Source organism: Pseudoduganella flava (assembly GCF_007830495.1).
GTDB lineage: Bacteria > Pseudomonadota > Gammaproteobacteria > Burkholderiales > Burkholderiaceae_D > Rugamonas > Rugamonas flava.
In genome coordinates this window covers 488,143-545,813 of sequence record NZ_VLKW01000002.1, presented here as the reverse complement: position 1 = coordinate 545,813, position 57,671 = coordinate 488,143, and the positions used below count along the sequence as shown (strand labels likewise).

Here is a 57,671-nt window from a genome sequence, read left to right as displayed (position 1 = left end):
AGCGCCGCCATCATGCGTGCGTACTCATGCGGCGGACGCGGCGTCCACGTCTTGCCGCCGTCGCGGCTGGCCTGCAGCTCGACCTTGCCGAACGTGTCGACGGAAGCGTACATCAGCATCGTACCGTCCGGCAGCTGCAGCACGGGCGACCTGATCACCTTGAGATTGCTGCCCGCTTCCGTCCACGTGCGACCATCGTCGTTCGACACGTAGGCATTCCCGAACATGTTCATGCGGCCCTTGATCGTCTCGACGCTGAGCAGGCCGTTCGGGCTGACTTGCAAGTCCACCAGGCGGCGGCCGTCCGGCAACGGGTGCTTGCTCCACGTACCGCTGGCGAAGTCGTAGCGTTGCATCGGCCCCTTGTACAGGCTGTAGGCGAAGCCCGTCCGCGTCGTCCAGATGAACATTTGCCGCTCGCCGCCCCAGAATGCCGCCTTGACGCTTTCGCGGCCGATGGGTTTCCAGTCGCCGCCTTCCAGCCGCGTGGCGTGGAAGAAGGTGATTTGGTCGCGATCCTGGTGCGCCACGTACCAGCCAGCGCCGGCATTACCGGCGATGCGCAGCAGGTTGCCGGGCGGGAGGTTGCCGGTGTCGACCGGAGTCAGCGCCGTCGTCCCCGGCACGTGCTTCAGCAATGCGCCGAACTCGCCGACAGCGAGCAGGTCCGCGTCCGGCAAGGTGACCGGCAGCACGCACAACAGCGATTCGATGCCCGGGCCGCGCAACGTGCTCCACTGCGCATGCTTGTCGCGTACCAGCACGGCGCCGAGGCGGCTCGCGGCGACGACGCGGCCGTCATCCATCTCGGTCATGCAGTCGGCCCCCACCGGGCGCGCCAGCGCATACTCCTCGACATGATCGTCGGCCGGACGCGCACCGCTCCAGCCGCCGCGCACCGGCACCGCGAACAGCCGGGCGTAGTCGGGCGAAAAGCGTTTCAGCAGGTCGGCGTTCGACTGGACGAGCGCGCTGCGGCCGTACAGCACCTTGCTGTTCAACGGTGTGACGATCAGCCGGCCCAGGTCCACGGGCGCGTCGGCCGTCACCGTGATCTTGCCCAGCGAGCTGGCGCGGTGGCCCGTCACGTTCAGCTTCTGGTTGCTGCGCACGTCCACGAGTTCCGAGAACATGTAATTGCCGGCCGGCAGGCTGCCGACGAACAGCGCCGTATCGCGCGCCATGCCCGGTGCGACGCGGCGCAGCTCGAACTTGTCGATCGTCAGGGCCGCGATCGGATTCCCCGGCTCGGAGAACCGGGTCAGGCGGATCGTATCGAACCCGCGGATCTGGCCCGTATTGCTGGTGATGCTCACCACGACGGGACTTTGCCCCGGGGCGACCGGGCCCTTGGTCGGGTCGGTGGCGATCGTCTTGGTGACACAGCCGGCGAGCATGGCTGTCAATGCAAATGCCGCGATCAGGCGCACAGAACGCGCTAGGTTAAGTTGTTTCATGAAACTTCTTGGTTACAAAAAGAAACAAGTGTAGCGCGAGTGTTGCAATACGGAAATATATATTTCATAAATAAAGGGTCAAGTGTTGCGAATGAGGCAGTCCGTGACCGTCGGGCACCGATGCGCGAAGTCCGCAGGGTTTCCGTTGGTCCCCGCCAGTGGGCCCGCTACAATGAAGTTGCGCACAGTCAACTTCCGTCAGATTGAAGCGCGTAACCTGCTCCGTAGTTCAGCCCAAGGAGCGATCATGGTTACCGAAGCAGCCACACCTTCCGCAAACGCCGGCATGCGCATGAGCCCAGCGGCACGCACACGCATGCGCGATACCGAAAAAGTCATCCGGCACTACTACAACGACATGGGCAAAGACAAGGGAAACTGCACTTGGGGTGCCGGCATTCTTGCTCACCGCGGCGTTTGCAGCGAGGAGGAACTCGCCCGAAAGGTCAGCGACAACGAAGTCAACAAGGAATTCGACAAACGCGTCGGGCAAGCCGAAAGTAATGTCAGACGGGGAGTCGATAGAACCGCGCTCACCCAGGACCAATTCGATGCTCTTGTGAGCCTGACCTTCAATGCAGGGTGTGGCAATGCCAGGGACGTATATGTCCTGGCCAATAAGGGAGATTTCGCTGGTGCCGCGAAGCTGATTTCAGGCATGACCAGTGTGCAAATTAACAAAGGCGGAAAGAAGAAGTACGTGGTCGCACCGGGCCTGGTGAAGCGTCGTGCCGAAGAGAGCGCCCCGTTCCAATCGGACAGCGATAACGAGAGGGCTGAAAAATGAACTGCTCTGTTGACAATCACGCGAGCCGGGCCATGCGAATTATCATTGGGGCGCTTGCCTTCTGCGCACTCATGACGCAGCCTGCCCTCGCGGACGCGAGCGATGATCCGCGCGATCTCAGCGTCATCGGCAAATGGAAACTGACCTCGGTGCTCGACTATGCCGAGATCGCATCGCTCGACGAACGGGGAGCACGCAAGCTGGTCGGGAAAATCGCCTCAATCAGCGAAGCGAGTTTCAAGTTGGGCACGCGCGTTTGCGAGGATCCCGATCTCTCGGCCGAGTGGGTCGAACCCGAATTGCATCTGCGCGATCAGGTGCATGCAAGCGCGGAGAATCTCCGGCTTCCCAATCCCGTGACCGTGATCGACCTCACCTGCACGATCGCCTATGTGCGCGACAGCGATCATCTGGTCATCTTGTGGAAGGGCGTGCTGTTCGACACGGTAAGGGTCAAAGCTGACGCAACCGGCAAAAAAGCCCGCCAACCGCAACCGCGGCCGGCGGGCAAGGCTGAACCCGATAAGGTCCAGAGGGCCCTCATGCCGTTCGAAGCGCCTTAGTACGGCCGGCGCATCGGAACGTCCGGCGCGTCAGCGCCGGAACGCCTGGCGCATTAAAAGGCCTGGCGCATTAGAAAGCCTGGTTATAGCGCACGTAGAAGAACCGCTCCAACGGCAGGTTCGGATCGACCGACGTACCCGACGACTGGCCCGAGTACGTGATGCGCGGCGCCTTGTCGAACAGGTTGTTGATGCCGACGATGATCTTGCCCTTCCACGCCGTTGCGTAGCCCACCGACAGGTCGCTGTAGGTCAGCGAACCGAGGCGGTTGTAGCCGGTGCCGAAGCTCGCCTCGCCTTCCGGGTTCGAGCACTCGACGTCCGTATCCCAGCACTCGTCCTTCACCGCGCTCTGGTAGCGCATCGTGTACGTGGCGTTCCAGTTACCCCGCGTCCAGTCCAGCGACAGGTTCGACTTCAGGCGGTTGTAGCCGTACTCGCCCACGTAGCTGACCCAGTCGGAATCGGCCGTGCTCTTGATCTTGTACGACTTCACCCACGTGGTATCCGAACGCAGGTTGAACTGGCCGTATTGCGAACGTGGGAAGCGGTATTGCAGGCCCAGGTCCAGCCCTTCCGTCTCGAGCGCGCCCAGGTTCATGTTGCCGCGCGAGAGGCTCGTGATCTGGCCGGTCGAGTCGCGCTTGATGTTGTCGCAGAACGCCTGCACGCCGTACAGGTAGCACTGCTCCAGCGTGTACTTGACGGACACGGACGTGATGCGGTCGTCCACGTGGATCTTGAACCAGTCCAGCGACGTGGTCAGGCCCTTCACGAACGACGGGCTCCACACGAGGCCCAGCGTCTTCGTCGTTGCCGTTTCCGGGCGCAGGTTGCCGTTGCCGACGCCGGTGTCGAACGCGTACGGCGTTTGCGAGCCGCCCGTGCTCGTGATGTAGGCGCCGGTGGCGTTCACCTGGCGGAACGTGGCCGGCACGCCGGCCGCGGCGCAGCTGGAGGCGACGGCGGGGTTCGTCGCGGCCTGGCCATAGCGGCTGTCGCAGATGTCCAGGTACGTGTCGTACGATTGCGAGCCGCCGCCGAACGTGTCGCCCAGCGCCGGCGCGCGGAAGCCCTGCGCCCACGTGCCGCGGGCCAGCAGGTCGTCGACCGGCTTCCACATGAACGACACCTTGCTGTTCGTCGTGCTGCCGAAGTTGCTGTAGTCGGAGTAGCGCGATGCCAGGTCCAGCGACAGCGACTTGACGAGGAAGACGTCCTTCACCAGGGGCACGTTCGCCTCGATGTACGCTTCCTTCACCGTGTACTTGCCGATCGTCGAATACGCGGCCAGGTCGGTCGAGTAGCCAGATTGTTCGAACTGGCCCGGCTCGTCGTAGCCGCTGACGGAGCGGTGCTCCAGGCCCGCGGCGATGCCGACCGCGCCCGCCGGCAGCGTGAACAGCTCGCCCGTCACGTTGGCCGTGGCGCTGTTGACGGTGCTGCCGTACGTGCCCTGCCCCACCGACATGATGTAGTCGAGGCCCGCCTGCGTCGAGGCGCCCGGACCGCCCAGGATATCGAACGGCACGCATTGCGACAGCGGGATTGGGCTGGCCGCCGTACCGCACTGCACGACGCCGCTGGCGTTCATGAACGATGGCCCGAGTGCGTTCTTCAGGTTGATCAGGTTGATGTTGCCGGTGCTGTGCGTCGTGCCGCGCACCTGGCTGTGGTTGTAACCCACGTCCCAGTTCCATTCATGGCCCAGCGCGTTGAAGGCGCCCGAGAGCGTGGCGTCGACGTGCAAGGTCTGGTTGCGGTTCTCCGTCACGCGCGGTACCTCGACGAGGCGGCGGTAGAAGAACAGGTCCTGGCCGTTCCCGGCGCCCAGCGCCTGGTTGCCGTACGGGTTGTAGTAGCTGTCCGCATCCACGTAGACGGGGTAATTCGACTTCGTCAGGCTGTTCAGCGGGTAGCCGGCGTTCTGCGTGCTCGACGTGCGCTCGGCGAACATCGCCGTCGTCGAGAAGTGCATGTCGTTCGGCAGTTCCAACGTGCCCTTGGTGAAGATCGACGTCAGGCGCACCGGTGCCTGGAACATCATCTGCGAGGTCGAGTTGTACTTGTCGTCGCCGTTCGTCGACACGTAGTCGTGGTAGTTCGCGATATTGTTCGACGCGCTGCCGGTGCCGGGGTTCGCCCAGGTGCCCGTGTGGTTCAGGTACTTGTTGAAGCCACCCGCCGCGGCCGACGTGACGGACGCGCCGGTCGGCCCCACGGCCGTGATGCGGCCGAATTCGCCGACGCCGAGGCCGTCGGTCGCGTGATCCGGGCCGTACGTGGTGGACGTGATCGCGCGGTCCTTTGCCCACACGGTGCCCTGGCTGCTGTGGGTCAGGCCGAACATCAGCGAGCCCTTGTCGCCATTGACGCCATACGACAGCGAGAAGTCCTCGTTGTCGCCGTCGCCGGACTTGTTCTGGCCCTTGTAGATGGACAGCTGGCCGCCGTCCAGGCGCTTCTTCAGGATGATGTTGACGACGCCGGCGATCGCGTCGGAGCCGTAGATCGCCGACGCGCCGTCCTTCAGCACTTCGATCCGCTCGATCATCGAGCTCGGTACCGTGGAGAGGTCCGTGTAGCCGTCGACCGTCTGCGTCCAGCGCTTGCCGTCCACCAGCACCAGCAGCCGTTCCGAACCGAGATTGCGCATGTCGATGAACTGGCCGCCCATTTCGCGGTTCGACGTCAGGGTGGCGCCCTTGCTGAACGCGGGCGGCGCGGCGGCCGTCAGCTGGTTCAGGATGTCGCCGACGGTGACGAGGCCGGTGCTCTGGATCTGCTCGGCCGTCACCTTCAGCACAGGCTGTGCGGTTTCCAGGTCGACCTGGCGAATGCGCGAGCCGGTGATTTCGACACGGGCCGGGGTATCGGACGCGGCCTGCTGCGCCAGCGCGGCGTAGCTGTGCAGCGCCAGCGCGACCGCCGCGGCAGTCTTGGTACGTTGATGCATGGACTTCTCCAAAAAAGTGCTCGTTATGTCCCTTGTGGGTGCTCTTTCCAACCTCCGCCAACGCGGTGTTTGCGCGCCAGCAGACTTGTCATCAGAGCACTTGCACAATGCAAGTGTCAACGCGGCAACTTTGCGTATTTGCTGTCAAAACCACACTACTTAGCTTTACATCTGTAACAACTGCGGCGATCTCGCGGCAGTTGAAGTTGGCGGATTGATATTGGAAGGAGGATTCCGGCTGTGCAGCGACGACTTTCCCGGAAACACTTGTAAGACCACGTAAAGCAACACCTGTAACAAGTTACAAACTGCCCCGCGAGCGCGGGCCGATGAGGGAAACTACTTATTGCGCAGCGCCGTCCCAGCAACGACAGCCCAAAAACAATCGCTGGGCGGGGCCTTGTGGTATCCTGAAACCCCTCCATATACCATCCACTTGGATGGTGAAAGAACTTATGCCCGACATCAAACCCCGCCCGACCGACTCCGAAAAAATCACGATCAACCTGTTCCCCGTCGACCTGGGCCAGATCGACCTTCTCGTGCAGCAAGGCTTTTATGCGAACCGCTCGGACCTGATCCGCACGGCGATCCGCAACCAGCTGAACCAGCATGCGGACATCATTCGCCAGACCGTCGAACGGAACCGGCTGGTCCTGGGTCTGCAACATATTTCGCGGGCCGAGCTGGAAGCGCTGCAGGCGGAAGGCGCGATGCTGAACATCCGCGTGCTCGGCCTCGCATCGATCGCGCCGGACGTCACGCCGGAGCTGGCGGCCGCGACGATCGGCTCGATCGCCGTGCTGGGCGCGCTGCATGCGAGCCCAGCCGTGAAGGCGGCCCTGGCCGGGCGCATCACCTGACAACCCATCATCGGTGGCCACGGCTGCCGGACCCGCTGCTACGACGCGGCATATCTATGGAAGGCACGTCATGAAACCCGATCCCGAAATGATGGCCCGCTTGCGGGCCGCAACCGAGCAGCTGATGAAGGGCGGCCCGCTGGCCGCCACGGCTGCGATCCAGCAGGCCTTGGCAGGTGGCGCCGCGCCAGCCACTACGCCCGACGACGCACTCGACGGCACCGATGCTGGGACTGCGCACGCGACGCTGAAGGACTTGAATGCGCCGCCCACCTATGCGCAGGCGCGCAAACGCGCAGCATCCGCACGCCCACAAGCGCAAGCGGCGCCCGACACCGGCCCGAGCGCGCAACCCGACATCGGGGGATGGCTGAAGAAGGCCGGCATCAAGCTACCCGAAGGCCTCGCGACAGGCGACCTGGCGGGCGCGCAGCCCGACATGTCCGAGTGGCTGAAAAAGGCAGGCATCAACCTCCCCGAAAGCCTGGCGACGGGCGACTTGCCGGGCGTGCGCAAGCGCCCTCCTCCGCCGCCGTTGCCGGAGGGCGCGCAGTTCCTCAGCGCCAGCTACACGTGCACGGCCGGCACGCGCGGCTACAAGCTGTACATCCCAAGCACCTATCGGGGCCAGCCGATGCCGCTGATCGTGATGCTGCACGGCTGCACGCAGGACCCGGACGATTTCGCGGCCGGCACGCGGATGAACCAGGTTGCCGAGGAAACGGGATGCCTGGTCGCGTGGCCCGCGCAGTCGCAGCAGGCGAACAGCTCGCGCTGCTGGAACTGGTTCAGCGCCGCCGACCAGCAGCACGGCCGCGGCGAACCGGCGATCATCGCCGGTATCGCCCGGCAGGTGATGGCCGAGTATGCAGTCGATCCCGCCCAGGTCAGCATTGCCGGCCTGTCCGCCGGCGGTGCGATGGCGGTCGTCGTCGGCGCGTTGTATCCGGATGTGTTCAAGGCGGTGGGCGTGCATTCCGGCCTGCCGTTCGGCGCGGCCCGCGACCTGCCCTCGGCGTTGCAGGCGATGAAGCAAGGCGCGCCAGGCGGGGACAAGCGCGGTGGGCCGCCGCTGATCGTCTTCCATGGCGACAAGGACGGCACGGTGCACCCGAAGAACGGCGCGGCCATCCTGCAGGACGGCTTGCATCGGCACGGCACCGACTCCGAAGTGGTGCGGGGCAAGGCCACCGGCGGGCGGCGCTACACGCGCACCGTGTACCAGGGCGGCGACGGCACCCCGCGTGCGGAGCACTGGGAACTGCATGGCGGCGGCCACGCGTGGGCCGGCGGCAGCGCCAGCGGCAGCTACACGGATCCGACCGGGCCGGATGCGAGCCGTGAGATGGTGCGATTCTTTGCCGCCGTGACGGCAAAGCGCCAGCCCTAAGTTCCGCCACTGCACAGCTGGCTATTGCGCCATCTCAAAGGGTATAAGGATCGCCAGTAAACGCTGAACGAATCGGCATAGAGTTCACCGAGGAAATGTCTTTTCCACAACTCGGGAGCCCTATGCAGATCCTGCTCGCAGCCGCGGCGGCGGCCCTCCTCACGCAACCCGAATGCTCGTGGAACCGTCCGGGCGCGGATCCCTACCGGGGCACCGTGGCGGCAGCCCTCGAGCGCTACCGCGACATCCCCCGTGCCGACCGCGTGCGCATCGCCGAACGCATCGCCGCCGGCACGCCGGATGACGACGTTCGCATCGGCCGCGACACCATCGACGGACAGTTCCGCTACCGCGACGAAATCCGCGACATGCACTTCGGCGGCAGCGCCACGCCGCCCCGGCTGTGCCGCGCCGTGAACCGGCATGCCTGGCGGGCCGATCACACGGAGCCGGCGGCCGTGTACTGCAGCGGCGAGCATTGCGTCGTGATTCCCCGCGTCTGCGGCAACGTCAGCCGGATCGAGCGCATCCGGCCGAAGGTGCCAGTGACGGTGGACATCACGCTGCCCGCGCCACCGCCCACCGTCCCGAGCCCGCAGCCGTTCGACTGGGCGACGGGCACCGAACTGGGGCTTGCCGACCACCCGGTGCCCGCCGAACCGGAAGACGAAACGCCGCCGCCGGCGCGCGATCTGGTGCAGCCCACGCCGCCGCTGGTCTGGCATACGGACCCGGTGCCGCCGGCGCCGGTGCCGGAACCGTCCGGATGGGCGATGCTGGTGACGGGCCTGGCCGCCTGCGCATGGTGCGTGCGCCGGCGCCGCTGCCGGTGACACGATTGTCGCGCCCATAAAAAAACCGCCGGGCGAACCCGGCGGTTTTTGTTCCAGTCAGGCCGTTGCCGGCCTTGTTCTGTATTAGAACGACTGGTTGTAACGCACGTAGAAGAAGCGATCCAGCGGCAGGTCCGGATCCACTGCCGAGCCCGACGAGTTGGTACGGTACGCGATGCGCGGCTTCTTGCCCCACACGTTGTTGATACCGAACTGGATCTTGCCTTTCCACGGGGTCGCGTAGCCGACGTTGACGTCGGAGTACGTTACCGAACCCAGCTTGTTGTAGGCGCCGAAGCTTGCTTCGCCATCCGGGTTCGAGCACTCGACACCCTCGGCGGAATCCCAGCAATCATCCTTCACGCCCGACTGGTAACGCATCGTGTACGTTGCGTTCCAGTTGCCCAGGTTCCAGTCCAGCGACAGGTTCGACTTCAGGCGGTTGTACAGGTACTCGCCGTTGTACTCGACCCAGTCGGTGTCCGCGGTCGACTTGATCTTGTACGACTTGACCCAGGTCGATTCCGAACGCACGGTGAACTGACCGTAGGCGTTACGCGGCAGACGGTAGTTGATGCCGAAGTCGACACCTTCCGTCTCCAGGCTGCCCAGGTTCAGGTTGCCACGACGCAGGTTCGTGATCTGGCCGGTTGCGCCACGCGTGACGTTGTTGCAGAAGTCCGAAACGCCGTACAGGTAGCACTGCTCCAGGGTGTACTTGGTCGTCACGTCGACAATGCGGTTCTCCACCTGGATCTTGAACCAGTCGATCGTCGCGGTCAGGCCCTTGACGTAGGACGGGCTGTACACCAGACCCAGCGTCTTGCTCTTCGCCGTTTCCGGACGCAGGCTGTTGTTACCCACACCCGTATCGAACGGGAACGGGGTCTGGGAGCCGCCACCGGCAACCGGTGCGCCGGTCGCGTTCACCTGACGGAAGCCCGTCGGCACGCCCGCAGCCGCGCAGCGTGCTGCCACGGCGCTGTTCGTCGCTGCCTGGCCGTAGCGGCTGTCGCAGATGTCCAGGTACGTGTCGTAAGAAGCGCCGCCGCCGCCGAACGTGTCGCCCAGTGCCGGGGCGCGGAAGCCTTCAGCCCAGGTGCCGCGTGCCAGCAGGTCGTCGATCGGTTTCCACATGAACGATGCCTTGCTGTTCGTCGTGGAGCCGAAGTTGCTGTAGTCGGAGTAGCGCGATGCCAGGTCCAGCGACAGCGACTTGGCCAGGAACACATCCTTCAGGACCGGGATGTTCGCTTCCAGGTACGCTTCGCGCACCGTGTAGCGGCCGCGGGTCGTCTTCGCGCCCAGGTCGGTCGAGTAGCCGGATTGCTCCAGCTGGCCCGGCTCGTCGTAGCCGCGCACTTCACGGTGCTCCAGGCCGCCGGCGAAGCCGACGCCGCCTGCCGGCAGCTGGAACAGTTCGCCGGCGATGTTCGCCGTCGCGCTGTTCACGGTGCTGCCGTAGGTACCCTGGCCGGTCGCGAACACGTAGGCCAGCGCTTCCGGCGTGGCGGCGTTCGGGCCGCCGATGATGTCGAACGGTACGCACTGCGACAGCGGGATCGGGCTGGCCAGGGTACCGCACTGCACGGCGCCGGCGTTGTTCTTGAACGACGGGCCCAGCGCGTTGCGCAGGTTCAGCAGGTTCAGGTTACCCGTGCCGTGCGTGGTGCCGCGCACCTGGCTGCGGTTGTAGCCGACGTCCCAGTTGAAGTCGCGGCCGATGGCGTTGAATTCGCCCGACAGCGTCATGTCGATGTGCATCGTCTGGTTGCGGTTCTCCGTCACGCGCGGCACTTCGATCGTGCGGCGGTAGAAGAACAGGTCCTGGCCGTTGCCGGCGCCCGCGACGGAGTTGCCGTACGGGTTGTAGTAGCTGTCCTTGCTGATGTAGACCGGGAAGTTCGCCTTCGTCAGGCTGTTCACCGGGTAGCCGGCGTTCTGCGTCGTCGACAGGCGGTCCGCGTACATGGCCGTCGTCGAGAACTTCATGTTGTTCGGCAGGTCGATCGTGCCCTTCGTGAAGATCGACGTCAGCTTGACCGGTGCCTGGAACATCATCTGGCTGGTCGAGTTGAACAGGTCGTCCGGTGCGCCGCTGCCGTAGTTGTGGTAGTTCGCCGGGTTGCGCGAATCGGCGCCGACGCCCGGGTTCTGCCACGTGCCGGTGTGGTTCAGGATCTTGTCGATCGTGCTGCCGGCGGCGCCGCTGGCGGTCACGTTACGGATACGGCCGAACTGGCCGACGCCCAGGCCGGCGGTGTCGTGTTCCGGGCCGTAGGAGGTCGACGTGATCGCACGGTCGCGCGCCCACACGGTACCCTGGTTGCTGTAGGTCAGGCCGAACATCAGCGAAGCCGTGTCGGAAGCCGCGCCGTAGGTCAGCGAGACGTCGTCGTTGCGCGCGTCGCCACCTTTGTTGATGCCGCGGTAGATGCTCAGCTGGCCGCCTTCGAGCTTCTTCTTCAGGATGATGTTGACGACACCGGCGATTGCGTCGGAGCCGTAGATCGCCGAGGCGCCATCCTTCAGGATTTCGATGCGCTCGATCATCGACGACGGAACGGTCGAGATGTCGGTGTAGCCGTCGACGGTCTGGGTCCAGCGCTTGCCGTCGACCAGCACCAGCAGGCGCTGCGCGCCTAGGTTGCGCATGTCGATGAACTGGCCGCCCATTTCGCGGTTCGACGTCAGGGTGGCGCCCTTGCTGAAGGCCGGCGGGGCCACGGCGGTCATCTGGTTCAGGATGTCGCCGACGGTGATCAGGCCGGTTGCCTGGATCTGCTCTGCGGTGACCTTCATGACCGGCTGCGCGGTCTCCAGGTCGACCTGGCGGATACGAGAGCCCGTGACTTCAACCCGCTGCAGCGGCTCGGACTGGGCTTGTGCGAGGGCCAGCGATGGCAGTGCCATGGCGACCGCAATCGCGATCTTGGTGCGTTGATGCATGACTTCTCCAATAAACACTTGGGGTACCTTTTCAGGCGCTCTCAATCTCTGCCGTTTTAATGATTCTTTGTAGGAACATGTCCCGACAGGATTTGCCATAAGAACACTTGCAAAACGCCAACGTCAATACAAATCGTTACGATTGTTCAGATCGTGCATTTTTCGAGGAACCGCGCAGATCGGCCCTTTTCCGGGCCGATCTGTAATGAACTGGTGCAAACCCACACCTGCCGGACGAACAACCCGCTTGCAAAACGGACGTAAAAAGCGTGAAGTTAGGTAAAGAATGGCGACAAGTTGCTACATTTTTTCCGTTCGGAAAAAGTTAAGCGGAAGCTTGAGGAGCGTTAAAGTTTCAGCAAAAAAGTGCCCCGAAATGGTGCAGTCACTGCAGAAATTGACTGTGGTAAAAAAACCATACTGCCGAGCCGCCGACGCTCGCGAGGTGGAACGGACTGTTGCAAACGGGCAAATTTTTGCACCATGGATCGGGGCGGTAAGCGTCAGCTATAATCGGGGTTTCCTGCGGGCCCGCTGCCCACTCTCCGAACAAACTTTAATATGGCAATTTCGATCAAGACCCCCGAAGACATCGAAGGCATGCGCATTGCCGGCCGCCTGGGCGCCGAAGTGCTCGACTACATCACGCCGTTCGTCAAGCCGGGCGTGACCACCGGCGAACTGGACCGCCTGTGCCACGAATACATGGTCAACGTGCAGGGCACGGTTCCAGCACCGCTGAATTACGCGCCGCCCGGCTACACGCCATACCCGAAGGCGATCTGCACGTCCGTCAACGACGTGATCTGCCACGGCATCCCCGGCGACAAGGTGCTGAAGAACGGCGACGTGGTGAACCTGGACATCACCGTCATCACGAAGGACGGCTACCACGGCGACAACAGCCGCATGTTCTACATCGGCGAGCCGTCGATCCTGGCCAGGCGCCTGACGGAAATCACGTATGAGTGCATGTGGCTCGGCATCGCCCAGGTCAAGCCGGGCAACCACTTCGGCGACATCGGCCATGCGATCCAGCTGCATGCCGAGAAGGCCGGCTACAGCGTGGTGCGCGAGTTCTGCGGCCACGGCATCGGCAAGGTGTTCCACGAGGAGCCGCAAGTGCTGCACTACGGCAAAGCCGGCACTGGCGAAGAACTGAAGCCCGGCATGATCTTCACGATCGAGCCGATGATCAACGCGGGCCGCCGCGAGATCCGCGAAATGGGCGACGGCTGGACGATCAAGACGAAGGACCGCAGCCTGTCGGCCCAGTGGGAGCACATGGTGCTCGTGACGGAAACGGGCTACGAGGTGCTGACCGTGTCGGCCGGCACCCCGCCGCCGCCGGCGTTCATCGGCAACAGCGTCGCCGGCGCCAAGGCCGCGGCCTGACGCCATGTCCGCCCACGCCATCGACTCGCGCGACCAGCTGCGCAGCCAGCTGAAGCTGCGCCTGAAGGCCGACCGCCAGGTCGTCATCGCCACGTTCCGCGCCGACGGCAAGCCCGAGAAGCTGCTGATCGGCCTGCGCCAGAGCGTGGATGCGGTGCTGACGCAAGCGTGGGAAGCGGCCGGCCTGCCCCCGGAAACGGCGCTGGTCGGCGTGGGCGGCTATGGCCGCGGCGAGCTGTTCCCCTGCTCCGACGTGGACGTGCTGATCCTGCTGCACCAGCCGCCTGACGAATCGACCCGCCACCGGCTCGAGGAATTCGTGCAGCTGCTGTGGGACCTGGGCCTGGAGATCGGTTCGTCGATCCGCACGGTGGAAGAATGCCTGGCCGAATCGGCGGCCGACATCACCGTGCAAACGAGCCTGCTCGAAGCGCGGCTCGTGACGGGCAACCGCGCCGTCTTCGAGGAGCTGCAGCGTCGCTACGACGCGGCGATGGACCCGCAGGCGTTCTTCCATGCGAAGACCAGCGAGATGCGCCAGCGCCACGCGAAGTACGAGGACACCGCGTTCTCGCTCGAACCCAATTGCAAGGAAAGCCCGGGCGGCCTGCGCGACCTGCAGGTGATCCTGTGGGTGGCCAAGGCGGCCGGCCTGGCTTCGTCGTGGCGCACGCTGGCCACGCGCGGCCTGATCACGCAAACCGAAGCCCGCCAGCTGATGGAAAAGGAGCGCGCGTTCAAGGACATCCGCGTGCGCCTGCACCTGCACGCGGGCCGGCGCGAAGACCGCCTCGTGTTCGACGTGCAGACGGCGATCGCCGAGAGCCTGGGCCTGCAGACGACCGGCAGCGGCGTCCACATGCGCCGCGCCAGCGAATACCTGATGCAGCGCTACTACTGGGCCGCGAAGACCGTCGTGCAGCTGAACACGATCCTGCTGCAGAACATCGAGGCGATGCTGTTCCCGCAGGACGGCGAGCCGCGCCCGATCAACGAGCGCTTCAACGAAGTGAACGGCTTCATCGACATCGCCGGCGACGACGTGTACGAAAAGACGCCGTCCGCCATCCTCGAAACGTTCGTGCTGATGACGGAACGCCCCGCGCTGAAAGGGATCACGGCGCGCGCCACCCGGGCGCTGTGGCACGAGCGCTTCAGGATCGATGCGGCGTTCCGCTCCGATCCGGTCAACCGCGCCTACTTCCTGCGCATCCTGCAGGCGCCCTCCGGCATCATCCACGCGCTGCGGCGCATGAACGAGCTGTCGATCCTGGGCCGCTACCTGCCGAACTTCCGCAAGATCGTCGGCCAGATGCAGCACGACCTGTTCCACGTCTACACGGTGGACCAGCACATCATGATGGTGGTGCGGAACATGCGCCGCTTCACGATGACGGAGCATGCGCACGAATACCCGTTCTGCAGCCAGCTGATGGCGAACTACCCGCAGCACTGGCTGCTGTACGTGGCCGCGCTGTTCCACGACATCGCCAAGGGCCGCGGCGGCGACCATTCGAAGCTGGGCGTGGCCGATGCGGTGCAGTTCTGCCAGGACCACGGCATGGGCACCGAGGAGACGGAGCTGGTCGCCTTCCTCGTCGAGCAGCACCTGACGATGTCGCAGGTGGCGCAGAAGCAGGACCTGTCCGATCCGGACGTGATCGCGGCGTTCGCGAAGACGGTGAAGGACGAGCGCCACCTCACGGGTCTGTACCTGCTGACGGTGGCGGACATCCGCGGCACCAGCCCGAAGGTGTGGAACGCGTGGAAGGCCAAGCTGCTGGAAGACCTGTACAAGATGACGCTGCGGGTGCTGGGCGGCGAGCCCCATTCGGCGGACCGCGAACTGAAGAACCGCCAGCAGGAAGCGCTGGCCACGTTGCGGCTGTATGGCCTGCCGCCGCAGGCGCACGAGCCGTTGTGGCGGCAGCTGGACATGGCGTACTTCCTGCGCCACGACGCCTCCGACATCGCCTGGCAGACGCGCGCGCTGTACGATCGCCTGAACAGCGAGAAGCCGGTCGTCAAATGCCGGCTGGCGCCGATCGGCGAAGGCTTGCAGATCGCCGTCTACATCCAGGACCAGCCGGACCTGTTCGCGCGCATCTGCGGCTACTTCGATCGCAAGAACTTCTCGATCCTCGATGCGAAGATCCACACGACGAAGCACGGCTACGCGCTGGATACGTTCCTCGTCACGGAGCAGAGTTTCGCGAAGAGCTACCGCGACATCATCAGCCTGATCGAACACGAGCTGTGCGACCTGCTGCAATCGCAGGAACCGTTGCAGCCGCCAGTGCGCGGCCGGCTGTCGCGGCTGTCGCGGACGTTCCCGATCCAGCCGACGGTGGACCTGCGGCCGGACGAACGGGGCCAGTACTACCTGCTGTCGGTGACGGCGAACGACCGCACCGGCCTGCTCTACTCGATCGCGAACGTGCTGACGAAGTACCGCGTCAACCTGCACACCGCGAAGATCATGACGCTGGGCGAGCGCGTCGAGGACGTGTTCATCGTCGATGGCGCGAGCCTGGCGAACGCGCGCACGCAGATCCAGCTTGAAACCGATTTACTGGAAGCCCTGAAAGTCTGAAGTCTGATGTCTGCGAATTTTGAACAATCTTTGTTACGGCTGTCGAAACGCATGTCCGAACTGGGCCTGTGTTCCCGGCGCGAAGCCGATGAGTGGATCGCCAAGGGGTGGGTCCGCGTGGATGGCAAGGTCGTGTCCGAACTGGGCACGAAGGTGTACCCGAGCCAGAAAGTCACCGTCGAGCGGCAGGCCGCCGCCGAGCAAAGCAAGCGGGTGACCATCCTGATCAACAAGCCGATGGGCTACGTCAGCGGCCAGGCCGAGGATGGCTACAAGCCGGCCGTCACGCTGATCCGGCCGGAAAACCGCTGGAGCGGCGACACGTCGCCGGAGCAGTTCCACCCGACCCAGCTGAAAAGCCTGGTGCCGGCGGGCCGGCTCGACATCGACTCGGTCGGCCTGCTCGTGCTGACGCAGGACGGCCGCATCGCGAAGCACCTGATCGGCCAGGATACCGAGATCGACAAGGAATACCTGGTGCGCGTACAGTACACCAAACCGGGCAAGCTGCCGGACGCGGACCTGAAAAAGCTGAACCACGGCCTGTGGATGGACGGCAAACCGCTGCTGCCGGCGAAGGTGCGCTGGCAGAACGACGATCAGCTGTCGTTCACGCTGCGCGAGGGGAAGAAACGGCAGATCCGCCGCATGTGCGAGATGGTCGGCCTGAAGGTGATCGGCCTGAAACGGGTGCGGATCGGCCGCGTGAAGCTGGGCGAATTGCCGACCGGCCAATGGCGCTACCTGAACGCCGACGAAAGATTTTGATCTGCGTTTATAGCCTTGTTGCAACAATCGTTGTTTCAGATGTACCAAATGCTGCTATCCTAGTGCGCTGACCACCGCCAAATGCCATGAAAGCACCTGCCAAGACCCAACGCGAGCGCCTCTCATGGCTGGAATCGCCGGCTGTACGCAAGTTCAGCGCACAACTGCGCCCGAAATGGACCGCGCTGCGGGTGTTCCGCGGCGGCCTGAAGGGGTACATCAAAGGGGAAGCAATGAGCAACCTGTCGATAGCGAACAACGATGTAGCCGCCGGCGCCAATCCCGGCCAGGGTTCGGGCCGTCTGCCCCTGCGGCCGTCCGACATCGTCGAACGGATCGCGATCTCGGCCGCGTCGCACGAGATGACCGACGCGGAGGCGATCGGCGAATCGCTGCAGCGCCTGGCCGAACAGGGCCGGCCCGTGACGATCTACCCGGCCGGCGCCGAACCGGTGCTGGCGCGGATCGCGTCCGTGGACCCCGAGTCGTCCCGCTTCACGTTGGAGCTGGACCACGGCGCAAGCTTGCCGCCGGGCCGCTGCACGTTCGTCACGTGGCTCGACGCGGCGCGCTTCCAGTTCGAGCTGACGTCCACGTGGACGCCGCTGCCGGGCCAGCCCGGCCACGTGCCGGCCGACTTCCCCACCCATTGCACGGTCTTGAACCGCCGCTCGGCCAACCGGCTGGAAACGCCGCTGGCCGGCAATTTCCTTGCGTCGTTCGTCCTGTTCGGCAATCCGTATGAATTGCAGCTGTACGATGTGGCAGTCGGCGGCATCGGCATGCGCTGCTCGCCGCGCGAAGCGACCGGCCTGCATCCCGGCCGCAAGCTGCAACGGGTGCGGCTCGAGCTGGGTGACGCCGTCGTCATCTGCGACCTGGAAATCCGCCTGGCGCGCCGCTTCCGCTCGTTCCTGCTGGGTGAGCAGGTGCAGATCGGCTGCCGCTTCGTCAACCTGTCGCCGGCCATGCAGGCCGAGATCGACAAGGCGATCAGCCGCATGACGTTGGCGCGCCGCTAACCCGCCGGCGCCGCCAGCCCGGCCTGCGCTGCCAACGGCAAGCGCACCCGCGCCAGCAGGCCGGCGCCCTCCCTCTCTTCCTCCCGCGCTTCTTCCAATACGACCGCGCCACCGTGCCGCTGCACGGCGGCCAGCACGATGGACAATCCGAGCCCGCTGCCGCTCTGTGTCTGGCGGGGATCGCGGAAGAAGCGGTCGAACACGCGTTCGCGCAGTGCCGCATCGATGCCAGGGCCCTCATCGGCCACCGTCAGCACGGCCATGTCGCCATCGCGGGCGAGGCGCACGTCGACCGTTCCGCCGTCGGGGCTGTACTTGATGGCGTTGTCGACGAGGTTGTCGATCAGCGACGTCAGGCTCTCGCGCCAGCCATGCACCGCGAGGCCCGGCTCGGCGGCCAGCGCCAGTTCGACGCCGCGCGTGTCGGCGATGCCGGACAGTGTGGCCATGCGGTCCTGCAGCAGCTCGTCCAGCGCGACGGGGCCCGCTTGTTCGGGGCGCGACGCGTCGCTGCGCATCAGGTTCAGCAACTGGCCGACGAGGCGCGTGGCGCGCGCCACGCCGCTGACGACGCCGGCGAGCAGCTCGCGCTGGCGCGGCTCGACGGCCTGCGCCTGCAATGCCTCGACATTGACGCGCATCGCCGCCAGCGGGGTACGCAGTTCATGCGCCGCGTCGGCGATGAAGGCGCGCTCGCGTTCACTGGCCTCTTGCAGGCGGCGCATCAGCGAGTTGATGTTCTCGACCATCCCGGCCAGTTCGCGGTGGCGCGGCCGGAACGCCAGCGGCGCCAGGTCGCGCGGCCCGCGCGACGCCACTTCCGCCGCGACGCGATTCCATGGCCGCAGCGCCAGCCGGATCGACAGCCACGCGGGAATCAGCAGGAACGGAATGCTGATCAACAGCGGCAGCAGGTACAGCCCGTGCGAGTTGAGCGTGATGAAGATGCTGAACGGGTCGGCCGGCACGATCAGCGTCATGCGCAGCCCGGTGCGCGGCGAGACCTTCGTGCGTGCCCGCCATTTCTTTCCGTCCGCGTGCAGCATTTCGATCGCACCGATCCGCCGCGTCGTCAGGTGCTCGGGCGCGCCCGCGCTGCGGTACAGCACGCGGCCACCCTGCTCGAACACGAGCTTCGGTCCGAGGCCGGCGTCGATTTCCTCGCCGAGCGCGAGCTCGACGTGGCGGAACGCGTCGAGCTGGCGCGCCGGCTGGTCCGCCAGGTGGTCGGCCACGGCAAGCACGGCGTCGTACAGCCTGTCCTCTTTCAGCGAGGCCTCGTCCTGCCCGCCCTCGTAGGCGACAAAACCGACGCCCAGGCTCCACAACAGCGCCAGCAACGCGACCTGGGCGAGCAGCAGCCGGCGCATCAGGCTCGGTCCCACCAAGGCGGCACAGTACGTGCGCAGCGCCATCATCGCGCCGGCTCCTGGTCGATCACGTAGCCGACGCCACGCACCGTGCGGATATAGCCCTCGCCGACCTTGCGGCGCAGATTCGCGATGTGCACGTCGAGCGAATTGCTGGCATTGGCCTGCGAGCCGGGCAGCGCCTGCTCCTCCAGGCAGCGGCGCGTGACGACGCGGTCCGCCCGCATCACCAGCGTTTTCAACAGCACGTACTCGCACGCCGTCAGGTCGACCGGCCGGCCCTGCACCGTCACGCGGCGCGTCGGCACGTGCAGGCACAGGCCGCGCAGCTCCAGCGTCGTGCCGTCGAAGCCATAGCTGCGCCGCGCCAGCGCGCGCACCCGCGACAGCAGCTCGGCCAGCTCGAACGGCTTGACGAGGTAATCGTCGGCGCCGGTATCGAGGCCCAGCAGGCGGTCCTGCAGCGCATCGCGCGCCGACAGGATCAGCACTGGCAAATCGCTGCGGCCGCGACGCAGGCGCGCCAGCAGGTGCAGGCCGTCGCCATCGGGCAGGCCGAGATCGAGCAGCACGAGATCGCAGCGCTCGCCATCGAGGTACTCGTCCGCCGCCTGCAGATGCCGCACCCACACCACATCCATGCCCTGGTCAGCCAAAGCAATGCGCACGCCGTTCCCCAGATCCAGGTCGTCTTCGATCAGCAGTATCTTCATGGCCGCTATTAGACCAGACGCGACTGAAGAAAGCCTAAAGACGAGCGAGCCCGCCGGCAATGTTTCCAAATTCGAGGGACTGTCCCTCGAATTTGGAAACATTTTGCGCCCCGCTTTGACCTGTCGCGAGAACTCGCAGCGAACGGCACGCAACGCATCACAACTTGAGCGCCATCGTCAAGCGCCCCATGGCACACGCAATAAAATTTCCAAAATTCGGGGACAGTCCCTTGTTGTTTAGCGACCAGCTCAGCCGGGGTTTTGCCTTCATCTTCTCTTCATCCGCGGATCAGGTTCACTTCATGCGCGCTCGCGACACTGGCGGCTCTGAAACTTTTGGGATACGCAATGAACCGGAACTGCCTGACCGCCGCCCTCCTCCTTGCCTGCGCCACCTTGGCGAGGGCCGAAGACAATGTGCTGACACTGGCCGGCGGCATCGCTGGCGCCGCCCGCTACTCGGGCGCGGACGACTACGTGATCGGCCCGCTCGTCGGGATCGACTACCAGATGGCCAACGGCTTCTATGCCAGCACGATGCGCGGCATCGGCTACGGGCAAGCGGTGGGGCCGGTGCATCTGTCGGCGGCGCTGGGGTATCGCGGCGAGCGCGCGGAGAAGAATCGCAATGGCGTCGGCGGTGCCAGCGGCAGCCCCGCGCTGCGCGGCATGGGCGACGTGAAGGGCGGCACCACCGCCGTCCTCGGCGCCAGCTGGAGCGTCGTCGACGGCCTCGAGCTGGAGCTGCACACCGAACTGCCGCTGTCGCACCGGGAGAACGGCCGCGCGCTCGGCGTCGGCCTGACGGGCACGCTGTTCCAGCAGGAGCGCGACCACGTGACGATGAGCCTTGCTGCAAAGCTGGGTGACCGCGATTACATGCAGACCTACTATGGCGTCAGTGCGCAGCAGTCCGCCCGCTCCGGCTACCGCGCGTACCGCCCCAACGCGGGCCTGCACGAGATGGAGCTGACGATGACGTGGCGCCACCAGTTCGACAAGCGCTGGGGGATGACCGCCACGGCCGGTGTCGTCACGCTCGTGCGCGACGCGGCAGCCAGCCCGATCTCGAAGAAGGACCGGTCGGCGACGGGCGCCCTGTTTGCCACCTACAGCTTCTGACGATACCCGCTCACAGCACGTCCAGCGGCACCGGCCCGCGCGGCGGCGGGAAGGCGGTATCGAGCAGCGCCACGTCGTCGTCAGTCAGCACGATGTCCAGCGCGGCGCGGTTGGCCCGCACGTGCTCGGGGTTGACGGCCTTCGGGATCGCGACGACGCCATCCTGCCTGCACAGCCATGCCAGCGCGATCTGGGCAGGCGTGGCGCCGTGCCGCTGCGCCACCTCGCGCAGCACCCGATCGTCAAACAGGCGGCGCTGCTCGCGTCGGTCCGACTCCAGCGGCGAGTACGCCATCACGGGAATGCCGTGCGTGCGGCACCACGGCAACAGGTCGTATTCGATGCCGCGCCGGCGCAGGTTGTACAGCACCTGGTTTGCCGCGATCGCCGGGCCGCCGGGCAGGTGCCAGGCCTCCTCCATGTCGGCCCGGTCGAAGTTGCTGACGCCGTACGCGCGGATCTTGCCGGCCTGGCGCAGCGCTTCGAAGCCCTCCAGCGTTTCGGCCAGCGGCACGCCGCCGCGCCAGTGCAGCAGGTACAGGTCGATGCGGTCGGTGCCGAGGCGCGCCAGGCTGCGCTCGCAGGCACGCTGCACGTCGTCGTAACCCGCGTTGTGCGGATAGACCTTGCTGACGATCGTCACCTCGTCGCGCCGGCCGGCGATCGCCGCGCCGACGATGCGCTCGGCGCCGCCTTCGCCATACATCTCGGCCGTGTCGATCAGCGTGATGCCCAGGTCGAGGCCGAGGCGCAACGCACGCACCTCGTCGTCGCGGCGCGACGCGTGCTCACCCATGGCCCATGTACCCTGCCCCAGCCTGTGACTGTCGATGCGATTCATATGCCGAACGCCTTCGCGGAAAGTGTGTAGGTAAAGGCAAACAGGAACAGCACGAAGCACAGCAGCGATACCAGCACCAGCACCGCACCGGAACGGCGCGGCAATACCTTCTGCAGGCCGGCTGTCAGCGTCTCGAAAGCCAGCGACAGCACCAACATCACCGCGGGCGCCTGCCAGTACAGCAGCGCGGCAAGCAGCCCCTGTTCCAGCGCGTTCCAGCCAATATACCCCTTCAGCACGACGCCGGGCGCGACGAACGTGAACGGCAGCGCCGCCACCGTCATCACGAGCTTGGCGTACATGAACTCGCGGATGGGGGGCGGCCGGTCGCGCAGCACGCTGCCGAAGAAGAAGCGTACGCCCGGCCGGCCCAGGCGCATGGCCAGCACCGCGAGACCCAGCGCGAAAGGAAGCAAGGCGCACAGCCACAGCACAAGGATGGTCGACGGCGCCAGCCACGCAGTGTCGAGAAGGATGGCGAGCGGCGGCGGCTCGCCCAGCGCGGCCACGCGGAACATCGCCAGCACCTGCACCGCCAGCAGCGCCGCGACGCATTGCTTGAGCACGAAGCCCGCGCGGGGAATGAACATCAGGCCCTCGGCTACCGCGAGGAAGATGGCAGCCGCCAGCAGCAGGCGCCATGGCGCGGCGCCCAGCAACGCGAGGGCGGCGACGGCGGCGTTGAGGATGTCGGCCGCCGTCATCGCGTCTTACGCGTCGATGCGGCGCGCCGAATTGGCGGCCCAGCGATACAGCCCGACGAGGATCGCCGCGGCGACGGCCAGCGCGATCAGCATGCCCGTCGATTCGTCGATGCCGGCGCCGATGGCCAGCGGCTCGCCCTTGCCGGTCGTGACGATCAGCGCGGCCAGCGCCACGTTGAACAGGCTCTCGCCGACGATGAAGCCGGACATCACCAGCACGCCGACGCGCGACGCGGCTTCGCCATACGTCTTGCCGCGCATCGCCTTCTCGAAGTAGTAGCCGGTCAGCGCACCGACGACGACGGGTGCCGTCACGGCCGAAGGCAGGTAAACCGCGAGGCCGACACCCAGCGGCGGCAGGCTGTATTTGCCGGCGCTGCTTTTCTTCAGCGCGAAATCGATGGCGACGAGGATCAGGCCGATCACGGCGCCCCAGCCGATCAGGTGCCACGGCAGGTCGCCGCCAATGACACCACGCGCCAGGGTCGAGATCAGCGTGGCCTGCGGCGCGGCCAGCGGCTGGTCCGAGATCGCATTCTGGTTCGGCGCGCCGGCAAAGCCGTAGGCCTGGTTCAACAGGTCCAGCACCAGCGGCACGACGCACGAACCGGCGAACACGCCGATCACCAGCGCGACCTGCTGCTTCCACGGCGTGGCGCCCACCAGCTGGCCCGTCTTCAGGTCCTGCAGGTTGTCGTTGCCGATCACGGCGACGGCCAGCACCACGGTCGTCACGAACAGTGCGAACGCGATCAGCGCCTGGCTCGTTTCCGGGCCCAGCACGGAGCGGCCGACGAAGCCCACCGACGTGGCGGCACCGAGGATCGTCAGGATCGCGATGCCCGACACGGGCGAGTTCGACGAACCGATCAGGCCCGCCATATAGCCGCACACGGCGGCGGCCAGCAAGCCGGCGATCAGGATGTAGCCGATGCCGACGGCGACCAGCGGCGTCGCCACCGAAGCCAGTACGCCGCCTTCGAGGAACGCGGCCAGCAGCCAGCCGGCCGGCACCATCGCGATCAGCGTGACGAGGCCGACGATGAAGATCGGCATGTCGCGCTCTTCGCGGGGAATCGCCGCGCCGCCATGTTTCGCGGCACGCGATGCTTCCAGCGCCGACTTCAGGCCGCCGATGACAGGCTTGGCCAGCGTGGCCAGCGTGACGATGGCGGCGGCACCGATCGTGCCGGCGCCCATCATGCGCACCTGCGTGCTCCACACGCCGAGCGCATGGTCCGCGACGGACGCGCCGGCCGCCATCGGCGTCGACAACGTCAGGATCGGCACGAGGATGCCCCATGCGATCACGAGGCCGGCCAGCATCGCGATGCCGACGGTGATGCCCATCAGGTGGCCGGCACCGACCAGCGCCAGCGAGCTCGAAGCACCCAAGCCGGTGGCACCGCTGCCGGCGCCGAAGCGGAAGTAGTAGGCGACTTCACCGGCGATGATCTTGGCGGCGGCCAGCAGCGCGAACAGCGCGGAAGCCAGCGTGCCCCAGATCACGGCCAGCAGGCCGGCCTTGCCCTCCTGGGCGCCGGAGCGCGACTGCGTGCCGACCTTCAGCACCTCGGCGGCGGCAACGCCTTCCGGATACGGCAGCTGCGATTGCGACACCAGCGCGCGGCGCAGCGGAATCGTGTACATCACGCCCAGCACGCCGCCGATCGCACACGCGCCGAACACGGGCCAGAACGGGATCTTCGCCCACCAGCCGATCATCAGCAGGCCAGGCACGACGAAGATGACGGAAGCGAGCGTGCCGGCGGCCGACGCGATCGTCTGCACGATATTGTTTTCCTGGACCGTCGCATCCTTGAACGCGGACAGCAGCGCCATCGAGATCACGGCCGCCGGGATCGACGTGGCGAACGTCAGGCCGACCTTCAGGCCAAGATAGACCTGGGCGGCCGTGAAGACCAGCGTGATCAGGATGCCGAGGACGATGCCCCGCGCCGTGAATTCAAGTGGATTGGACGAAGAGGGTTGGGTCATCCTGGGTTCTCCCGATAGCCTGGACTTGTGATCCGGATTGTTATGGATTCAATGCTGGCCGGGATATTACGCCAGTTTGGCACGGCCGCCAACGTTCTCGGCCGTCGGGGCAATCACATTAATCGTCGTCGCCCGGATCGAGATCCGGGAACATCACACTGGTATAGCCGAACTGCGTGAAGTCGCGGATGCGCATCGGGTACAGGATGCCGTCCAGGTGGTCGACCTCGTGCTGCACGACGCGCGCATGGAAGCCGTCGGCATCGCGCACGATAGGCTCGCCGTAATGATCGAAGCCTTCGTAATGGAGGCGCGTGTAGCGCGGCACGCTGCCGCGCAGGCCGGGCACGGACAGGCAGCCTTCGAAGCCCTCCTCCATCTCCTCGGACAACGGCGTCAGCACGGGGTTGACCAACACGGTCTCCGGCACTTGCGGCGCGTCCGGGTAGCGGGTATTCGACTTGAAGCCGAAGATCACGACGCGCAGGTTGACGCCGATCTGCGGCGCCGCGAGGCCGGCGCCATTGGCCGCGTGCATCGTGTCGAACATGTCCTTGACCAGCGCGCGCAAGGCCGGCGTATCGAAGTCGCGCACGGGATCGGCGCGGCGCAAGAGGCGCGGATCGCCCATCTTCAGGATCTCGCGGACGGTCATAACGTCTCCTTGATTTGCGCGACGAACTGGGCGAAGTCCGGCCCCGTCTCGGGGTGCTTCAAGCCCATCGCGACAGTCGCCTTCAAGTAGCCGAGCTTCGAGCCGCAGTCGTAGCGCTGGCCTTCGTAGCGATACGCCAGCACGCGCTCGTGGCGCAGCAATGCGGCGATGCCGTCGGTCAGCTGGATCTCGCCGCCGGCCCCCTTGCCCAGGTGTTCGAGGAACTCGAAGATGCGCGCCGACAGCACGTAGCGGCCGACGACGGCCAGCGTCGACGGCGCCTTGTCGGGCGCCGGCTTCTCGACGATGCCCGTCACCAGTTCCAGACGATCGCGGTATGGCGCGGCGCTGACGATGCCGTACTGGCGCGTGTTCTCGCGCGGCACGTCCTGCACGGCGAGCAGCGTGGCGCGCTCGAAGTCGTAGCGCTCCGTCATCTGCGCCAGCACGGGGGCGACGCCGGTGGCGGTATCCATGAAGTCGTCCGCCAGCAGCACGGCGAACGGCTCGTCGCCGATGATCGGCTTCGCGCACAGCACGGCATGGCCGAGACCGAGCGGCGCCTGCTGGCGGATGTAGATGCAATTGACGTGCTTCGGAATCACGTTGCGCACGAGCTCGAGCAGCTCGTGCTTCTGCGCCGCCTCGAGTTCCGCCTCCAGCTCGTAGGCCTTGTCGAAATGATCCTCGATCGCCCGCTTGTTACGGCCCGTGATGAACACCAGATCCGTGCACCCCGCCGCCACGGCTTCCTCGACCGCGTACTGGATCAGCGGCTTGTCGACGATGGGCAGCATCTCCTTCGGCTGCGCCTTCGTCGCCGGCAAAAAACGGCTGCCCAGGCCAGCCACGGGGAAGACTGCTTTGCGTATCGGTGTCATCGTCGCTTTCTCAGCTAAAAGCTTTCCCAAACCGAGGGACTGTCCCTCAATTTTGGAAATATTTCCCAAATTCGGGGACAGTCCCCATGGTTCAAGCAACAGATTCTGTTGGTTTTCCGCCGCATCCGGCGCAGCGCAGCGCAGTGCGACGCCGACATCCGCGCCGATCTCGGCGCATTCTCGCCCAACCGCTGCCACTACGTCGTGTTGCCAAAATTCGGGGACAGTCCCTCGATTTTGGAAATATTTCCTGAATCGAGGGACAGTCCCCGAAATCGGGCAACAAAAATTGTGGTTTATTTGCCCAGCAGCGCGAGCAGTGCGGCTTCGTCGAGGATCGTGATTTCCAGTTCCTCGGCCTTCGCCAGCTTGCTGCCCGCTTCGGCGCCGGCGACGACGTATGACGTCTTCTTCGACACCGAGCCGGACACCTTGCCGCCCGCCGCTTCGATCAGCGCGGCGGCGGCGTCGCGCGACAGCGTCGGCAGCGTGCCGGTCAGCACGAACGTCTTGCCCGTCAGCGGACCTTCGTCAAGCGCCGCTTCCGGCAGCTGGTCGAGCAGTTCGCGGCGCAGTGCGGACAGGTTCATCAACAGGTCGCGATTGCCCTGCACCGCCATCCACTCTTCCAGCGACGTCACGACGGTGGCCGGCAGTCCGAACACGTCGAACACCTTCAGGAACGCCAGCGCTTCCAGGGTCATGCCGTCGGCCAGCAGCTGCCGGGCGCGCGGCTCCGTCAGTTTCGGGATGCCCAGCGCCGCCAGCAGACTTACTTCGTCGAGCTTCTCGCGCAACTGCGCTTTCGGCGGATGCTCGCCCTGCGGTGCGACGCCGGCAGCCAGCAGCGCGTCGATCGCCTGCTGGTTCTTTTCTTCCGCGAAGAAGTCGGCGATCGATTCGGCGACGGTGCCGCCGATGTCGGGCAGCACACGCAGCAGCGCGGCCGGCGCGCGCCTGATCAACTCAAACTTGCCGAGCCAGTCGGCCAGGGTCTTCGCCGTCGATTCGCCCACGTGGCGGATGCCCAGCGCGAACAGCAGCCGCTCCAGCGGCGGCTTCTTGCTGGCCTCGATCGCGGCCAGCAGGTTGTCGGCCCACTTCGTCGCGATCTTGCCCTGCTTGACCGTCTCGGGCGTCGTGCCGTCGCGCTCATCGGCCAACTGCTTCATCTTCAGCAGATCGTCCAAGGTCAGCTTGTACAGGTCCGACACGCCGTGGATCAGGTTGCACTCGACGAGGCTGTCGATGTAGCGGTCGCCCAGACCTTCGATGTCCATCATCCGCCGTCCCGCGAAGTGGCGGATCGCTTCCTTGCGCTGCGCCGCGCACGTCAGGCCGCCGGAGCAGCGCGCTACCGCCTCGCCTTCCTCGCGCACCACGTGCGAGCCGCATACGGGGCACGTGGACGGCAGCACGTACGGCGCCGGTTCCGGCGATGGACGCTTGTCCAGCACCACGGCCAGCACTTCGGGAATCACGTCGCCGGCACGGCGGACAATCACCGTGTCGCCGACGCGCACGTCCTTGCGGCGCACCTCGTCCTCGTTGTGCAGCGTCGCGTTCGTGACGGTCACGCCGCCGACGAACACGGGCACCAGGCGCGCGACGGGCGTGATCGCGCCGGTGCGGCCCACCTGCACCTCGATCGCCTGCACCGTCGTCAGTGCTTCCTCGGCCGGGAATTTATGCGCCAGCGCGAAGCGCGGTGCGCGCGACACAAAGCCCAGCGCACGCTGGTCCTCGACGCGGTTGGTCTTGTAGACAACACCATCGATCTCATACGGCAGCGTAGGCCGGGCCTTGCCGATCCGCTCGTAAAAGCCGATCAGGCCATCCTTGCCCCTGACGACGTCACGCTCGGGCGCCACCGGCAGGCCCAGCGCCGCGTACCAGTCCAGCAGCGCCGAGTGCGTGGCCGGCATCTCCGCGCCGACCAGTTCGCCGATGCCGTATGCATAGAAGCGCAGCTTGCGTTGCGCGGTGATGCGCGAATCGAGCTGGCGCAGCGCGCCGGCCGCCGCGTTGCGCGGGTTGACGAATTCCTTCTGGCCCGCGGCGCGCTGGCGTTCGTTCATCGCCGCGAAATCGGCCTTGAACATCAGGACCTCGCCGCGCACTTCCAGCACCGCCGGCAGGTCTTTACCATGCAAGCGCAGCGGAATCGACTTGATCGTGCGGATGTTCGCCGACACGTCCTCGCCCGTGTACCCATCGCCACGCGTGGCGGCCTGCACGAACACGCCGTTCTCGTAGCGCAGGTTGATCGCCAGGCCGTCGAATTTCACTTCGCACGCGTAGTCCACCTGCAGCGCGTCGAGGCCTTCGCGCACGCGGCGGTCGAAGTTCTCGATGTCTTCATCCGTGAAGCCATTGTTCAGCGACAGCATCGGCACCGCATGGGTGACGGCCGCGAACTCGCCCAGCGGCGGCGCGCCCACGCGCACGGTCGGCGAATCCGGCAGGCGCAGTTCCGGGTGCGCTTCCTCGATCTGCTGCAGCTCGAGGAACAGCTTGTCGTACTCGGCATCCGGAATCGTCGGCGCATCGAGCACGTGGTAGGCATGCAGATGCTTGTTCAGCTCCGCCGTCAGCTGTGCGGCCCGTTCGGCCGGCGTGTGCACACTCTTCGTCATGTCAGTTGAACAGGCGCAGCGCGCGCGTCGAGCCTGCGGGGATGTCCGAAGCTTCCATGTCCGCGTAAAAATCCTTCACCTGGCCGGCGATCTCGGCGATCGCCGCGTCCGACAGCGGCTGGTTGTAGTCGTCGACGATGATCGCGTCCAGGCGCTGCACCAGCGACTTCGCACAGGCGATCATCGCGCCGAAGCCGTCGCGTGCCGGCGCCACGCATGGCACGTCCAGCAGCAGGGTCAGGCGCGCCGTCGTTTCCTCGGCCGGCGACACGTTCGTCGACAGCGTGAACAGCTGGCCACCCTCGCCGTCCGGCATCACGAAGCGGCCGTCCGGACGCACGTCGAAGCCCTGCTTTTCCAGCGCGCCGATCAACGTGCTGATCGCCCACGGCGCGCCGTTCGCGGCCAGGTTCACGCCCAGCTGCGCATCGTGCGCGGCCACGAAGCGGTGCAGGTTCTTCGCCTCGGCCATCACTTCGATCATGTCCGGGATCTGCGGCTCCGCGCCGATCTCGTCGGCGATGCCGCGCAGGCGCGTCACCAGTTCCGAGTATTCCAGTTCGTTCAGCGCCGTGGTGCGGCTGGCCAGTTGCACGCCGCCCTGCAGCTTCGTGTAGACGGTGCCATGGTGGATCGGCTCCCAGTCGCCACTGACCGCCAGGCCGATGTAGTGCACCGGCTTGCTGCCGACGAGGCGCAGCTTGTGCAGCACCGGCAGCAGCTTCTCGCCGCGCAGCGGGGCCTCGAGTTCGAGCGGCAGCAGGCAGTCGATCAGCGGATCGACGAGCGCCGTCGCCTCCTCGGCCGGGGGTGCCACAGGGGGCGCCGGATCGGCAGCGCGCGCCGGCACCGGCGGTGCGACCGCCGGCTCCGCGGCAGCGGGTGCCGTCTCCGCGAGCTCCGGGCGCTGCACGTCGTCGGCGACGACGCTCGGCGCCACCACTTCCTCGTGCGGCGGCTGCGCATAGGCGCCGGAGCCGGGATCGACCATCGGCACGTCGCCCAGCGTGAAGCTCGGCTCGGCGCGGCCGGCCGGTTCGGCGGACAGGTCGAGGCCCGGCTCTTCGCCGCGGCGCATCAGCACGTCGTCATGCTCGGACGCGAACGCGCGCTCGACGCTTTTCTTGGCCTTGTGCTCCTGCCATTTGTTGTAGATGAAAACGCCGGCGACGAACACGCCCGCTGCGGCGATCAAACTGGTCTGGAAATCTGTCATGCTGCTTGTGCCTCGGAAGCGAAGTTGACGGCGGCTTCCATATCCACCGCCACGATGCGCGATACGCCCTGCTCCTGCATCGTCACACCGATCAGTTGAGTGGCCATCTCCATCGCGATCTTGTTGTGCGAGATGAAGAGGAATTGGGTCTGGTCGGACATCCGTTTCACCATACGGCAGAAACGTTCCGTATTGGCGTCGTCCAGCGGTGCATCGACCTCGTCGAGCAGGCAGAACGGCGCCGGATTCAGTCTGAACATCGAGAACACGAGGGCCGTCGCCGTCAGCGCCTTTTCGCCGCCGGACAGCAGGTGGATCGTCGCGTTCTTCTTGCCCGGCGGCTGCGCCATCACCTGCACGCCGGAGTCGAGGATCTCGTCGCCGGTCATGATCAGCTTGGCCTGGCCGCCGCCGAACAGGATCGGGAACAGCTCGGAGAAGTGACCGTTGACCTTGTCGAACGTCTCCTGCAGCAGGTCGCGCGTCTCCTTGTCGATCTTCTGGATCGCGTCTTCCAGCGTCGTGATCGCCTCGACGAGGTCGCGGTTCTGCGCGTCGAGGAAGTTCTTGCGCTCCGACGCTTGCGCCAGCTCGTCGAGCGCCGCCAGGTTGACGGCGCCGAGCGCGGCGATCGCATTGGTCAGCCGCGTCACTTCGCCCTGCAGGTATTGCGCCTTCATGTCCGGATGCAGCTTGGCGGACAACGCCGCCTCGTCGGCCTGCGCCTCGGCCAGCTGCTGCGCGAACTGTTCCTGGTTCAGGCGCGCGGCCTGCTCCTTCAGCTGCATCTCCATGATCTTGTCGCGCTGCGGCTGCAGGGTGCGCTCGCTTCCCATGCGCGACTCCTCGGCATGGCGCAGCTGCTGCGTGATCTGGTCCAGCTCATGGCGCGCGTCCGCCAGCGCGCGTTCCTGCTGCGTGCGGCGCTCCAGCAGGTCCTGCAAGCCTTCGTGCGCCGTGCCGGCCTCCAGGCCCGCCAGTTCCAGCTCGCCGGCCGCCAGGCTTTCGGCCACCTGGGCCGCCTGCGTCGTCGCGGTGACGATATTGCGGCGCAGTTCCTCGATGCGGCTCTTCGCGGACTTTTCCGCGAACTCCGCTTCCTGCGCGCGGCGCTCCAGCTCGCGCAGCGCTTCGCGCGCATCGGCCAGGCGCTGCTCCTTCAGCTGGAAGGCCTCTTGCCCTTCCTCGTGGGCGCCCTGCAGATTGCCGAGCTCCATGTCGAGCTGTTCGAATTTTTCTTCCGACTCCAGCTTGACCTGCATCTGCTCCGCTTCCTGCGCCGCGATCTCGGCCAGGTCCGTGTCGATCTGCGTGCTGCGCTGGTTGAAGCGCGCCTCCACTTCGGAAAGCTTCACGACGTCCAGCTGCAGCGCATGCACGGCGCTCGTCAGCGACTGCACCTTCTGGCGCAACTCGGCCAACTGGCGCGTGTGATTCGACAGCGCCGCTTCGGCACGCACGGAACGGGCGCGCGCTTCCTCGGCCAGCATCGCCTGCGCACGCAGCTGCTTCGTGATGTTGTCGATTTCCTGCTGACGGCCCAGCATGCCCTCCTGCTCGGAGTCGGCCGCGTGGAAGCGTACGCTGGACACCGTGATGACATGGCCCTGGCGCGTGACGAAACAGCCGCCGGCCGGCAGTTCGGCGCGGTGCGCAAACGCCTGTGCCGCATCCTCGGCGAGGAACACATTGTGCAGCCAGTCCTGCAGCACGCCGCGCAGGCCCGGGTCGTTCATCTTCAACAGGTCGAGCAGCGGCTTGAAGCCCGCCGGCGCCGCTGGTGCGGGCGCCGCGGTCACCGGTGCGAACAGCGCCAGCTTGGCCGGCGGCGCCTCGGCCAGGAAGTGCTTGGCCCATTCGATGTTCGACACCTGCAGCGCACCGGTGCGCTCGCGCAGCACGGATTCGACGGCCGCTTCCCAGCCCGGCTCGATCGCCAGCTTCTGCCACAGCCGCGGCAGGTCGTTCAGCTCGTGCTTCTGCAGCCATGGCGTGACCTTGCCCTGCGTTTGCACGCGCTCCTGCAGCTGGCGCAGCGCGGTGAGGCGCGCTTCCAGCTGCGCATTGGCCGCGTTCTCGCTTTGCACGGCGGCCTGCGCGGCGCGGCGCTCCTCTTCCAACTGCGGTTGCAGCGCAGTCGCTTCGTCGAGTTGCATGCCCGCTTCTTCCAGCGCCTGCTGCTTTTCCTCCAGCTGCCAGCGCAGGTTTTCCAGGTGCGCCGAATCGGGCATCGCGAGGCCGTTCTTTTCCTGCTGCAGGCGCTCGCGCCGCGTGGCCAGGCTGGACAGGATGTTCGACGCATTGCGCTGGTGCGCCGACTCCAGTTCGAGCTGCTGCTGCGCCTGCATGATGCGGGCCCGCGACTCCGTCGACGCCTGTTGCGCGGCGCGCCATTCCTGCTCCAGCATCGGCAGCAGTTCACCCTTCTGCTCGGCCAGCATGCGCGCTTCCTCGACCTTCGCGGACAGTTCCTCGAGATTGAATTCCGCTTCCTCGATCTGGCCGCGGTATTCCTCGGCCTGGCGCTGCCACTGATCGCGTTGCGTGGCCAGCGTGGCGATCTGCTGCTGCAACCGGGAGCGCGATTCGACGACGAACTTGATCTGCGCCTCCAGGCTGCCGATCTCCGCATTGGTCTGGTACAGCGCGCCCTGCGCCGTGTGCAGCCGGTCGCCGACGGCGAAGTGGGCTTGCCGCATCTGCTCCAGCGACAGCTCCACGCTGCGCAGCTTCGCGGTCTGCTCTTCCAGGTCCGTCTGCGCCTGCTCCACCTCGCGGAACCAGCGCGCCTGCTCGGCCTGCGCCTCGTTCCGGCGCAGCAGCCACAGCAGCTTCTGCTTCTCTTCCTGCTCGGCCTGCAGCTGATGGAATTTCGTCGCGACGGCCGCCTGGCCCTCGAGCTTTTCCAGGTTGCTGTTCAGCTCGCGCAGGATGTCTTCCACGCGCAGCAGGTTCTCGCGCGTGTCGTGCAGCCGGTTCTCCGTCTCGCGGCGGCGTTCCTTGTACTTCGATACGCCGGCCGCCTCTTCGAGGAACACGCGCAGCTCTTCCGGGCGCGATTCGATGATGCGGGCGATCATGCCCTGGCCGATGATCGCGTAGGCGCGCGGCCCGAGGCCAGTGCCGAGGAAGATGTCCTGGATGTCGCGCCGGCGTACCGGCTGGCCGTTGATGTAGTAGGTGGACGTGCCGTCGCGCGTCAGCGTGCGCTTGACGGCGATCTCGGCATACTGGCCCCATTGGCCGGACGCCTTGCCGTCGTGGTTGTCGAACACGAGTTCGACGGACGCGCGGCCGGCCGGCTTGCGGTGTGTGGAGCCGTTGAAGATGACGTCCTGCATCGACTCGCCGCGCAGCTCGGATGCTTTCGATTCGCCCAGCACCCAGCGCACCGCGTCGATGATATTGGATTTGCCGCACCCGTTCGGTCCCACCACGCCCACCAGCTGGCCCGGCACCTGGAAATTGGTGGGATCGACGAACGACTTAAATCCCGACAATTTGATGGAGGATAGACGCACGTAGGTTCAGGTTTCTCGCCCGGCGGGCTTCGGTTGCAAAGGTGGACATCATACCATCCCCGCGTTCGCAATCTGGACAAAATCGCACTGCCGTGCCGCCGCGGCGTCAGATCGACTGATGTTCCCTCTGCCAGCGCTGGTAGTCGGGCCCCGTGCGCCATGCCCGCTCGACCGGCTCGTTGCCGGACAGGTACACAGCCACCTGCCGGATCCATTTCTCGGCCGGCAGCGGCTTCGTGAACGGCATCACCACCAGCACCGGTGCGCACAGCATCACCAGCACGCGCCCGACGATGGCCGGCTGCTCGCTGCGGGCCACGCCGATGAACGCGGCGGCGGTGGCAAAGCCCACGGCACCGCCCAGCACCACTTCGGACATCGTGTGCGCATGCACCGGCACGCGCGAATAGCTGATCAACAGCGCCAGCAGCACGCCGCCGGCGAACGCGCCATACTTGGCCACCGGCTGGGCATGGCGAAACGCCAGGTAGAACACGACGGGATACACGGCGCAGGCGCGCATCGCGTGGCCCGACAAGGCGGCGAACTGCCACTCGGGAATGCCGACGCCCCAGCCGTAGTACGCGACCTTCGTCGCGACGACGGCCAGCATGCCGAACGCAAACAGCATGCACCACGACAGCGACAGCCGCCACGTGCGCCCCGCCAGCAGCCACAGCGCGACCGCGATTCCCAGCGGTCCCGTCACCGTGACGCCGCCCAGCGCCGACAGCGCCTTCCACAACAACAACATCATCATTCGCCCATTCTTCCCCGGCGCACCGAAGCGCCAACTGCCGCGTTATACTACACAACGTTTCAATCAAGCAACTAACATCGACTCAGCCTGCAAGCTCTCCACATGAAGACCGCGATCCTGTTCGTCTGCATGGGCAATATCTGCCGCTCCCCCACCGCCGAAGGCGTGTTCCGCACCCGCGCCGCGCGGGCTGGCCTGGCCGTTGACATCGACTCCGCCGGCACACATGCTTACCACATCGGCGATGCGCCCGATGCACGCTCGCAGCGGCATGCCGCGCTGCGCGGCTACGATCTCTCGGCCCAGCGCGCCCGCCAGGTCACGGGCAACGACTTCGCGCGCTTCGACCACGTGCTGGCAATGGACGAGGACAACCTGGAGGCCTTGCGGCGCGCTTGCCCGCCGGCGCACCGCCACAAGCTCGGCCTGTTCATGCAATACGCGACGCGCTCGGGCTCGCCCATCGTACCCGATCCGTATTACGGCGGCAGCGACGGTTTCGACAGGGTGTTGGATTACATCGAGGATGCTTCCGACGGCCTCATCGCGAGGCTCGCAGCATAGTGCCTTTTCATTAAGGCGCTCTTAACAGGCTCTCATGCGGCATCCTGGCCGGGGGCTGCATCGTTGACGGCGAGCGCCTGCGTCAGCGCGCGCACGACGACGCCGTCGTGCTGCAGCAGCGTCGCACTGCCGTCCCGCAGCCGCCGCGCCAGCTCGCCGGCGGGCAACGAGAACGCTTCCTGCCGCGCGCCGTTCGAGAAGATGAACAGCGAGCGCAATGGACTGATCCATGCCAGCTTGACCCGGCGCGGCGCCCCTTCCGGTCCGGCGAATTCCAGCCACGCGCCTCGCGCCAGCGCCGCCAGGGTTTCATCGTCCGCCCCGTCATCTGTGGCCTGTGTCGTCCGTTGCCGCCGCTGCGCCGCCGCGCCGGCGGCCTGCACGGACAGCTCCACACGACGCTCCGGTGCGAGGTCCAGCGGGGCGCGCACGATCGACGCGTGGCAGTCGGCCAGGTCGGCAAAGAAGCGCAACCGCTCGGCATCCTGCCACTTGATCACGTCGAGCCACTTGTTCAGCGTCGCCAGGAGCCCCGGCAGCCTGGCGATCAGCTGCTTGCGTTCCACCGCATCGATCTTCGGGCGCACGCTCCACAGCAGGTCGTCCATCGCCTGCGTGGCATGCCGCACGGCGCCCGGCTTCTCATCGTCGATGCTGTAGGCGACCGTCAGCACGTCCGTCCATTTCTCGTCGAGGAACGCCTCGACGACGGCGCCGACCTCGCCGCTGCCCAGGCGCAGCGCCACCGCATCACGTGCGGCGCGCCGTGCCGTCAGCGTTTTTTCCTGCTTCAGCGCGGCGGCGATCGGTGCGGCGATCGCCGCCGTCGCGGCAGCCTCCTCCGCCTTCAGCGCCGCCTCCAGTTCGCTTACCGCGTGGGCAAAGGCGGCCGTCACCTCGTCCGCCGCGTTGGCCTCGTTCGCGGCATGGTCGACGCTGCGGCGCATCGCCTGGTACTCGGGATCGTCGCGCCGCGCGTCGCCGCGCTGGCCCCGCTCCCAGCCCATCCGCGCCAGCAGGTCGAGCAGGCGCCGGGCCGGATGCGCATCCTCGAAGAAGAAGGCCTTGTCGGCCAGCGCCGCCTTCAGCACGGGCAATTGCAGGCCGTGCAGCAGGTCGCGGCTCTCGGGCGAGATCGCATCGTCGCGCGCCACCGTGTCGAACACGGCGGCCAGCAAATCGATCGCGCCGGCGTCGGCACGCGACAGGCTGCCGGCCGGCGCATCGCGCTTGATCGCGCCGAGGTGGAACGATGGCGCGTTCGCGGCGCCCGTTGCGGCGGGCCGCGGCAAGCCGGCCAGGTAGGCCAGCAGCCGTCCATCGACGCGCTCGGCCGGCTGGCCCGCGGCGAGGGTGTCGCCTTCGTCCGCGCTGTCCGCCGCGCCGAGGAAGTGGCGCAGCTGGCGGCGCAGTGGACCAGCCAACATGCCGTTGCGGCGCCCGTCATGTCCGGCGGCTTGCACGCGCTGGCGGTGCAGTGGCCCGGGCAGCACGCCCTTGCGTTCCAGGGCGAGGTTCAGCGCGCCGTACAGCCGGCCCAGGTCGAAGAAGCGGCCCGATTTGACGAGCGGCAGCAGCAGCGCTGCACTGCCCTCTTCCGTGTCGAACCCCGTCCACGCCTCCTGCAGCGCGGCGATGAATACCTCGGGGCGGAATGGATTGGCGCGCGGCGCCGCGCGCTCTAGCAGGTGCGCCAGGCGCACGTTCAAGGCCGCCAGCGCATCGGCATGCTCGGCATCGAACGGCCGCGCCGCGTCGCCGAGGGTCAGGCGCTGGTCCATCTCCTCATACGGGACCAGCGCCAGCGGCTGCGCGGGCGTGGGGACGACGGGAGCTTGTGGCGCCAGCTGCGCGAGCTCCAGGCGGAGTGCCCGTTCCAGGGCCCCGGAAGCGCGGTGCAGCAACGCGAAGTGGCGATCGCGCATCAGGTTGCCGGCGCGGAGCGACGCGCGCACGCCCGCCGGATCGCCGGCCATCCGGCTGCCGTCGACCAGCAGGCCCGCCAACGTCGTGCACACATCGCGGAAGTCGTCCGCCACGTGCCGCAGCGCGAGCGCGATCAGCTCCTCCAGCACCGCATGGCGGGGCGTGACGGCGTTCGTGGACGCGGTGGACGGGGACGTGGCAGGCATGATCGCGGACGGATGATCGATACCTCATTCTGCCACAGCATTTCTACAAGGCAATAGGAAAACTGAAAATACAGCGAAAATGCGGCCATGTCTGCGCACCGCGCGCAACGCCAGGCCCGGCGCAGCGGCGGACTTTACACTCGTGGTGCAAGCCCTTGTCCTACAGGCCCTTACGGTAAACTCCGATATCCGGGACCTGAGCAAAAACGCATCATTTTGCAACCGAAAACGCATTTTCCTCATGATCACGGCCTGTGCCGGACCCTGGCCGAATGCGCCCTAGGTGACTTCCTCAATCCCCTTGAAAGGAAAGCAAAATGGCCTCGAATCAGAAAAGCGGTGGCAGCAAGCAGGGTTCTTCCTCGAGCAGCTCCAAGCAGTCGGGCAATCAGGGCTCGCGTTCGGGCACCCAGGGCGGCACGCACGAGCAGCACGTCGAAGCTGGCCGTCAGAGCCACAAGAACGACAGCAAGAAATCCGGCTCCAAGAGTAAATAAGGACGCCGATCTCCTGCTGCGCATGCAGCGGCAGTGCCGTCGACATGTGCCGGCAGTCTCATGAAAAGAGCTTGGAAAGGTAGCGCCGTTCCAAGCTCTTTTGCCGTGTACGCGGCCGTGTGCGCGGAAAGTTCAGATATTCGTGACGCGCTTGCCTTTCGGCGGACGGAAGTCGGCGATCTCGTTGATCATGCCCACCTTGGCGGCATCGCGCGCGGTCAGGTGCAGGTCCGCATGGGCGTGGATGGTCCAGTGCTCTTCCGACAGCTGCACGTGCTGGCGCAGGATCGATTCGGTGCGCGCGTCGTCGGCCTGCAGGCCCTCGACGATGATGCGCAGCGCATCGGGCCGCGCGCCCGAGGGTGCGCTCGCGTGGGACTTGTGCACCATGAAGCGGGCCGTCTCGCTGGCATAGCGCTCCTGCCCGGACAGGAACAGGATCACGGCGATCGACGCAACGGCGCCGCCGTTGTACATCACGACCTTGATCGGCAAATTGGAGAGGTAGTTGTACAGGCACAGGCCATCGCTGACGTAGCCGCCGTTCGACTGCACGAGAATGTGGGCGGTCTCCACGCCATCTTCCGTCATGTCCGCCACGGCTTCGAACACGCGGTGCACCATATCGCTGTTGACATCGCCCGACAACGTAAACCAGGCTGCCCCATCCAGTTTTTGCTTATCTTCGCTCATGGTTTTTTACCCTCAAAAAACGGTGAGGCCCATTCTAGCAAAGGCGGGTTTTGAGGGACGCACGACCTGCCCCGGCGGCATCCCGTCATGCCGGGATGCACGCCGTCGTGTACGGCGAACGGACACGCCAGCCCAGCGCACGGTACAGCGCCGCCCCGTCGGCTGTGGCCACCAGCACCTGCTCCGCGGTGGCGTGCCGCCGCGCCGCCGTCAGCGCATGCATCACGGCCGAGGCCAGGCCGCGCCGCCGGTGTGCCGGCTCCGTGGCGATGCGATCGTACACGTGGAAGCCGGCCACTTCAGCGGCCCAGCCGGATGCCGCCAGCTCGCCGGCAAGCGTGCGGACGCAGACCTGTGTCACGGTGCCATGCTCGCGCCGCGCGATTGCATAGCCGGGCGGCAGGGCCGGCGCGCCGCTCATCGGCCCGTCCAGCGTCATCAGGTAACGGGGCTCCTGCAGCACCCAGCGGGGCGGCAACAACGCCCGCATCACCTCCGCTTCACCACACAGCTTCAGGAAAATGCGTGGTGCGTCGATCTCGCCGGCGAGCGCCTGCAACCCCGGACACGCCGCCGCGAACACATGGCGCCGCAGCTCATCCGCACTCCCCGTGTCGACACGCCAGCCGCCCCGGTCCGGTACCGGCGCCGGCAGGCCGCGGGCGATCGAGCGTGCGCGCAGCCAGCCTTCGACCGGGCGGGCAAGCGAGGCATCGTATGGATGAGCGGACATGGCGCCATGATACCCGGGGACGAGGCGCGGCGCAGCGCTGCAAGATTGACACCCCTGCCCTTCTGGCATATAGTCCCGCATCTTGACCGGGAGAGCGCAGCCCAGCTGCCGCCGAAGGGGCACCACCCGAAAACTCTCAGGCACAATGGACCGGTCAGCGATTGCGGCGAGCGCAGTCGAAACTCTGGAGAGCGGCAACCGTCGAACAACATCGCGGTGCCCACCGAAGGGGCGTGCGGCAACCTTGCCGCTATCTCTCAGGTACCGAGGACAGAGGGGTAACGAACACCGTGGAAAAGTGCTGTCCGCTTTCCCGTGGTTGTGTTGTTAACCCCAATCGAGTCCAGGAACCATGACGCTCAAAGCCACCCCACTCAACGCAGCCCACCGCGCCCTCGGCGCCCGCATGGTCGATTTCGGCGGCTGGGACATGCCCGTCAACTACGGTTCGCAGATCGAAGAACATCACGCCGTGCGCAGCGACGTCGGCATGTTCGACGTGGCCCACATGTGCGTCGTCGACATCAAGGGCGCGGACGTCCGTGGTTTCCTGCGCCGCCTGCTGGCCAACAACGTCGACAAGCTGCAGGTATCGGGCAAGGCCCTGTACTCGTGCATGCTGAATCCCGAGGGCGGCGTCATCGACGACCTGATCGTCTACTTCCTCAGCGAAGACTGGTTCCGCCTCGTCGTCAACGCCGGCACGGCCGAGAAGGACGTGGCGTGGATGAAGGCGAAGAGCGACGAGTGGAACGCCGGCCTGTCGATCACCCAGCGCCGCGACGGAACCGATGCAATGGCGTTGATCGCCGTGCAGGGCCCGAACGCCCGCGCCAAGGTGTGGCAGGTGATCCCGCAGGCGCAGGCCGCGACTGCCGAGATGAAGCCGTTCAACGTGGCGCTCGTCAAGGACACGGCATTCGGCGAAGCGATGGTTGCGCGCACCGGCTACACGGGCGAGGACGGCTTCGAGATCGGCGTGGCCGCGACGCAGGCCGAGGCGCTGTGGAACGCGCTGGCCGCCGCCGGCGTGAAGCCGGCCGGCCTGGGCGCGCGCGACACGCTGCGCCTGGAAGCCGGCATGAACCTGTACGGCCAGGACATGGACGAATCCGTGAACCCGCTGGACGCCGGCCTGGCATGGACGATCGACCTCGTGGCCGAGCGCGATTTCGTCGGCAAGGCCGCCCTGCAGGCCAAGGGCCAGAACGCCCAGTTCGTCGGCCTGATCCTGCGCGAAAAAGGCGGCGTGCTGCGCGCGCACCAGAAAGTCATCGCCGCGAACGGCGAAACGGGCGAGATCACGTCCGGCACGTTCAGCCCCACGATGCAGCAGGCGATCGCGCTGGCGCGCGTGCCGAAGAGCGTGCAGGTGGGCGATACGGTACACGTCGAGATCCGCGACAAGAAGCTCGCCGCCACCGTCGTGAAGCTGCCGTTCGTCCGCAACGGTAAAATCCTCGTCGCCTGACCTGTCGGCGCAACTTCGAACAACACAACCCCTTTTGGAGCACACATGAGCAATATTCCTGCAGAGCTGAAGTACACCGAGTCCCACGAGTGGGTGCGCAAGGAGTCCGACGGCACGATCACGGTCGGCATCACCGAATTCGCGCAGGACGCGCTGGGCGACATCGTGTTCGTCGAACTGCCGAAAGTCGGCAACAGCTACACGGCCGGCGACGACGCCGCCGTCGTCGAATCGGTGAAAGCCGCTTCCGACATCTACGCTCCCGTGTCCGGCGAAGTGATCGCCGTGAACGACGCCGTGGCCGGCGCCCCGGAATCGATCAACGCGAACGCCTACGATGCATGGCTGTTCAAGATGAAGCCGGCCGACGCGGCCGCCATCGACGGCCTGCTGGACGCCGCCGCCTACGGCAAGAACACCCAGTCGTAATTCCCGCAGTACCAGGGCCGCGCAGTCATTGCTGCGGCCCTTTTCCTATCCGGACCAAGAGACTTTCCCATGACCCGACCCAGCCTGACCCAACTCGAAGCGCGCGATGCCTTCATCGCCCGCCACATCGGCCCCGATGCCACGGAACAGCAGCAGATGCTCGACACGCTCGGCTATGCCTCGCGCGCCGCGCTGATCGACGCGATCGTGCCCGCGCACATCCGCAACCGCGCCGCCCTGCCGCTGGGCCAGTTCGCCGAGCCGCTGCCCGAGCAGGCCGCGCTGGGTAAGCTGAAAGGGATCGCCGCCAAGAACAAGGTACTGAAATCGCTGATCGGCCAGGGCTACTACGGCACCTACACGCCGGGCGTGGTACTGCGCAATATCTTCGAGAACCCGGCCTGGTACACGGCATACACGCCGTATCAGCCGGAGATCTCGCAAGGTCGCCTGGAAGCGATCCTGAACTTCCAGCAGGCGATCACGGACCTGACGGGCATGGGCATCGCCAACGCATCGATGCTGGACGAAGGCACGTCCGCCGCGGAAGCGATGACGCTGATCCAGCGCGTGGGCAAGTCGAAATCGAAGGCCTTCTACGTGGCCAACGACGTGCTGCCGCAAACGCTGGAAGTGGTACGTACCCGCGCCGAACCGCTGGGCATCGACGTGCACACGTTCGACCCGGCCGAACTGGCGGCCGTGACGGACGCATTCGGCGTGCTGCTGCAGTACCCGGGCGTGAACGGCGCCGTGCGCGACTACCGCGCCGACGTTGAAAAAGTGAAGGCCACCGGCGCGATGGTCGTCGTCGCCGCCGACCTGCTGGCGCTCACGCTCCTCACGCCACCGGGCGAATGGGGTGCCGACGTCGTCGTCGGCAACAGCCAGCGCTTCGGCGTGCCGCTGGGCTTCGGCGGTCCGCACGCGGGCTACATGGCCACGCGCGACGAATACAAGCGCTCGATGCCGGGCCGCCTGGTCGGCGTTACCGTCGACCAGCAGGGCAATATGGCTTACCGCCTCGCGCTGCAGACCCGCGAACAGCACATCCGCCGCGAGAAGGCCACGTCGAACATCTGCACGGCGCAGGTACTGCTGGCCGTGATCGCATCGATGTATGCCATCTACCACGGCCCGCAAGGCCTGGCGAACATCGCCACCCGCGTGCACCGCTACACCGGCATCCTGGCCGACAACCTGCGCACGCTGGGCTACCAGCTGGCCAACGACACGTTCTTCGACACGCTGACGGTCGTCACTGACAAGGCCGACGCGCTGCACGCCGCCGCCGTCGCCCATGGCATCAACCTGCGCCGCATCGATGCGCGCCACGTCGGCATCTCGCTCGACGAAACGACGGACCGCGACACGCTGGCCGCGCTGTGGACCGTGTTCGCAACCGGCGTCGCGGGCGCCCCTGCCGCGCCGGACTTCGCCGCCGTCGAAGCGAAGATCGAAGACGCCTACCCGGCCGCACTGGTCCGTTCCAGCGCCTACCTGACGCACCCCGTGTTCAACCGCTACCACAGCGAAACCGAGATGCTGCGGTACCTGCGTACGCTGGCGGACAAGGACCTGGCGCTGGACCGCACGATGATCCCGCTGGGTTCGTGCACGATGAAGCTGAACGCGACGTCCGAGATGATCCCGGTGACGTGGCCCGAGTTCTCGAACATCCACCCGTTCGCGCCGCAGGACCAGACCGTGGGCTACCGCGAAATGATCGGTCAGCTCGAAGAGATGCTGTGCGCGGTGACGGGCTACGCGGCCGTGTCGCTGCAGCCGAACGCCGGCTCGCAGGGCGAATACGCCGGCCTGCTCGTGATCCAGAAATATCACCAGTCGCGCGGCGAAGGCCACCGCAATATCTGCCTGATCCCGTCGTCGGCGCACGGCACCAACCCTGCATCGGCCAGCATGGTCGGCATGCAGGTCGTCGTCACGGCATGCGACGAGAACGGCAACGTGGACCTGGCGGACCTGAAGGCGAAGGCCGAGCAGCACAGCAAGAACCTGGCATGCGTGATGGTGACGTACCCGTCCACCCACGGCGTGTTCGAGGAAGGCATCAAGGAACTGTGCGACATCGTGCATGCGCACGGCGGCCAGGTGTACATCGACGGCGCCAACATGAATGCACTGGTCGGCGTGGCCGCACCGGGCGCGTTCGGCGGCGACGTGTCGCACCTGAACCTGCACAAGACGTTCTGCATTCCGCACGGCGGCGGCGGCCCGGGCGTGGGCCCGATCGGCGTCGGCGCACACCTCGCCGAGTTCCTGCCGAACCAGCGTTCGACCGGCTATGTGCGCAGCGATAACGGCATCGGCGCCGTGTCGGCCGCGGCCTATGGTTCCGCGTCGATCCTGCCGATCTCGTGGATGTACATCGCGATGATGGGCGCGGAAGGCCTCACCGCCGCGACCGAAACGGCGATCCTGAACGCGAACTACATCGCGCGCCGCCTGGCACCGCACTACCCGGTGCTGTACACGGGCCACGATGGCCTGGTGGCGCACGAGTGCATCCTGGACCTGCGCCCGCTGACCGATGCCACCGGCATTTCCAACGAAGACGTGGCCAAGCGCCTGATGGACTTCGGCTTCCACGCACCGACGATGAGCTTCCCGGTGCCGGGCACCTTGATGATCGAGCCGACCGAGTCGGAATCGAAGGCGGAGCTGGACCGCTTCATCGACGCAATGATCGCGATCCGCGAAGAGATCGCCAAGGTCGAAAGCGGCGCATTCGACAAGGCGGACAACCCGCTGAAGTTCGCGCCGCACACGGCCGAGGTGCTGCTGTCCGACAAATGGGACCGCAAGTACAGCCGCGAAGTGGCTGCCTACCCGCTGCCGTCGCTGCGCAAGCAGAAGTACTGGCCGCCGGTCGGCCGCGCCGACAACGTCTACGGCGACCGCAACCTGTTCTGTGGCTGCGCGCCGATCAGCGCTTACGAATAAGCGCCAGTGCGTCGTCGAAACGCCGTCCATCGCAAGATGGACGGCGTTTTTTACATCGGCGGCAGGTGCACGGTTTCCTGGCCAAGCCGCTTGCCATGCACGTCCACGTGCTGCAGGAACAGCGTGCCGTCGCCATCGAGTGCGACGGCGTGGGCGGTGCCGTCGGCCCCGGCGGCCAGCACGGCGCGCCGCTCCGTCAGCCGATACGGTTCGCCCCAGGCGCCGCGCGCCGGCCGGGACACCAGCCACAGCGCGCCCGCCGCGTCGGCATATGCGAGGTATTCGCCGCCCTCGTTCAAGGTACTCCAAAGCAGGCGCGCCCCCGCCACCTGCGCCACCGGCTGCGGAATGTGATTGCTGCCGCGGTAGACGACGATCCGCTCGCCGGCCGCAAACAGGTCCGGTACGTTCGGCACAAGGCCGGGCGCCAGGTACACGCTGCCTGTACGCGGCGGCAGGTTCGGATACGCCATCTCCACCTTCCACCCGAACGCATCGCCGAACGACGCAAAGCGCAGCTCCCCGTCCCTGCCGCCCGGGTGCAGCGCCCACACGCCGGGCAGCCGGTACGTACCAACGGCGTAAGCCTGCGCGCCGGCCACGTTGGCGGGCAGCGCCAGCGCGCGCAACCCGCAATCGGGCGACGCGGCATTGCAGTACCACGTGGCGGGCCGCTCGCTGATCACCGCACTGACGAGCAGCAGCGGCGGCGCCCCGACCTGCAGCGGCCCGAAGGCCAGGCGCGTCACGCGCGCCGCCTGCGGCAATTCGGGCAACGGCGCCAGATTGCGCAGCGCTTCCTGCCACTGCGAATCGTTCAGCCCTGCCGGCAGCCCGCTGGCGACGTGCAAGGTGCACGGCCCGGTGGCGTTCTTGCCCGTCGTCGCGATGGCGACCGCGATGCTGCCGTCCGGCGCCTGGCGCACGTCGGCGCAGCAGACCACGCGGTCCGCGCCGCCGGGCAGCGCCTCCGTCAATTCGAGGACGGACCACGCGTTGTCGCCGACGCGGCGCAGCAGGTGCAGCCGCCCGGCCGCATCGACGAGGAACACGAGGGGCCGGTCGGCGCCGTCGCGCAACATAAAAAGGGGCCGCGCCGACTGCGCGGGAGCATCGTACAGCGACAGGTTCGCCATCAGGGCCTCATACATGTGCATGGTTTGCGAGCGTCGGTTCGATGGCGGCCGCCAGCCGGGCCACCAGATAGTCCTGCACGGCCGCGAGACTCGCGGTGCCGTGCTCCCAGCCGTGCGCCAGGCGCGGCACGTTCAACAGGTGGGCCAGCGGGTCGGCCACGATATAGGCGCCGGCCTTTCCCGCATCCGTCACCGGCGGCGCCTTGCGCGCCCGGCTGACGAGGTGCACCTGGCCGCCCACCCCCTCGACCAGTTGCAGCCGCAGCGACCATTGCAGCGTGACGCGGGCCCACGCCTTGCCCAACTCGGCCTGCGCACCGTCCGCCCCCGGGCGGCCCAGCGCATCGCGCTCGTAGCGCATCAGCGATGCATGCAGGTCGATCGTCGGCCGCAGCACGCCGGACAGGTCCGGCTGATCGGTCATCGTGACCGTGTAGTGCTGGTCCTGCTCGGATTCGCGGTGATGCGTGACGTCGCCGGGCAGTTGCCACCTCAACAACACCTGGTCGCGGTAGTTCCAACCGTTGGCGGTGCCGACGAACCGGGCCCGTTCCCCCGTCCTGCCGCCCGCGCCGGATTTCGCATCGAGGCCACCGTCCCGGTCAACGACGGCGCCGGCCGGTAACGTCTGCACATAGTCCGGCGACGCGTTCAGCCGGGCTTCCAGCGGCTCGACCAGCAGCGGCTTCAGGTACCGTTGTAGAAATTCCTCACGGTTACCAAATCTGTTTAATTTAGGCATTTAATTTGCTTGGGGAAATGTTAAGATTGGTGCTGTTCAGTTAAGCCGAACTGTAGCCAGCCCCGCGCGTGCGCGCCTTCCGGAAACCTTCCGGACAGCTAACCGTTTGATTTAACTAGGAAAAGTTTTTAAGGCGCGGGGACGAATGAAACAGCGGATGTTTCGCTTCGGCGAATGGACGGTCGACGTGGCAGGCAATGCGCTGAGCCAGGGCGACGTCCGCATCCCGCTCGAACCCCGCGCGATGGACGTGCTGCGCTACCTCTGCCGGCACCCCGGCGCCGTCATTCCCGCCGAGGAAATCCTGCAAGCGTGCTGGGGCACGGCCGAGCTGGGCGACAACCCGATCCACAAGGCGATCGCCCAACTGCGCCGCGCGCTGGGCGACTCGAGCACCGAGCCGCGATATATCGAAACGGTACGCAAACGGGGTTACCGGGCGCTCGCCGACGTCGTCGAAGAAGAGGAACAGGCCGGCATCTGGCAGGACGGCTCGCCGTTCCGGGGCCTGGAAGCGTTCGAAGAAAACCACGCGGCGATCTTTTTCGGCCGCATGCAGGCAACCACCCGGCTGCGCGAAACGGTATTGGACCAGGTCGAAAACGGTTGCGCGATGGCGCTCGTGCTCGGGCCTTCCGGCTCCGGCAAGACGTCGCTGGTGCGCGCCGGCCTGCTGCCGCAACTGACCGGCGGCGACGGCCCGGTCGCCCTCTCTTGTCTGCTGCACATGGATTGCGCAGACCTGGGCGGCGGGGATTTGTTCGGCGCGCTCGCAGCGGTGCTCGTCGACGCGGAACGCGATGGCGTGTATCTGTTCGATGGCAGCAGTGCCGAGGCGCTGGCCGGGCGGCTGCGGTCCGATCCCGCGTCCGTCGCGTTACGCCTGGGCGCCGTCGATAGTCCGGTGCGGATCGCCGTCTTCGTCGACCGGCTGGAAGCGATCTTCCGGGCGCCGAATACGACGGCCGAGGACCGTGCTCGTTTCATTGGTGTGCTCGACTTGCTGGCCACCCACCAGGTACTGGTGATGCTCGCTTGCCGCAACGATTTTTATCCGGAGCTGATTGCGCTACCCGAGCTGATGGCGTTGAAGGCACGGGGTGGGCACTTCGACCTGGAGCCGCCGGATGGGGCGGATATCGCGCAGATGATCCGCCTGCCCGCCCGCGCCGCCGGGCTGACCTTCGAGGTTGATCACACCACGGGTGCGGCGCTGGATGATGTGCTGTGTGATGAGGCGCGGGGGAGTCCGGATGCGTTGCCTTTGCTGCAGTATTGCTTGAATGAGTTGTATCGGCAGCGCTCGGAGGATGGGGTGTTGCGGTTTGAGGTGTTCAGGCAGCTTGGGGGGATTGAGGGGGCGCTGGGGGTACGGGCCGAGGAGATTTTTGCGGGGTTGCCGGGGGAGCAGCAAGCGGCGTTGCCGCATGTGCTGTCACTCCTAGTCAGTGTCGGGGAGGAGCAAAATGCTGTCACGGCGCGACGTGCGGCTTGGGCGTCCGTGCGGAGCGATACCGAGCGGGAGCTAGTTAATGCGCTTGTCGAGGCAAGACTCTTTGTCAGTGAGTTCACGGGGGACGTCCCCACTTTCGGCGTTGCGCATGAGGCCCTATTGAGACGGTGGCCGCGCGTGGTGGAATGGGTCGAGCGACATCGAGAGGCGCTGCAAGTAAGGACGCGAATTGGCCCTCAGTCGGAACGATGGGCGGTATGCGGAAAACCAAGGGATCTGCTTCTACCCGAAGGAACTCAGCTCAGTCAGGCAAACAGTTTGCTTAACCTACCTGGGCTTACACTTTCCTCTATTGAAGTCGACTTTATTCAGACCTCACACGGTCGCGCTCGATCCTTCAAACGGCTTCGTGCAGCTCTGCTCTCGGCTCTCGCCGCACTAGCTGTCATTGCGATCGTGCTCGGATTGACGGCACGCGCTGCGCAGTCTACCGCGGAGCGCCACCGCAGCGCCGCCGAGGGCTTGATGACTTCTATGTTGAGCGAATTCGTAGGCAAGTTACGGCCTCTAGGGCGCTTGGACTTATTGGACAGTGTGAGTAAGCAGGCATTCGTTTATCTTGCTCACTCCGGCTCAGCTGATGTCGACGAGACGGTCCTTTCCCAACGAGCGAGAGCTCTACAGGTAATCGCTGAGGTCCATATTGCGAGAGCGGACCCCGCTAACGCGCGGTCCGCCCTCCAGGCTGCAAGAACGGTATTAACCGAATTGGACGGCAAAAAGGCGAAAGACAAGAGCTTCTTGCTGGATTTGGGCGCGAATGCGTTCTGGTTGGGGCAGATCGCTTTCGAACAGGGGGAGCTGGATGAAGCACGGAGATACATGACTGAGTATCTTCGCATTGCTGACCGATTGGTCGCTTTGGATTCGAAAGACCCTAAGGGTTGGATCGAGCAGTCCTACGCCCATTCGAGTCTCGGCAGCATTGCTCTCAGTTTAGGCACTCTCGATGCTGCCCGAATCCATTTCCAAGAGTCGATCCGCCTAAAGGAAGCGGCACTGGATAACACTCCAAGTGACGATGCGTTGAAAGCTGACTTGGCTGATAGCCTTTCGTGGCTTGCTAGCACAGATGCCAAACTTGGAAAGCTCCGATCTGCTCTGCAACTCTATCGACGTGAAGAATCGTTGCTGCACCCTTTACATAATAGAGAAAGATCAAACGCGCTGTGGTCCTATCGCTTGGCGATGTCCGCCTGGCACAGTGCTGACATGTCCGCTGCCCTAGGCGATCTGGTTGCTGCTAAGTTCGACTATCGAAAGGCAAAAGAACTAATGGACAGCGCTATCGCAAGCGACCCAACAAATCGCGCGTGGCAGCTCGACCATTTGAAACTGAAGCAGAGGGAAATTGCAATTGATCCAGCAACGCTACAAGGGTCCACCACACTGATGAAGCTATTGAGTATTGAAAGAGAGCTAATGACTTTCAATGCTTCAGCGTCACCAAATATCGAGCTAGCAAAAATGCTCGCGCTGGCTCGCCAGCAGCGGGGCGAACAATATCTGAGGATGAATCGCCTGGGTGAGGCAGACGCCGCCACTCAACAGGCACTCGCACCTCTCGTTGGCTTTCCAAACAAACAACGCGAGGACCTTCAGTTCGCTGGAACATTGGCAAACATAATGCTCACACGGGCTAAGGTTCTCTATGCGCTGCACGATAAGGCGGGCGCGCACGCTCTCTGCCGCGAGGTACAACAGATGCTTTCTCCTGCAGCCGCGTTGACTGCCGACTATACCATCCTCGTCCCACTGAGCCGCTCATTCAGCTGCACTGAGGATATCCAGAAAGCAGCGGAAGTGAGTCAACGTCTGGAAGCGTCCGGCTACGCCGATCCCAGAACCACCCTTTTAAATTTCCACCCCTGAAGAAAGGCAAACATGAGTTCCGCTGATACTCCGGTAACCCCTACAGCATTTTTTAACATATTTGTAACCGTCTTCCCTACTACTGGGAAGGAAGGAGAAACTGTTTACAAAACGCATTTCACGCCTGAGTCCATCGACGTGCAGCAACTTGACACTGTGTTGAACTATCAGCTAATTTCGCCGACCCCGGAGGATATTAGGATTGTAGAAGTTACCATATCCCCTGATGGCAACGAGGAATTCAGCACTCCCAGCATTAGCCGCAGCGGCAAGCTCGCAACGTTCAGCGATGCCAATCTTATCGATGGCACTTTTGGCGTAACCTTGCATTTCAGCGATAAAATCGGAACCAAGTTTAAAGTTGACCCACAGATCATCAATCGCCCACCTGCCTGACTGTCGCGTAGCTCCGAACAGCAGATCCATGTGCGTTTTCCGGGTAAGATAGGGCATGTTCTTAGTTGCCTTGTACTGCCCGTGAAACGAGCTATCGGCGCAGCGCTCACCTCAGCGCTGCTCTTCCCCGGCCTCGGCCAACTCATCGTCCTCAAAAGGCCCGCGCGGTCCTGCCTGTTCCTGCTGCCGGCAGCTGTCGCGCTGTTTTTCCTCGTCGGCTCCGCGATCTCGACAGCTACAGTAGTTGCAAACGAAATCGCAGCGGGAACCTTGCAGCTCGATATCCAACTCATCCTTCAGCGGATCGCCGCCGCAAACCCTGGACCTGCCGGTAGCACCGCCTCTGGCGTGCTGATCGCAGCCTGGCTCGGCAGCATCCTGGATGCGCTGTTCCGCCGCTGACCACACGAAAACCGCGCTACCATGGTCGGCACAATACCAACCATGGGAGCATCCGATGAGACACCTGCTGCCACTGCTCGCCAGCCTCGCGCTAACGAGCGTCCCCCTCACCGCGCTCGCCCAACAATCCGGCCTCAAACGCACGCTGGTCACACGTGGCGATATCTCGGTACCAAATCGTGAAGCCGTGGTCGCCCAAGTCGAACTCGCCCCCGGCGCCACCGCGGGCCGCCACACGCACCCCGGCGACGAGATCAGCTACTTCCTGGAAGGCGAAGGCGAGCTGCTGATCGATGGCGAGCCGCCCCGGAAGGTGAAGGCCGGCGAGGCTGTCATCATCCCGGCAGGTAAAGTGCACGACGCCCGCAACACGGGCAGCGGCACGACGAAGCTGATCGGCGTGTATGTCGTCGAAAAAGGCCAGCCGCTGGCGACGCCAGCGAAGTAGTTCACGCCGCCAGGCGCCCAGCCGGGAAGGCGACGGTGGCCGCCACGGCCTTGCGCCAACGAAGCCGCAGCGCGATCGCCGTGCCGATCAGCGCGCCGATGACCGCGCCGGGGAGCAGCCCGTTCGGCACCGACACGTGCTCGACGATGCCGGCCAACGGCGGTGTCACCAGCATCACCGCGCCAAACACGAGCAGTGCGCTATTCCAGCCAGGATGACGCGCATGATCGCGCAGCAGTACCGGGGCGAACATGGCGGACAACGCGGTGCAGCACGCCCACGCGTTCCACGACCCGATCGTGAGGAGCACGATGAGCGCACTGCAGGCGAGGTAGGCAAGCCATGTGATGCCATAGCGGACCAGCAGCACGCGGGCCAGTTCGCGATTCAGTTCACGGCGTGCTGGCGCCCCGGGCGTCAGCAGCAGGACGCCCTGCTCCACCGGCGTCGCCTTCAGCGCCGCCAGCGTGGAGCGCGCATGGCCCCACAACGGCAGGACCAGCAGCGCCAGTGCGATCGGCACGAACGGCGCGAGCTTCGCCGTGCCGGCCCAGGCATGCAGTGCCAGCGTCAACGCGGTGATCATCACGATGGTCATCGAAGGACGGCTCCAGTGCGTGCGCGGGCCCAGACCATCGAGCATGCTTTGCCCCGGCCGGCGCGGCGTAGCGGAGCGCGGCGCATAGAATGCGTCGAGCAGACGCAGTAACGGACGGCCACCCAACGTGTCGAAGGCGGCGATGTAGACGCCGCGCTTGGCGTTGCTGGCACGCCGCGCTGCCGCGTCGCCCCACGCAAAATGGCGGTCGCCGCCGTGCGGAAACAGGATGCGCAATGCCAGCCATCCCAGCGGCACCATCAGGGCCAGGGCGCCAAGCGCCACGGTCGTTTCGCCCCATGTCGTGACCGCATCCATGAAGCGTACGAGCTGCTCGCGATAGATCTGCAAGCACGCCACGATGACCACGGTGACCATATACGAAATCAGCACATGGCGCTGACACAAGGCGACGAACAGCAACAGGAACGCCGTCCCGATCAGCACATAGCCGAAGTGCCCCAGCACCATGCCGACCACCAGCGCAGGCAGCAAGCTGGCGCCGATCCACAGGACCGCGGTCAGCACCATCAACCGCCGGCGCAAGCCCGGTACCAGCAGCGAGAGACTCGGGCGGTTCTGCTGCACCGCGTTCTGCAGGAACACGCCCCACCAGATCAGTACCGCCGCGGCGAGAAAGACGCCCGCCAGGAAGCTTGTGAGCCCGCGCGGCACCGACCACGCCAGCGTCGACACGTATTCGGCGATCGCAAACAGCACGAGCAGCACTGTGCTCCACATCTCGTTGCGCAGCCGCCGCTCGAGCAGCGGCTGCATCAGCAGCATGCGATAGGCATTCATCGCGTCACCTCTTCGAACAGGTCTTCCAGCGACACGCGGTCGAGGCGAACGCCGGGCGTGCCGTCGAGCCGCTCAGCCTCCTGTTCGGAGACGCGCGCAACGATGCTGAAAGCCCCGCCATCGTGGCGTACGCGCCCCAGCTCCTGCTCCAGGCGCAGTGTGCTCAGCACGTTCGGGTGGCCCGTCACGCGGCGCGTGCCGTCCAGCAGTTCGTCGAGCGGGGCCTCGACCGCAATGCGGCCTTCGCGCAGGAACGCCACATCCATCGCCACGCGCTCCAGGTCGGACAGGATGTGCGTCGAGAACACGACGGTGGTGCCGCGCTCGACCACGTCGTTCACGAGTTCGCGCAGGAAGTCGCGCCGGCCCATCGGGTCGAGGCCGGCCACAGGTTCGTCCAGCACCAGCAGGTCCGGCTCGTGCGCGAGCGCGCGGATGATCGACAGCCGCTGTTGCTGGCCGCCCGACAGGTTGCCGATCTTGCGGCTGCGCGCGGCACCGTCGAAGCCCCAGCGGCCCAGCAGGTGCTCCACCTTCGCTTCGTTCCAGTGCGGGTACAGCGTACGGAAGTAAGCGAGCAGCTGGTCCGGCGTCAGCCACTCGAACAGGTCGGATTTCTGCGGCACGTAGCCGATGCGGGCACGCGCCGCTTCGGACAACGCGTCCACGGGCTCGCCGAACAGCGCGATCGCGCCGTCGTCGATCTCGCGCAGGCCCAGCATGCACTCCATCAGCGTCGACTTGCCGGCGCCGTTGCGGCCCAACAGGCCGATCACCTTGCCCTGGCCGATCTGCCAGTCGACACCCGTCAGCGCGGCATGATTGCCGAAGCTCTTGCGTACACCGCGCAGGGTCAGGATTGGTGGGTTCATGTCGCTTCCTTCAGCACTTGTTTGAACAACTCGAGGATCGTGGCGTCGTCCAGCTCCAGCTGGCGGGCTTCGCGCGCGGCGCGCTCCAGCGCTGGGCGCAGCAGCGCCTCCCGCTCACCCTTGCCCTGCCGGCGCCGCTGCGCCACCTGCATGCCCTGCCCGCGCAACCGTTCCAGCACGCCTTCCATCTCGAGCAGGTTGTACGCTTTCGACACCGTCATCGGATTGACGGCCAGCGCCTGCGCCACTTCGCGCACCGAAGGCAGCGTGTCGCCCGGCTTCAGCACCCCGGCCGCGCACAGCCGCTTGACCTGCTCGATCAGCTGGCGATAGATCGGGTCCGGCGATCCGGTCGCGATGGAAAACAGCAGTGCGGTGTGTTCGGCCATGACTGTATGGTGTATTAAGTGATTAATACAGTATACACCTATGACGGCATTGTCAACGGCTTTCGGCGGATGCGGGCGGCGCGTCGGGAACTCAGCGATAATGAGCTGGACCTGTCGCTAACAAGGAGAACAATGAAGATCGGCATCCAGACCTGGGGCAGCCATGGCGATATCCGTCCCTTTCTCGCGCTGGGCGAAGGCTTGCAGCGCGCCGGGCACGACGTCACGCTCGTCGTCACATCGCCCGACAGCGCATGCGACCAGTTGGCCTCGACGGCGGGCGTGCGCATCCGCGTGGTGGCCTCCCCCGTCATCGACGCCGCCCAGACCGAGGTCGTCGCCAATATGGCACAGGGCATGAAGGACCCGATGAAGCAGATGGCGACGCTCTTTCGCATGTGCTTCGCCCCAGCCGAGGATGCGATGTTCGCGGCAGCGCGCGCCCTTGCGGCGGAGTCGGATCTGCTGATCGGCCACTACGTCCTGCACCCGCTGCAGATCGCGGCCGAGCAAGCGGGCAAGCCGTATGTCAGCGTCATGCTGTCGCATGCGGGCGTGCCGAGCGCGTACAACCATCCGCTGCAGCTGGACTTCCTCGGCAAGGCCGGCAACCGCGTGCTGTGGTGGGTAACGAAGCTGGCACTCAACGGCGTGCTGAAACCCTATGCCAACCGGCTGCGCCGAGAGCAAGGCATGCCCCTGACGCGCGACGTCGTCGGTGAAGTGTGGCTGTCGCGCTCCCTGACGCTGGTGGCAGTCAGCCCGCAGATTTGCGAACGCCAGCCGGACTGGCCGGAGACAGTGCAGGTGTGCGGCTTTCTCGACATGCCGAACATCGAGGTCGAAGGCAGTGTGCCTGCTGAACTGGAGGCGTTCCTCGCAGCGGGCGCCCCACCCGTCTACATGACGATGGGCAGCTGGATGCCGCGCGACCGGGTGTGGCAGCGCGAGACGCTGCAATGGCTGACGGACGCCGCGCGGCTTGCCGGCTGCCGCGCGATCATTCAAAGCCCGACGTGGCAGGACTGCGGCTTCGCGCGGACGGATCGGGTGTTCTACCTGTCGGCATCGCCACACCATGCGATCTTCCCGCGCTGCGCGGCGATCGTGCACCACGGCGGCGCGGGCACCACGCAATCCGCGACGCTGGCCGGCAAGCCGTCGATCGTCGTCGCGCACATCAGTGAGCAGGAGCACTGGGGGCGCGAGCTGGGGCGCATCGGTGTGGCGCCACGGCTGTTGAAACGGCGAACCGCGACCGCGGCCGCGCTGGCGAAGCGTATCGGCGAAGTCACTGCCGACATGACAAGCCAGGCACTGCTGGTGAGCGCGGCAATGCGGCAGGACCGCGGCGTGGAGACCGCTGTCGCGCTGATCGAGCGGAAGTTCGGCCGCACGACGTAGTCGACAGACGAAAAAAAAAACCGCGCCGGCGTGGCGCGGTTTTCAGATGCAGCGGTGCGGCATCACCCCAGCTTCGTCGCATGCTCCCTGGTCGCATGGAACATCAGCTTCGGCCAGCGCTCCTGCGTCAGCCGCAGGTTCACGCCCGACGTGGCCAGGTAGGCCAGGTTGCCGGCCGCATCGTAGGCGACGTTGTGGCCCAGTGCCGCTTCGAAGTCGGCCAGCGCCTTCTTGTCGTCCGACGACACCCAGCGCGCGCTGCTGATGCTCGTGCCTTCGAAGACGGCGTCCACACCGTACTCGTTCATCAGGCGCGAAGCGACCACTTCGAACTGCAGCACGCCGACGGCGCCCAGCACCAGTTCGCCGCCCTGCACCGGCTTGAACACCTGCACGGCGCCCTCTTCGCCCAGCTGCTGCAAGCCTTTGTGCAGCTGCTTGATCTTCAGCGGGTTGCGGATGCGGACCTGGCGGAAGAAGTCCGGCGCGAAGTACGGGATGCCCGTGAACTGCAGCATCTCGCCTTCCGAGAAGCTGTCGCCGATCTGCATATTGCCGTGGTTCGGCAGGCCGATGATGTCGCCGGCGTAGGCCTCTTCGACCTGCTCGCGCGACGATGCCATGAACGTCACCACGGACGATACCTTCACTTCGCGGCCCAGCCGCAGGTGCTTGACCTTCATGCCGCGCTCGAAACGCCCGGAGCACACACGCAGGAACGCGATGCGGTCGCGGTGGGCCGGGTCCATGTTCGCCTGGATCTTGAACACGAAGCCGGAGAACGGCTGCTCCGTCGGTTCGACGGAGCGCACCGTGGCATCGCGGCCGCGCGGCGGCGGTGCCCAGTCGACCAGCGCGGACAGGATCTCGCGCACGCCGAAGTTGTTGATCGCGGAACCGAAGAACACGGGCGTCTGGATACCGGCCAGGAAGTCTTCCAGGTTGAACGGGTGCGACGCGCCGTGCACAAGCTCGACCTCCATGCGCAGCTGGTCCATCTCGAGGGGGAACATCTCCTGCAGCTTCGGGTTGTCGATGCCCTTGACGACTTCGAAGGTCTGGTTCGCGCTTTCCTCGCCGGCGCGGAACAGCAGCACTTCGTCGCGCAGCAGGTGGTACACGCCGCGGAAGTTCTTGCCCATGCCGATCGGCCACGTCACCGGCGCGCATTGGATCTTCAGCACGGATTCCAGCTCGTCGAGCAGCTCGAGCGGGTCGCGCGTTTCGCGGTCCATCTTGTTCATGAACGTGACGATCGGCGTGTTGCGCATGCGGCAGACGTCGAGCAGCTTGATCGTCTGCGCCTCGACACCCTTGGCCGCGTCAATCACCATCAGCGCCGAGTCGACGGCCGTCAGCACGCGGTAGGTGTCTTCCGAGAAGTCCTGGTGACCCGGCGTGTCGAGCAGGTTGATGATGTGGTCGCGGAATTCGAACTGCATCACGGACGACGCGACGGAAATGCCTCGCTGCTTCTCGATTTCCATCCAGTCCGACGTGGCGTGGCGCGCGCTCTTGCGCGCCTTCACGGTACCGGCCATCTGGATCGCGCCCGAGAACAGCAGCAGCTTCTCGGTCAGCGTCGTCTTACCCGCGTCGGGGTGGGAAATGATGCCGAACGTGCGGCGGCGCTGCACTTCGCGCGCGATCAGCGCGGGCGTCTTCGCGCTGCCGCTTTGCACGGCTTCCTGTGCAGGTTCCTGTTGATTCGTTTGGATTTCTTCGGACATGATGGCGGCCAACGGTTCGGCTCGACGGAAAACCTGCGATTTTACCGTTTTTTGCGTTGCTCCGGGCGTTTTCAGCACCTCGACAGCTGAGTCCGTGTCTCCTGGTGCCAGGCACCAAGAGACACGAGCTGAGCGGTGCTCTGGATGGGCCTGTGTCCCTTCGTGCCTGGCACCAGGGGACACAGGCTGAGCTGTGCCTACGGGCATCATGGCTCAGTCCGTGTCACCGGTGCCTGGCACCGGTGACACGAGCTCAACCATCAATCGCCCTTCACGCGCCGCCAGCCGACGGGGTGCGCGCCCTCCGAATCCAGCTCAGCGATCGGCCGCGTCAAGGTTTCGCCCTTCGCCGTCGTCGCGATCATCTTCAGCTGGCCGCTCGGCAGGCGCACGATGATGAAGCCGACGGCGGCCGACGTGTTCGACAGCGTGCCGCCGACGATCGTGCCGTTCACGCCGGCGCCGCGGCACACGTCCACCGCGTACGCGTTACTGGTGCCGCCCACCGAGCACGACGAGGACGACGTCGGCAGGTTCGTTACCACGTTCGCCACACCGCTGACGATCTTCGGGTCGATGTTCATCCGCTCGCCCGGGTTCAGGCGCCAGTCGAAATACCAGCCGCTCTTCGTGTTCAGGTCCGCCGCCGCGTCGGTGATCGCGTACTGGTTCGTGTTCGTGCCGCTGCCCACCGCCGACAGCGTCTGCTGCTCCATCGCCGCGCCGCGCACGTTGACGTAGGCGCCCGTGTCCTTCAGCGCGTACAGGCTTTGCACATCCGTGTTCGTTGTGTCGGGCACGTCGAGCAGGCGGCCCGTGCCGAACAGCACCACGCGTCGCGGTTCGGTGCTGCCGTCGACGGAGCAAAGCGTCACGTCCGGCCGCGTCGTCACCGGCTGCGTCGCACCGGCGTCGCCCATCTTCAGCACGCCCACGCTGCCGTCCGTCGTCGTCAGGTCGAAGCGCCACATCTGGCCCTGGTTGTCGCCGCCGTAGATGTACGTGACGAGCGGATCGGTGTTCGGGTCGGCCGTGATCGCGGTGATCTTCGCCAGGCCGGTCGGCGTCGTCGTATCGCCGCTGTTCGTGCTGACGGTCTTCAGCACCGTGCCCGTCGCCACGTCGACGATGAACAGGTAGCCCTTGCCGTCGCCGCTGGCCACGCCGTCAACACCCGGCACGTTGTTGTAGCCGGACGTGAGGAACACGACCCAGCGTGCCGTGCCCGAGCCATCCTTCCACGTGCCGAATTGCGGGTTGCCGAACGAGAGGCCCAGGTTCGGCAACGCGTTCGTGCACACGGTCGCGTCGGCGCACAGTTCCCACAGCTGACGTGGCTGGCGGGGATTGGTGATGTCGAGCGCGTAGTAGCCGCGCCCGCCCGCGTTCAGGCCGGCCACCAGCACCGTGTGCCAGGCGCCGCCGAAGTACACGTCCGCCACTTCCGGCGAGCCGTCCGTCGTGAACTGGTGGTTCGTCGCGTACGTGGTGCTCGACAGCGCGGGCAGCTTCCTCATCGTGATGCGCGGGACGTACGCCCACAGCTCCTCGCCATCGTTGGCGGCGAACGCATGCAGCATGCCGTCGTTCGCGGCCGTGAACACGGTCGCCACGGGGCGCGCCGCCGTCTGCGCATCGCGGAATTCCGCATAGCCGGCCGCCGTATAGGCCTTGCGCGGGTCGCGCACATAGGCCGGCTTCGACGATGCGATATCGCCCAGCACGATCGGCAGTGCGGTCGTCCCCGTGCTCATCGTGTAGGCGCGGTAGATGCGGTCGTTGGCATACTGCTGCTGGCCGCGCAGCCAGTTCACCATGTTGGCGCCGTCGTTGACGAGTGCGCGGTCGGCCGTCGACAGCAGCGTGCATTGGGGCAGGTTCGTGCACTGGCT

At 65.8% G+C, this 57,671-nt stretch carries 44 protein-coding genes and 2 riboswitches (2 of these 46 only partly in view); of the genes, 20 read left to right on the top strand and 24 right to left on the bottom strand.

Translation table 11 applies throughout. The features are described 5' to 3' along the window. Nucleotides 1-1,457 carry the 5' portion of a sialidase family protein gene (locus IP92_RS06690; protein WP_145873748.1) on the bottom strand. Its footprint begins 142 nt before the window's first position, so the window shows 1,457 of its 1,599 coding nt (coding positions 1-1,457); the start codon lies at nucleotides 1,455-1,457; its stop codon lies off the left edge, out of view. A gap of 247 nt (nucleotides 1,458-1,704) precedes the next feature. Between IP92_RS06690 and IP92_RS06685 the strand changes: the two genes are divergently transcribed. Beyond that, nucleotides 1,705-2,244: a lysozyme gene (locus tag IP92_RS06685; protein WP_229418665.1), complete on the top strand. Its 540-nt coding sequence runs from the start codon at nucleotides 1,705-1,707 to the stop codon at nucleotides 2,242-2,244. A gap of 32 nt (nucleotides 2,245-2,276) precedes the next feature. Further along, the gene (locus IP92_RS06680) at nucleotides 2,277-2,807 is read left to right on the top strand and encodes a hypothetical protein (protein ID WP_145873747.1); all 531 of its coding nucleotides are present in this window, start codon (nucleotides 2,277-2,279) and stop codon (nucleotides 2,805-2,807) included. 70 nt (nucleotides 2,808-2,877) lie between these two features. Here IP92_RS06680 and IP92_RS06675 read toward each other — a convergent pair whose 3' ends face one another. Further along, nucleotides 2,878-5,763 (bottom strand): TonB-dependent receptor domain-containing protein, encoded by a 2,886-nt coding sequence (locus tag IP92_RS06675; RefSeq protein WP_145873746.1) that lies wholly within the window; start codon nucleotides 5,761-5,763, stop codon nucleotides 2,878-2,880. 455 nt (nucleotides 5,764-6,218) lie between these two features. Between IP92_RS06675 and IP92_RS06670 the strand changes: the two genes are divergently transcribed. The 3 genes from IP92_RS06670 (at nucleotide 6,219) to IP92_RS06660 (ending at nucleotide 8,849) form a co-directional block, all read left to right on the top strand. Then, nucleotides 6,219-6,626, top strand: a complete 408-nt coding sequence (locus tag IP92_RS06670) for a ribbon-helix-helix domain-containing protein (RefSeq protein WP_145873745.1) — start codon at nucleotides 6,219-6,221, stop codon at nucleotides 6,624-6,626. 70 nt (nucleotides 6,627-6,696) lie between these two features. Further along, nucleotides 6,697-8,016: an extracellular catalytic domain type 1 short-chain-length polyhydroxyalkanoate depolymerase gene (locus IP92_RS06665; RefSeq protein ID WP_229418664.1), complete on the top strand. Its 1,320-nt coding sequence runs from the start codon at nucleotides 6,697-6,699 to the stop codon at nucleotides 8,014-8,016. Between the two features lie 122 nt (nucleotides 8,017-8,138). Then, nucleotides 8,139-8,849, top strand: coding sequence for an MHFG family PEP-CTERM protein (locus IP92_RS06660; RefSeq protein WP_158206680.1), 711 nt, complete (start codon nucleotides 8,139-8,141; stop codon nucleotides 8,847-8,849). An 84-nt stretch (nucleotides 8,850-8,933) separates the two neighbouring features. Here IP92_RS06660 and IP92_RS06655 read toward each other — a convergent pair whose 3' ends face one another. Then, nucleotides 8,934-11,798 carry a TonB-dependent receptor domain-containing protein gene (locus IP92_RS06655; protein ID WP_145873743.1) on the bottom strand — a complete coding sequence of 955 codons (2,865 nt, stop codon included), beginning with the start codon at nucleotides 11,796-11,798 and terminating at the stop codon, nucleotides 8,934-8,936. Nucleotides 11,799-12,359: 561 nt separating this feature from the next. Between IP92_RS06655 and map the strand changes: the two genes are divergently transcribed. The 4 genes from map to IP92_RS06635 all read left to right on the top strand — a co-directional run bounded on the left by map (nucleotide 12,360) and on the right by IP92_RS06635 (nucleotide 17,576). Continuing rightward, nucleotides 12,360-13,193, top strand: coding sequence for a type I methionyl aminopeptidase (gene map / locus IP92_RS06650; protein ID WP_145873742.1), 834 nt, complete (start codon nucleotides 12,360-12,362; stop codon nucleotides 13,191-13,193). A gap of 4 nt (nucleotides 13,194-13,197) precedes the next feature. Continuing rightward, nucleotides 13,198-15,786 (top strand): [protein-PII] uridylyltransferase, encoded by a 2,589-nt coding sequence (locus IP92_RS06645; RefSeq protein WP_145873741.1) that lies wholly within the window; start codon nucleotides 13,198-13,200, stop codon nucleotides 15,784-15,786. 6 nt (nucleotides 15,787-15,792) lie between these two features. Beyond that, the gene (locus IP92_RS06640; protein ID WP_260070651.1) at nucleotides 15,793-16,554 is read left to right on the top strand and encodes a pseudouridine synthase; all 762 of its coding nucleotides are present in this window, start codon (nucleotides 15,793-15,795) and stop codon (nucleotides 16,552-16,554) included. 86 nt (nucleotides 16,555-16,640) lie between these two features. Further along, entirely contained in the window at nucleotides 16,641-17,576 is a 936-nt protein-coding gene (locus tag IP92_RS06635) for a flagellar brake protein (protein ID WP_229418663.1), read from the top strand. On the opposite strand, the gene IP92_RS06630 is transcribed toward IP92_RS06635, so the two are convergent. Together IP92_RS06630 and IP92_RS06625 are read right to left on the bottom strand one after the other, a co-directional pair. Next, nucleotides 17,573-18,994 (bottom strand): ATP-binding protein, encoded by a 1,422-nt coding sequence (locus IP92_RS06630; protein ID WP_229418662.1) that lies wholly within the window; start codon nucleotides 18,992-18,994, stop codon nucleotides 17,573-17,575. The genes IP92_RS06635 and IP92_RS06630 overlap by 4 nt on opposite strands. Beyond that, nucleotides 18,991-19,659, bottom strand: coding sequence for a response regulator (locus IP92_RS06625; protein WP_145873739.1), 669 nt, complete (start codon nucleotides 19,657-19,659; stop codon nucleotides 18,991-18,993). Before IP92_RS06625 ends, IP92_RS06630 begins: the two co-directional genes overlap by 4 nt. 348 nt (nucleotides 19,660-20,007) lie before the next feature. Between IP92_RS06625 and IP92_RS06620 the strand changes: the two genes are divergently transcribed. After that, a complete protein-coding gene (locus IP92_RS06620; RefSeq protein ID WP_145873738.1) occupies nucleotides 20,008-20,781 on the top strand; it encodes a MipA/OmpV family protein in 774 nt (257 codons plus the stop codon). A gap of 10 nt (nucleotides 20,782-20,791) precedes the next feature. Here the strand turns inward: IP92_RS06620 and IP92_RS06615 are convergent, their stop codons facing one another. The 9 genes from IP92_RS06615 to IP92_RS06575 form a co-directional block, all read right to left on the bottom strand. Then, complete coding sequence (locus IP92_RS06615; protein ID WP_145873737.1) at nucleotides 20,792-21,622, bottom strand: aldo/keto reductase; 831 nt, start codon at nucleotides 21,620-21,622, stop codon at nucleotides 20,792-20,794. Then, on the bottom strand, nucleotides 21,619-22,326 hold the full coding sequence (locus tag IP92_RS06610; protein ID WP_145873736.1) for a hypothetical protein: 708 nt from the start codon (nucleotides 22,324-22,326) through the stop codon (nucleotides 21,619-21,621). Before IP92_RS06610 ends, IP92_RS06615 begins: the two co-directional genes overlap by 4 nt. Before the next feature lie 6 nt (nucleotides 22,327-22,332). Beyond that, entirely contained in the window at nucleotides 22,333-24,324 is a 1,992-nt protein-coding gene (locus IP92_RS06605; protein WP_145873735.1) for an OPT family oligopeptide transporter, read from the bottom strand. Nucleotides 24,325-24,442: 118 nt separating this feature from the next. Beyond that, on the bottom strand, nucleotides 24,443-24,979 hold the full coding sequence (gene def, locus IP92_RS06600; RefSeq protein ID WP_145873734.1) for a peptide deformylase: 537 nt from the start codon (nucleotides 24,977-24,979) through the stop codon (nucleotides 24,443-24,445). Beyond that, complete coding sequence (galU, locus tag IP92_RS06595; RefSeq protein WP_145873733.1) at nucleotides 24,976-25,860, bottom strand: UTP--glucose-1-phosphate uridylyltransferase GalU; 885 nt, start codon at nucleotides 25,858-25,860, stop codon at nucleotides 24,976-24,978. Before galU ends, def begins: the two co-directional genes overlap by 4 nt. A gap of 296 nt (nucleotides 25,861-26,156) precedes the next feature. Further along, nucleotides 26,157-28,496 carry an NAD-dependent DNA ligase LigA gene (gene ligA, locus IP92_RS06590; RefSeq protein ID WP_145873732.1) on the bottom strand — a complete coding sequence of 780 codons (2,340 nt, stop codon included), beginning with the start codon at nucleotides 28,494-28,496 and terminating at the stop codon, nucleotides 26,157-26,159. Nucleotide 28,497: 1 nt separating this feature from the next. Continuing rightward, nucleotides 28,498-29,712: a cell division protein ZipA C-terminal FtsZ-binding domain-containing protein gene (locus IP92_RS06585; RefSeq protein WP_145873731.1), complete on the bottom strand. Its 1,215-nt coding sequence runs from the start codon at nucleotides 29,710-29,712 to the stop codon at nucleotides 28,498-28,500. Continuing rightward, nucleotides 29,709-33,233 carry a chromosome segregation protein SMC gene (gene smc, locus IP92_RS06580; RefSeq protein ID WP_145873730.1) on the bottom strand — a complete coding sequence of 1,175 codons (3,525 nt, stop codon included), beginning with the start codon at nucleotides 33,231-33,233 and terminating at the stop codon, nucleotides 29,709-29,711. Before smc ends, IP92_RS06585 begins: the two co-directional genes overlap by 4 nt. 106 nt (nucleotides 33,234-33,339) lie before the next feature. After that, nucleotides 33,340-33,993, bottom strand: a complete 654-nt coding sequence (locus IP92_RS06575) for a phosphatase PAP2 family protein (RefSeq protein WP_229418661.1) — start codon at nucleotides 33,991-33,993, stop codon at nucleotides 33,340-33,342. A gap of 102 nt (nucleotides 33,994-34,095) precedes the next feature. On the opposite strand from IP92_RS06575, the gene IP92_RS06570 reads away from it, so the two are divergent. Then, on the top strand, nucleotides 34,096-34,557 hold the full coding sequence (locus tag IP92_RS06570) for a low molecular weight protein-tyrosine-phosphatase (protein WP_145873729.1): 462 nt from the start codon (nucleotides 34,096-34,098) through the stop codon (nucleotides 34,555-34,557). Between the two features lie 32 nt (nucleotides 34,558-34,589). Here IP92_RS06570 and IP92_RS06565 read toward each other — a convergent pair whose 3' ends face one another. Then, the gene (locus IP92_RS06565; protein ID WP_145873728.1) at nucleotides 34,590-36,689 is read right to left on the bottom strand and encodes a DUF1631 family protein; all 2,100 of its coding nucleotides are present in this window, start codon (nucleotides 36,687-36,689) and stop codon (nucleotides 34,590-34,592) included. A 317-nt stretch (nucleotides 36,690-37,006) separates the two neighbouring features. Here IP92_RS06565 and IP92_RS06560 point away from each other — a divergent pair, with 317 nt between their 5' ends. Further along, complete coding sequence (locus IP92_RS06560; protein WP_145873727.1) at nucleotides 37,007-37,186, top strand: hypothetical protein; 180 nt, start codon at nucleotides 37,007-37,009, stop codon at nucleotides 37,184-37,186. A gap of 132 nt (nucleotides 37,187-37,318) precedes the next feature. Here IP92_RS06560 and IP92_RS06555 read toward each other — a convergent pair whose 3' ends face one another. Then, nucleotides 37,319-37,879, bottom strand: a complete 561-nt coding sequence (locus tag IP92_RS06555; protein ID WP_145873726.1) for an ATP-dependent Clp protease proteolytic subunit — start codon at nucleotides 37,877-37,879, stop codon at nucleotides 37,319-37,321. Between the two features lie 85 nt (nucleotides 37,880-37,964). Continuing rightward, nucleotides 37,965-38,612 (bottom strand): GNAT family N-acetyltransferase, encoded by a 648-nt coding sequence (locus IP92_RS06550; protein ID WP_145873725.1) that lies wholly within the window; start codon nucleotides 38,610-38,612, stop codon nucleotides 37,965-37,967. Between the two features lie 77 nt (nucleotides 38,613-38,689). Continuing rightward, nucleotides 38,690-38,775: riboswitch (glycine riboswitch) on the top strand. A gap of 11 nt (nucleotides 38,776-38,786) precedes the next feature. Then, a riboswitch (glycine riboswitch) is annotated at nucleotides 38,787-38,896 on the top strand. A gap of 68 nt (nucleotides 38,897-38,964) precedes the next feature. Here IP92_RS06550 and gcvT point away from each other — a divergent pair. The 3 genes from gcvT (at nucleotide 38,965) to gcvP (ending at nucleotide 43,476) form a co-directional block, all read left to right on the top strand. Next, nucleotides 38,965-40,083 (top strand): glycine cleavage system aminomethyltransferase GcvT, encoded by a 1,119-nt coding sequence (gene gcvT, locus IP92_RS06545; RefSeq protein ID WP_145873724.1) that lies wholly within the window; start codon nucleotides 38,965-38,967, stop codon nucleotides 40,081-40,083. Nucleotides 40,084-40,128: 45 nt separating this feature from the next. Further along, nucleotides 40,129-40,512 (top strand): glycine cleavage system protein GcvH, encoded by a 384-nt coding sequence (gcvH, locus tag IP92_RS06540; RefSeq protein WP_145873723.1) that lies wholly within the window; start codon nucleotides 40,129-40,131, stop codon nucleotides 40,510-40,512. Between the two features lie 69 nt (nucleotides 40,513-40,581). Then, the gene (gcvP, locus tag IP92_RS06535; RefSeq protein WP_145873722.1) at nucleotides 40,582-43,476 is read left to right on the top strand and encodes an aminomethyl-transferring glycine dehydrogenase; all 2,895 of its coding nucleotides are present in this window, start codon (nucleotides 40,582-40,584) and stop codon (nucleotides 43,474-43,476) included. Between the two features lie 50 nt (nucleotides 43,477-43,526). Here gcvP and IP92_RS06530 read toward each other — a convergent pair whose 3' ends face one another. Both IP92_RS06530 and IP92_RS06525 read right to left on the bottom strand, forming a co-directional pair. Then, nucleotides 43,527-44,612, bottom strand: coding sequence for a hypothetical protein (locus IP92_RS06530; protein ID WP_145873721.1), 1,086 nt, complete (start codon nucleotides 44,610-44,612; stop codon nucleotides 43,527-43,529). Between the two features lie 7 nt (nucleotides 44,613-44,619). After that, a complete protein-coding gene (locus tag IP92_RS06525) occupies nucleotides 44,620-45,354 on the bottom strand; it encodes a hypothetical protein (protein ID WP_145873720.1) in 735 nt (244 codons plus the stop codon). Between the two features lie 145 nt (nucleotides 45,355-45,499). Between IP92_RS06525 and IP92_RS06520 the strand changes: the two genes are divergently transcribed. The 4 genes from IP92_RS06520 to IP92_RS06505 all read left to right on the top strand — a co-directional run bounded on the left by IP92_RS06520 (nucleotide 45,500) and on the right by IP92_RS06505 (nucleotide 49,985). Further along, nucleotides 45,500-48,739, top strand: a complete 3,240-nt coding sequence (locus IP92_RS06520) for an nSTAND1 domain-containing NTPase (protein WP_145873719.1) — start codon at nucleotides 45,500-45,502, stop codon at nucleotides 48,737-48,739. A gap of 12 nt (nucleotides 48,740-48,751) precedes the next feature. Then, nucleotides 48,752-49,135, top strand: coding sequence for a DP-EP family protein (locus IP92_RS06515; protein ID WP_145873718.1), 384 nt, complete (start codon nucleotides 48,752-48,754; stop codon nucleotides 49,133-49,135). Between the two features lie 81 nt (nucleotides 49,136-49,216). Continuing rightward, entirely contained in the window at nucleotides 49,217-49,537 is a 321-nt protein-coding gene (locus IP92_RS06510) for a hypothetical protein (protein ID WP_145873717.1), read from the top strand. Between the two features lie 55 nt (nucleotides 49,538-49,592). Then, nucleotides 49,593-49,985, top strand: coding sequence for a cupin domain-containing protein (locus tag IP92_RS06505; RefSeq protein WP_145873716.1), 393 nt, complete (start codon nucleotides 49,593-49,595; stop codon nucleotides 49,983-49,985). Between the two features lies 1 nt (nucleotide 49,986). Here the strand turns inward: IP92_RS06505 and IP92_RS06500 are convergent, their stop codons facing one another. The 3 genes from IP92_RS06500 to IP92_RS06490 are packed head-to-tail and all read right to left on the bottom strand — an operon-like array spanning nucleotide 49,987 to nucleotide 52,645. Next, nucleotides 49,987-51,384 carry a hypothetical protein gene (locus IP92_RS06500; protein ID WP_145873715.1) on the bottom strand — a complete coding sequence of 466 codons (1,398 nt, stop codon included), beginning with the start codon at nucleotides 51,382-51,384 and terminating at the stop codon, nucleotides 49,987-49,989. Then, a complete protein-coding gene (locus tag IP92_RS06495) occupies nucleotides 51,381-52,256 on the bottom strand; it encodes an ABC transporter ATP-binding protein (protein ID WP_145873714.1) in 876 nt (291 codons plus the stop codon). The genes IP92_RS06500 and IP92_RS06495 overlap by 4 nt, the downstream gene beginning before the upstream one ends. Continuing rightward, nucleotides 52,253-52,645 carry a GntR family transcriptional regulator gene (locus tag IP92_RS06490; RefSeq protein ID WP_145873713.1) on the bottom strand — a complete coding sequence of 131 codons (393 nt, stop codon included), beginning with the start codon at nucleotides 52,643-52,645 and terminating at the stop codon, nucleotides 52,253-52,255. The genes IP92_RS06495 and IP92_RS06490 overlap by 4 nt, the downstream gene beginning before the upstream one ends. Before the next feature lie 132 nt (nucleotides 52,646-52,777). Here IP92_RS06490 and IP92_RS06485 point away from each other — a divergent pair, with 132 nt between their 5' ends. Then, on the top strand, nucleotides 52,778-54,049 hold the full coding sequence (locus IP92_RS06485) for a glycosyltransferase (protein ID WP_158206683.1): 1,272 nt from the start codon (nucleotides 52,778-52,780) through the stop codon (nucleotides 54,047-54,049). 62 nt (nucleotides 54,050-54,111) lie between these two features. Here IP92_RS06485 and IP92_RS06480 read toward each other — a convergent pair whose 3' ends face one another. Together IP92_RS06480 and IP92_RS06475 are read right to left on the bottom strand one after the other, a co-directional pair. Further along, nucleotides 54,112-55,779 carry a peptide chain release factor 3 gene (locus IP92_RS06480; RefSeq protein WP_145873711.1) on the bottom strand — a complete coding sequence of 556 codons (1,668 nt, stop codon included), beginning with the start codon at nucleotides 55,777-55,779 and terminating at the stop codon, nucleotides 54,112-54,114. 260 nt (nucleotides 55,780-56,039) lie between these two features. Then, on the bottom strand, nucleotides 56,040-57,671 hold the 3' end of the coding sequence (locus tag IP92_RS06475; RefSeq protein ID WP_229418660.1) for a PilC/PilY family type IV pilus protein. 2,967 nt of this gene lie beyond the right edge of the window; the window shows 1,632 of its 4,599 coding nt (coding positions 2,968-4,599); its start codon lies off the right edge, out of view; it ends in the stop codon at nucleotides 56,040-56,042.

What these genes read in the sequence shown, in the direction of transcription:
- IP92_RS06685 (WP_229418665.1), top strand. Translation starts at nt 1,705, where the DNA reads ATGGTTACCGAAGCAGCCACACCTTCCGCAAACGCCGGCATGCGCATG.
- IP92_RS06680 (WP_145873747.1), top strand. Translation starts at nt 2,277, where the DNA reads ATGCGAATTATCATTGGGGCGCTTGCCTTCTGCGCACTCATGACGCAG.
- IP92_RS06675 (WP_145873746.1), bottom strand. Translation starts at nt 5,763, where the DNA reads ATGCATCAACGTACCAAGACTGCCGCGGCGGTCGCGCTGGCGCTGCAC.
- IP92_RS06670 (WP_145873745.1), top strand. Translation starts at nt 6,219, where the DNA reads ATGCCCGACATCAAACCCCGCCCGACCGACTCCGAAAAAATCACGATC.
- IP92_RS06665 (WP_229418664.1), top strand. Translation starts at nt 6,697, where the DNA reads ATGAAACCCGATCCCGAAATGATGGCCCGCTTGCGGGCCGCAACCGAG.
- IP92_RS06660 (WP_158206680.1), top strand. Translation starts at nt 8,139, where the DNA reads ATGCAGATCCTGCTCGCAGCCGCGGCGGCGGCCCTCCTCACGCAACCC.
- IP92_RS06655 (WP_145873743.1), bottom strand. Translation starts at nt 11,798, where the DNA reads ATGCATCAACGCACCAAGATCGCGATTGCGGTCGCCATGGCACTGCCA.
- map (WP_145873742.1), top strand. Translation starts at nt 12,360, where the DNA reads ATGGCAATTTCGATCAAGACCCCCGAAGACATCGAAGGCATGCGCATT.
- IP92_RS06645 (WP_145873741.1), top strand. Translation starts at nt 13,198, where the DNA reads ATGTCCGCCCACGCCATCGACTCGCGCGACCAGCTGCGCAGCCAGCTG.
- IP92_RS06640 (WP_260070651.1), top strand. Translation starts at nt 15,793, where the DNA reads ATGTCTGCGAATTTTGAACAATCTTTGTTACGGCTGTCGAAACGCATG.
- IP92_RS06635 (WP_229418663.1), top strand. Translation starts at nt 16,641, where the DNA reads ATGAAAGCACCTGCCAAGACCCAACGCGAGCGCCTCTCATGGCTGGAA.
- IP92_RS06630 (WP_229418662.1), bottom strand. Translation starts at nt 18,994, where the DNA reads ATGATGGCGCTGCGCACGTACTGTGCCGCCTTGGTGGGACCGAGCCTG.
- IP92_RS06625 (WP_145873739.1), bottom strand. Translation starts at nt 19,659, where the DNA reads ATGAAGATACTGCTGATCGAAGACGACCTGGATCTGGGGAACGGCGTG.
- IP92_RS06620 (WP_145873738.1), top strand. Translation starts at nt 20,008, where the DNA reads ATGAACCGGAACTGCCTGACCGCCGCCCTCCTCCTTGCCTGCGCCACC.
- IP92_RS06615 (WP_145873737.1), bottom strand. Translation starts at nt 21,622, where the DNA reads ATGAATCGCATCGACAGTCACAGGCTGGGGCAGGGTACATGGGCCATG.
- IP92_RS06610 (WP_145873736.1), bottom strand. Translation starts at nt 22,326, where the DNA reads ATGACGGCGGCCGACATCCTCAACGCCGCCGTCGCCGCCCTCGCGTTG.
- IP92_RS06605 (WP_145873735.1), bottom strand. Translation starts at nt 24,324, where the DNA reads ATGACCCAACCCTCTTCGTCCAATCCACTTGAATTCACGGCGCGGGGC.
- def (WP_145873734.1), bottom strand. Translation starts at nt 24,979, where the DNA reads ATGACCGTCCGCGAGATCCTGAAGATGGGCGATCCGCGCCTCTTGCGC.
- galU (WP_145873733.1), bottom strand. Translation starts at nt 25,860, where the DNA reads ATGACACCGATACGCAAAGCAGTCTTCCCCGTGGCTGGCCTGGGCAGC.
- ligA (WP_145873732.1), bottom strand. Translation starts at nt 28,496, where the DNA reads ATGACGAAGAGTGTGCACACGCCGGCCGAACGGGCCGCACAGCTGACG.
- IP92_RS06585 (WP_145873731.1), bottom strand. Translation starts at nt 29,712, where the DNA reads ATGACAGATTTCCAGACCAGTTTGATCGCCGCAGCGGGCGTGTTCGTC.
- IP92_RS06575 (WP_229418661.1), bottom strand. Translation starts at nt 33,993, where the DNA reads ATGATGATGTTGTTGTTGTGGAAGGCGCTGTCGGCGCTGGGCGGCGTC.
- IP92_RS06570 (WP_145873729.1), top strand. Translation starts at nt 34,096, where the DNA reads ATGAAGACCGCGATCCTGTTCGTCTGCATGGGCAATATCTGCCGCTCC.
- IP92_RS06565 (WP_145873728.1), bottom strand. Translation starts at nt 36,689, where the DNA reads ATGCCTGCCACGTCCCCGTCCACCGCGTCCACGAACGCCGTCACGCCC.
- IP92_RS06560 (WP_145873727.1), top strand. Translation starts at nt 37,007, where the DNA reads ATGGCCTCGAATCAGAAAAGCGGTGGCAGCAAGCAGGGTTCTTCCTCG.
- IP92_RS06555 (WP_145873726.1), bottom strand. Translation starts at nt 37,879, where the DNA reads ATGAGCGAAGATAAGCAAAAACTGGATGGGGCAGCCTGGTTTACGTTG.
- IP92_RS06550 (WP_145873725.1), bottom strand. Translation starts at nt 38,612, where the DNA reads ATGTCCGCTCATCCATACGATGCCTCGCTTGCCCGCCCGGTCGAAGGC.
- gcvT (WP_145873724.1), top strand. Translation starts at nt 38,965, where the DNA reads ATGACGCTCAAAGCCACCCCACTCAACGCAGCCCACCGCGCCCTCGGC.
- gcvH (WP_145873723.1), top strand. Translation starts at nt 40,129, where the DNA reads ATGAGCAATATTCCTGCAGAGCTGAAGTACACCGAGTCCCACGAGTGG.
- gcvP (WP_145873722.1), top strand. Translation starts at nt 40,582, where the DNA reads ATGACCCGACCCAGCCTGACCCAACTCGAAGCGCGCGATGCCTTCATC.
- IP92_RS06530 (WP_145873721.1), bottom strand. Translation starts at nt 44,612, where the DNA reads ATGGCGAACCTGTCGCTGTACGATGCTCCCGCGCAGTCGGCGCGGCCC.
- IP92_RS06525 (WP_145873720.1), bottom strand. Translation starts at nt 45,354, where the DNA reads ATGCCTAAATTAAACAGATTTGGTAACCGTGAGGAATTTCTACAACGG.
- IP92_RS06520 (WP_145873719.1), top strand. Translation starts at nt 45,500, where the DNA reads ATGAAACAGCGGATGTTTCGCTTCGGCGAATGGACGGTCGACGTGGCA.
- IP92_RS06515 (WP_145873718.1), top strand. Translation starts at nt 48,752, where the DNA reads ATGAGTTCCGCTGATACTCCGGTAACCCCTACAGCATTTTTTAACATA.
- IP92_RS06505 (WP_145873716.1), top strand. Translation starts at nt 49,593, where the DNA reads ATGAGACACCTGCTGCCACTGCTCGCCAGCCTCGCGCTAACGAGCGTC.
- IP92_RS06500 (WP_145873715.1), bottom strand. Translation starts at nt 51,384, where the DNA reads ATGAATGCCTATCGCATGCTGCTGATGCAGCCGCTGCTCGAGCGGCGG.
- IP92_RS06495 (WP_145873714.1), bottom strand. Translation starts at nt 52,256, where the DNA reads ATGAACCCACCAATCCTGACCCTGCGCGGTGTACGCAAGAGCTTCGGC.
- IP92_RS06490 (WP_145873713.1), bottom strand. Translation starts at nt 52,645, where the DNA reads ATGGCCGAACACACCGCACTGCTGTTTTCCATCGCGACCGGATCGCCG.
- IP92_RS06485 (WP_158206683.1), top strand. Translation starts at nt 52,778, where the DNA reads ATGAAGATCGGCATCCAGACCTGGGGCAGCCATGGCGATATCCGTCCC.
- IP92_RS06480 (WP_145873711.1), bottom strand. Translation starts at nt 55,779, where the DNA reads ATGTCCGAAGAAATCCAAACGAATCAACAGGAACCTGCACAGGAAGCC.